Origin of the sequence: Veillonella sp. ZSJB6 (assembly GCF_051549505.1) — a bacterium.
Classification (GTDB): Bacteria; Bacillota; Negativicutes; order Veillonellales; family Veillonellaceae; genus Veillonella.
The window spans coordinates 57,672-115,342 of sequence record NZ_JBPUGE010000003.1 but is presented as its reverse complement, the minus strand read 5'-3'; the positions used below and the strand labels follow the sequence as shown (position 1 = coordinate 115,342).

Here is a 57,671-nt window from a genome sequence, read left to right as displayed (position 1 = left end):
CCCAGATTATTTAGACTTTAATGACCACGCTTATGTTACAATGCAAGCCATCATTATTCGCACATTAAACATCGATGGGCAATCACAAGACTGGTCTCGCATTGCTCACTTATTGCAACATCCAGCTATTTACAGTCTCGATAGCCTTTGGCCATATCTCGCTTATGTATTTACGTTCAAAAAAGGTAATACCCCTGCCATAGAAACCGCCGTAGAGTGCGTTGATCAGTCTAGCAAATGTTACGATAGATACGGCAGTTATGACTATGCGGACCATCTATGGCAACTAGCAGCGGGCTATTGCTACGAAACTGGTGCCATTACCCAAAAGCCGGATCTCGACCAAGCCGTTACCTTCTACGAGCATGCTCGTGAAAGTATCAAACGTCTCAACACAAGAAACGATAATTGTTTTGGTACTGGTGAGCCGTTGGTAATTCCTGACGAAGCCTCTGAACGATTAGAAGCCTTTGAACTTGTTGATGGACATTATCAGTACAAAAAAGGCGTAACACAATCTTCTACAACATGTAATCCTATGCCCCCTACTTGGCCTCAAAACTCCGTTGACGTATTAGAAATTTTCGAGGAATCGACTACTGGTTGGCGCACTAATAAATACGACTGGAATTTTATTCAACGGGAATGGGGTACACAAAAATATCTCAGCTTTATTATCTATGATAATCGCCAATCTATAGGAAACGTTATTCACGATGTGTACAGCATCGTTATGTTCCACAACGAAGATAAAAATGCTTGTACCATCTATCTATACGGCTACATTGAGAATCCAACGGAACGCGATGAAACCTTGGAGCCTACAGTATATGAAATACGATACTTCAAGGAGATGTCCATTCCTAAAGGTCTTGCTTTAATTAAGGAATTCTATGATCATGCTACCTTGCCTGTGATTGATGAAAGCTGGGAGAAAGAGTACAAAAACACTACGCCTCCTCGAGAATACGTATTAACTTGCGATAACGATATCTTCTACCTCAGTCAATATGAATATTCCAATCAAATGATTAAGGATGCCTTAGAAGGCGTAGCGAATGGCAAGTATGTTATGATTTCGGTTCGCCCTTCTAGCATTGATGAGCAATGTATTAGCTATTACATCGAGCGTAAAAAAGGTAAGAACTTACGCATTCAACTCTATGCCACTGTAGACGAAGACAACGAATATGTCTTTGAACGAGAGTCTTGCAACTTAACATCCATTAACTACTGGATTCAAGAATCTATAACAAGCAATAAACTACCGGATTTAAGTGATTGGGATGAAATAAAACAGAAATAAGCGTATTATTTTATTAAGAACATACTACGACTAAGAAAGGAGGGATACGTTGGAAACGTGGAAACGAACGGTATACATCAGTTTAGTCTGTGTATTCTGTACAGCCTTTGGTGTAAGTCAGCTAGCTCCAATCCTGCCTTTATACTTTCACGATTTAGGCGTCCAAACACCAGAAGCAATGTCCTTATGGTCTGGTTTAGCAACCGGTGCAACCTACATAATCGTTTGCTTAGCGGCTCCATTTTGGGGGCGTGTGGCGGACAAAAAAGGTCGCAAGATTACATTAATACGATCTAGCTTTGGCATGGCCTTATGTAATGCTTTGATTGCCTTTCAAACAACCCCAGAAGGAGTCGTACTAATTCGTTTAATCCAAGGTCTTGTAAGTGGATTTTACTCGGCGTCAATTACCTTAATTGCTTCTGAAACCCCTATTGAACGAACAGGTTGGGCCTTAGGTCTATTGGCATCGGCTAACCTAGCAGGTTCGCTCATTGGACCATTATTAGGTGGCTACATTGCTGATACAGTAGGTATTCGGAACGACTTTATCATCGTCGGTGCCCTCATGGGCTTAGCCGGTGTGCTGGCAACTATATTCATCCATGAAAATTATGTACCAAAACCTAATCCGGAAAAGCTTTCCATCCGCAAGTTAAAAGAGCAAATACCAGAATTTAATAGTATTGTCGCATTATGTGTAGCCTCCTTTATCTACGCAATATGTATTATGTCCTTACAACCAGTTATCTCTGTATATATTAAAGGAATTGTCCCTAGCGACACAGAAAACCTTGCATTTATTGCAGGTGCCGTATTCTCTGCTATGGGTATTGCTCAACTTATGAGTAGCTCTCCACTAGGTAAATTAGTCGATAAAATTGGCCCCCGTAAAGTGTTAGTAGTCTCTCTTATCTATGTAGGGGTTTTAAATATCCCTCAAGCCTATGTTTCCGATGTATATCAACTTGCCATCATCAGATTCCTACAAGGCTTTGGGTTAGGCGGTATGCTTCCTGCTTTAAACACCTACCTATCTTCCAAAACACCTCGAGAATTTACAGGCCAAGTATTCTCCTATAATCAATCCTGTCTATTCTTTGGCTATTTCTTAGGATCTGTTGGCGGTGCTAGCCTTATGGCATGGCTAGGCTTTACTACACTATTCTGGGTTAGTGGTGGCTTATTTATTATTTCCGCTCTATGGATTGGTTTCAAACTTAAATAATACAAAGATATATAAAAAGAACCCTATCATGATTTTGATCACAATAGGGTTCTTTTATTATGTATTCTAAAGTTTAATGTCTTTAATACACCTGTGATTTATGAATTTATAGTTTTACAGCTACATTTTAATTTAATCATAGTAACAATAGCATAATCACTACTGTAGCAATAATACATGGTACAGCATTGCGTTTTGCCATTTCCATAGGGTTAATACCTGCAAGGCCAGCAATGATGATACCTGCACCTGCTACTGGACTCATACTACGGCCGATACCAGCACCCAATTGGGCCATGGAGCCCAATTGCATAATGCCATAGCCAAAGTCTGCCGCATGCGGTGTTACAGCACCGTTAAATGCAAGGGCTGCCGCATTACCAGAACCAGAAATAACAGCTAACAAGAATGGGCCAAAGGCAGCACCGATTTGAGCGATTTGTTGAGAGTTCTTCATGCCATCAATGAGTGCACTTGTAAGGCCGATGTATTGCATACCAGCTGTAAAGCACGCAGCAGCAGCCATAAGCCCTACTACATCGCACATGCCGTCGCCAGTACCGCGGAAGAATTTCTTAACTGCATCTGTTACATTCGGACGTACCGCAATAATGCCGATAGCCGTACCAATGAGCATAGATACAGGAACAGATATCTCTGGAATTACCGCTACTTGTTTACTACCGAGTACGAGTAATACAAGCGGAATGATTGGGATGATAGCATATAAATAATTTACTTTAAATTCTTTGCCTTCTTCCTCGTTAGTATCTTTCAATACATAACCTGTATGCTCTTTCTTAACAATGGCAACGATATTAAGCAAAATAGCTGCTACGACAATGCCAATAATAGCTTGCATAGAGAAGCTCGCAATAACGGTCATGACGTCTTCACCGGCGAGTTGTGCTACTTGTGGGTTAAACATAAGACCTGGGCTCAATGCGCTTCCCCATGTACCCAGGAAAATAGCAGAGCCTGCCATTGCAGGATGCACACCAGAACGAATAAGTGCAGGAATTAATAGCGCACCTACTGCAGCTGCACAGCCTGCTGCTGTAGGTAATGCAATGTTAATCAAGAACGTAATAATAACAGCACCAGGGATGATGATTTTAGTCATCTTCTTGAGGCCTGCAGAGATGAAATACACCATATGTTCTGTACATTTTGTGTATTCCATAACATAACTAAAACCAAGAACAGTACAAATAGTTGGTACAAGGCCTGGATTTGTAAGCTCTTTTACAAAGGCTGTCGTACCAGCACCAAGCTGCCCACCAATAAAACACATCAATAAGCCTGATAATAATAACACGAGCCGCGTTTCAAACTGTTTAATAATAGCGATAAACGTCGCTACTACGATAACAATACCAGCAATAACCATAATTTCTCCAATCCGTGTAGGTTCAGTTCCAGATTACTAACATACGTCGTTAAGCCTTGGAACTGCAATACACTGTTACACAAACTGATATCCATTGATATCTCTACTTACACAAGTTTTGTAGATTCTAAACTAAGCTTTCTAAGTACTGTATCTAGTACTTTCGCACCTGTTACAATATGATCCATGTCGGCAAATTCAGCTGGATTATGACTAATACCTTCGCGACATGGGATAAAAATCATTCCTGTAGGAACATCATCAGCCCAATGCATGGCATCATGACCAGCACCGCTCGGCAGAGTCATATAGTCTACACCTACAGACTTAACAGCCCCTTCAATTTCTCTAATCATAGCAGGATGCATCGCTACCGGATGATCTTGGGCAATAGGCTCAATCGTATAGGATAAGCCTCGTTTCTCTGCAATAACATCAATAAATTCTTTAATGAGGGTAACTACAGAATCACGGGCTACCTTAGAAATACTACGAATATCTATTCCTAGCTTCACCGCTCCAGGAATGACGTTCATCGCTCCTGGCATAACCTCAACAACACCGACTGTGCCAACTACTGGAGGCTCCTCTTGCATAGCGGCGATTTCCTCGATGCCAAGGATAATTTTAGACGCCCCACAGAGCGCATCATGGCGCAAGTTCATCGGTGTAGCACCGCTATGATCGGCATTACCACGAATGGTTACATAGAACCGTTCTGGTGCGGCAATACCAGTTACAACGCCGATAGGTTTCGCTTCGTGCTCTAACACCTTACCTTGTTCGATATGAATTTCTGTGAAAGACTTTACAGGTCTCTTATATTCCATATGCTCAATAGCATCTGGATTTAAATTACGCTCTTTCAATGCATCATACAAGGAAATGCCTTGTTTATCTACTAAGCGATGTAAATCTTGTAATGTCAATTCACCGCGCATAGCTTTACTACCCAATGTGGCTGCTCCAAAGCGGCTAGACTCTTCACACATAAAGTCTACTACTGCAATGGTATGGTCATGTTCAAAACCATCATCAATCATACTGCGAACCGCTTCGATAGCAGATAATACACCCACAACACCATCATAATTGCCCCCATTAGGCACGCTGTCCGTATGAGAACCAACCATGACTACTGGTAATTCTGGATTCTTACCAAGCTTATAGCCAATGACATTGCCAAATCCATCCGTTTCAACAGTTAGTCCCGCATCAATCATGCGATCTATAATATATTGGCGACCTGCCCAGTCTGCATCGGTAAAAGCAAGACGATGAATGCCTTCACCAGGTCCAGTAAACTGTGACATAGCTTCAAAATCGTTAGCTAAACGCTCTCGTTGAATCATATAACACCTCACAATCGAATACATCAATTACTGATAAATTATATGGTATCAATTGAATATCATACATATTGGCAACTGTATACCATATCCATTCTACTAGTACTACAGAATAACTATGATCTATATCATAGATATATCGAATCACTATTTAGAAATTAATCTATCAGTCAATAATTCTTATTTTAAATAGTGAGTTGCAATAGTACCTAATGCAACAATACCATTTAGCATATCTTCTTCGTCGATATCGAATAATGGATTATGATGAGGTGCTTTAATAGCTGAGCCCAATACCATATAGGTTGCTCGACCACCACGATCAATAACACGATTTAAGAAGTAAGCACAGTCTTCACTACCGCCACCGCTATAATCGAATGGAACTTCTTTAAAGATACCTAATGGTTCAATGATAGAGTGTACTTCGCGAGCTAAATCATCGCTAATACGGCCTGCCGGAGTTTCACCTTGTTTTGTAATTTCAAAGGTACAATCATGCATTTCTGCGGCACCTTTAATAATGGTCTTAGTGCGTTCAATCATATAATCATTGATCTCTGTAGTAGCACCACGAGTTTCTAATTTAAGTGTTGCTACATCAGGAGTAACATTGCGACCTGTACCACTTTCAAAAACACCTACATTCATGCGAGATGCACCCCCACTATGGCGAGCAATGGCTTGTAAGTTAATAACAGCTGTACAGCCTGCAAGCATGGCATTTTGCGCCTTTTCTGGAGAACCACCTGCATGGGAAGAATATCCATGGAATACAGCATCAAGTTTTGTAGTCGCTAAAAAGCCATGATCACTACAAGCAAAGCAATTAGATAACTGTTCATTGAATCCGATATGCATGCCGAACATCAAGTCTACATCATCTACTACGCCAGCCTTTACCATCGCTTTAGCACCACGTACGCCTTCCTCTGCTGGTTGGAAGATAAGTTTAATAGTACCCTTCAAGCCTTCCTTATGTGTAGCAATATATTCAGCAAGACCAAGGCCCATTGTCATATGTGTATCATGACCACAAGCATGCATAGCCTTCTCATGGCGGGAACGGAAACCCTTCTTAGCAGGAGTATGGTTAGATGCTTTAGATTCGATTACATCATTGGAATCCATATCTGCACGGAACGCTACTACAGGACCATCATCACTAAACTTCATAGTTGCCACAATAGCTGTTTTACCATAGCCCATCTTCTCTACTAGTTCAGGATCAGCACCTTCATCCATAGCACGAGCCATTGCTGCTTTCATAACATCCTCGCTAGGCAAGCCCATACGAGAATCTAAATCAAGCACTTCTGCACCAAGTGCCACATCATAACCCAAAGCAATTAGCTTTTCAGCTACTTTAGCGGCAGAACGATATTCGAGCCAAGCTGGCTCTGGATACATATGAAAATCTCGACGCATAGCGATAAAATCATCGCGGCGTTGTTGTACGAAATCTTTTACAGACATAGGAACCTCCTAAAAATTAATTAGTACTTATATATTAACTATATGAATAGATAAGTAAATAGTCAACCAAATAGGTCATGTATACAATATAAAGAGACTAGCTATGATATAATAATAGTAACAAAGAAGGTGCCTATGACATTAAATGTTAATAAAGAAAAACTCACCATTTTAGATGTACAATTTGATAATTATGAGGACTTTGATGCAGTTTGGTATGCCGTAGGTTCATCTATGATTGAAGACTTCACTCCTACAACTGAATCAGTTCTAGAATTAAAAAATTATGTTACAAACAGAAGGAAGGAACTACAAATTGGCTAAGAACCAATACAAAAGAAAGTATAATTAAGAACTTAGCTAAAATCTTAGATTGCCTAAATTTCTTTCATCCATTTAGGGAAGGTAATGGTCGCACACAACGTGAAGTTATTCGAGTATTAGCATTATCAAAGGGGTATAAAGCTCAAATTCGTGTTTCTGAAGATGATACTGTATATAATACCTATATGGACGGAACCGTACATGGCGACTTACAGAAACTAGAACTATTATTTGAAAAAATATTAGAAAAAATATAATATTTGATTACAAAAAACACATATACCTCATGGTATATGTGTTTTCGTTTGTTTATTTCATTTCTATTTTATTCAGTTTTTCTAGTACTTCTCGTTTGATTTGACGGTGTCGATCCCAGGCGATAATGAATACGGTTGCAATGATGCAAATCATGCCAAAAATACCGACCAGCGTAAAATGATTCCCTAGCAATACCCATCCAAAGATCGCTGCTGAGATTGGTTCTAATGATGAAAGTATAGAGCCTTGTATAGCACCAATGAGTCTAACCCCTTCCATATAAGCATTAAAGGATACGACTGTACCAAGTATGATGATGGCGAATAATCCTAACCAGGTCATGCCATCCCAGAGGGCTTCCGATTCTACTTGTTGAAACATAGCTAAAGATAAAATACCACAGATAAACATGGCAAAGCCCACAATGGATGTGGTGCCATATTTCTTTAATAGCTCAATAGGTTGCAATGTATATACGCAGATACTAGCTGCCGATACAAGCCCCCAGAATAAAGCAAGCACATTAAAGTTCGAAACATCTAGCCCTTCTTGCATGACGATACAGAGTGTTCCCACCAAGGCTAATACAATACAGAAAAACTCTGGTATAGATGGCTTTTTAAAGTATCTCAAAAACAAATAGATAATGATCAGCGTAGGCGCAACATATTGAAGGACCGTAGCAATACCGACGCCTGAAATGGCAATGGCCTTGAAGTATGAGTACTGAGATAAAGCAATACCTAAAATACCAAATACTAATAATTTCCCTATATCCTTAGGTTCTGTAAAGATAGAGAAAATACGCTTACCATCCCTTATATAAGCAAGTCCTATCGTCAATATACCTGCTATGAGCAAACGCGCTTCTAGTAGCCACTCCACATTGATATGCTTTGCATTTTCAAGGAATTGTACAGATGTGCCTGAAAGCCCCCAAAATAGAGCACCTAAAATGGCAAGGGCCATACCTTTCCATTGTTTTTTCTCCATACAACCTCCTATCACAACTACTTTCACATTATGTATAATCATAACAAAGAGGCCTCTAAACCGCAATATTCAGCAAAGAGACCTCAAACTATGTACGTTTTTCTAGAGCAATTATAATAACTGTAGCAATGATCATGGCCATGCCAATTAGCCCTAATGCACTAAATTGGTTGCCTAACAAAGCCCATCCAAAGAAAGCTGCCGAAATCGGTTCAATAGATGACAGGATTGATCCTGGCACTGCACCTATTCTCTTAACACCTTCTAAATAAGCATTAAAGGATACAATTGTCCCCAAAAAGACAACATTGAAACAGCCAATAACAGTCCATACATCCCACATAGCATACGAATTTGGCTGATGAAATAAAATAGCAGCAACAATACCACTGAGAAGCATACCGAATCCTACAATCGGCAAGGTTCCATATTTATATAGTAAATCTACGGGAGAAACACTATATACAGCGACCCCTACAGCAGATAGAAGTCCCCATACAAGCACGGCCAGTGGGAATCGCTCCATAGAAAAGCCATCATTCCCCATCAAACAAATCGTACCTACCAAGGCCAGTATAACGGAAATAATTTCCCCTTTAGAGGGCCTTTTACCATAACGGGCAAGCATATAAATAATAATCATTGATGGCGCCAAGTATTGAAGCACCGTCGCAATACCGGCCCCAGCTAAAGCAATGGATTTAAAGTATGTATATTGGCATAAAGCCATGCCAAATACGCCAAAAACGATAAGCCCTACCGTATCTTTCAAACTACGAAAGACATGGAAGATAGAATTGCCATATTTAAACCATGCATAGATAACAGTCAATAGTCCTGCTGTAATTAATCGCATGGTGACAAGCCATTCCAAGTTCATATTCCTAAAGTTACTTAAGAACTGTACTGAAGTACCTGATACGCCCCATAAAACAGCTCCTAATAGGGTTAGTAAGACACCTATAATTTCATATCGCTTCATAGGATTACTCGTCTAAGAGGTCTACATGTACTTTTACAACAACCTTGCGAATTTTAATAGGCTTATCATTAACAGCTAATAGTGGTCTATGGATATCAGATGGGAAGAATACTGTATAATACCCTTCTGGACAGTGGATGTGTCCTTCATCAACAGCTTCATTAGGATAGAAATAGCAATCACGATCTGGATAAGACTCCACAGGCTTTACGAGACCTTTATCTACAAAAAAGCCCATATTTTCTTCCCCATCTACCATGAATTGAATATCTACATAGTTGCGATGAGACTCAGGTTTTGTAGTTTCAAACAGCTTGGTTTCCACATCGTCTACATTGGCATACATCATGTCACCTTCAATGGCATGACGGCCGCCTGGCAATGCTTTCAAATCTGTATTTTTTAAGAAATCTAAAGCTCGTACGATGGCTTTAGGATAACCCATTTTTGTATAATCTGCAGTAATGCTAGAAAAAAACATATGCGATCCTTTCCCGATATCTGGAAATAACACCCGATACATAAGCAATTATATTATCTTAATGTTAGCACATATATACATAAAGGACTAGCAATTCTATTATTTTCACTGCATCTATACATACCAATGATTAGGTCTCAATATTCTCCGTTATCGATTAAGTCTATCCTAATCTATTTCAAATATAGTAAAAGCCCTCCATACGCTACATATATGGAGGGCTCGTGTAAAATACTATTCAAATTTATGACTTACGTCAATTGTTATGCTATTAAGTTGTTACGATATGCAATTATCTATTCAGTTGTAGTGATTCTAACTGTAATTGATACAGTACGTGGACATGTTCTTAACTTTATTCTTGAGTCTTACGAGCAGCGATAATTTCTTCCGCTTGCTTATGTGGAACCTCTTCATAAGTATAGAACTGACGGTTAAATACGCCTTGTCCTTGAGTGATAGAGCGCAATGCAGTTACATAGTCGGCCATTTCAGCCAATGGTACTTGTGCTTTAACAACAGAAATACCTGTTCTTTCACTTTGTTCCATGCCTAATACACGACCTCGACGGCTATTTAAATCACCCATGATGTCGCCCATGAAAGCATCTGGTGCAAACACGTTAACTTCATAGATTGGTTCTAATAGGACTGGTTTCGCCTTAGGAATTACATCCTTGATAGCTTGTGACGTAGCTACTTTAAATGCTAACTCTGAGGAGTCTACGCTATGGTAAGATCCATCCAAGAGTGTCACTTGCACGCCAATCATAGGATATCCCGCAATTAAGCCTTTATCTAGGGTTTCTTTGGCACCCTTTTCCACTGCTGGTATGTATTGTTTAGGTACAGCACCACCAAAGATTTTGTCTACGAATGCAAATTCGCTTCCATCGTATAATGGGTCCACTTGAATCTTAACGTGACCATATTGACCATGACCGCCACTTTGTTTCTTATATTTAGACTCGGTTTCAGCGGAGCCTTTAATTGTTTCGCGGTATGGAATATATGGAGTCACAAGTTTAGCTTGTACGCCATATTTACGATCCATTTTGTTGAGGATATGCTCGAGATGAACCTCGCCCATACAATCGATTTGTAGTTGACGGGCCTCAGCATTTTTCACTACTACGCAAGTAGGATCTTCTTCTGCTACCTTAAGAACAGCACCAGCTAATTTTTCCTCCTCACCTTTTTTCACAGGTTCTAATGCTACTGTGTATAGAGGTTGAGGGAAACGGATAGCGTCGTATGTTACTTTAAAGTCAGGAGCAGTTAATGTATCGCCAGTTTTAGCATTAGCCAATTTCGGTATCACTACGATATCGCCAGCTTTAGCTGAGGATACAGGGATTTGTTGCTTCCCAATAAGGGTAACCATCTTGCCCCATTTTTCTTCTACGCCTTGATTTACATCAAAGAGGCGATCTCCTTCTTTGAGTTCACCAGAGAAGATACGTACAAAGCTTTGTTTGCCTGCGAATGGGTCTAACAATGTTTTAAATACGAATGCAGTTAACGGTTTATCTACATGTACTACACATTGTTCGCCGGTTTCCGCATCAGTTGCGGTCATCACTTTTTTAGTTGCATCCGGCATGTAACGGATCATACGATCCAATACTTGATCTAAGCCAATACGAGATGTGGCACTGCCACACATGATTGGGCACACACGGCCACTAATCATCCCTTCACGCAAGCCTTGGCGAATTTCCTCTAAGGATAATTCTTCGCCTTCTAAATATTTTTCCAACAATTCATCGCTACCTTCAGCCGCGGCTTCTACGGTCATTTCCCGAATTTCTTGAGCCTTTTCGATAAGGTGAGCTGGTACAGCAATCTCTGTTGGTTGGCCGTCCTTGTAAGTAAACGCAGTCATTTTAGCTACGTCTACGACGCCTTCAAAGTTGGCGCCTTCACCGATAGGAATCTGCAATGGCATAATGCCTTTGCCAAATAATTCCCGCATTCTTTCAATAGTACCGAAGAAATCAGCACCATCAACATCCATTTTATTGATAAATGCCATGCGTGGCATTTGTAATTCCACAGCATAATCCCAAGCGCGAACTGTGTCAGTTTCTACACCAGATGTGGCGGATAGTACCATCAACATACCATCGCACGCACGCAAAGCGGCACGAACTTCGCCATGGAATTCATTATAGCCTGGAGTATCTACGAAGTTAACCTTATGGTCATGCCATTCACATGGAGCTATGCCCAATTGGATTGTTACATTACGTTTAATTTCTTCAGGTTCAAAGTCCATAATATGTTTATTGTCTTGGCCTTTACCTACGAAATCAACCGCACCAGAGGTTAACAACAAAGATTCGACAAGAGCTGTTTTACCCGCACCATCGTGGGAAACAACAGCAACATTTCTAATTTTATCACTACTGTACTCTTTCATCGGAATCGCCTCCTTAATGGCAAATTACGGCTTTTGCTAATACATTTCGACACCCAAATAGAAAAGTCCTCTTTTTCCGAAAAAATTTATCAAAAAAAGAGGACTCTTTATTAATATTAATTTATATATCAGTATTATCTACCGACTAAAGAAGCACAGCCACCAAGAAGTGCCATGAAGATTGCCCAGATAAGAACAAAGATAATGGACGTAATGATACAGGCAATGAAAACTTTCATTTTAGTAAGCATGACTTGTCTAGCCATAAGTTCTAAGGATACCCAGATAGAAATAATAATTAATGCCACGGTTCCTACAAAATATACGAAACCAGCAATAGCACTACTATCGAATACAAGACCTAATAGCCCCATTACAATCAAGACTATCATATATCCAATACTAAATAATAGTACTTCATACCCTTGTAGATACCAACTAACTTTCATAATGGCTTGTACATTGTCGGTACCACCCATTTTAGTAATAACCCAGTTATATACATAAGAACCGATGGCAACCATTACAAAGGACCAACCGATACTGATGAGCCATGCAAAAACAAATATAAAACTTGCACCGATACCGATTAAATAGGTTAAACCAGTAAATTCATTATGAGGGAGAAATGGAATTAACATAGTCCCAAATAAAGCCAATATAATATATGGAATAGCCCACAAGAATACAGTGCCCCAGAAACCTTTTTGCAAAGTGCCCGATTGCACCACTTGATCAATACCGCCTTTAAAAGGACTTGCAAACAACCGCCAAAAATCAGAATACCATTTTGTCTCCATAATACAACCTCATATACAAACTAAAACTCTCTAAAACTCTCCCGTACGTTTTCCGTAGTGCTTGGAGTCGCCATTTTGCTTCCAACCTACGGTATCACCGATGGACATTACGCGGCGCGTTAAGCAGTCTTTACATTTGTCTGCATTATCATCTACGCAAGGTTTATTATCGTACAGCAAATATTTTGCACGGTGTTCCGGAATGGTAATGATAGGCATCAAAATATTAGCACCTGCAGCAAGGCCCTTTTCACGGCCTAGTTTATCTAACGCTTGTAATGCAGTTGTAGCTGCAATATTTACGTCTTTCAAGAATAACCGTGTCAATGCAATCATCTTTAGGCCCAATTGAATACGGCGCAATTTACCTGCTTCGTCATCGATGCCCATCGCTAATGCCTCTTGGCCTAGCGGCGTATCATGATGTACCACATACGGTCCCATACCGATCATATCGATATCCATATCGCGATAGAACAAGATATCATTTACAAGGTCTTCTTCGGTTTGCCCAGGCAAACCAATCATGACGCCTGTCCCCACTTGGAAACCTACGCGGCGCAAGCTACGTAAGCATTCAACGCGCGTTTCAAAGGAGTGCAGTTCATCTTGAGGGTGAATTTTATGATATAACTCTTTATTTGTTGTTTCAATGCGCAATAAGTAGCGGCTAGCGCCGGCTTCACGCATGCGACGGTACGCCTCTTCGCTTTGTTCCCCTACGCACATCGTAATGCCAAGAGAACCATCGCCAATGGCTTTAATATCGCGAATTAAATCCACCACATAATCTACAAAAACATCATCACAGCGTTCACCAGATTGGAGCGTAATGGAACCATATTCATGGTCATAGGCCCACTGCGCCATTTTGATGATATCTTCACGGTTCATATCAAAGCGTTCCGTCTTGTCATTTTCACGACGGATACCGCAGTAATTACAGTTTTTGATGCATCGGTTCGAGAACTCGATGAGGCCACGATAGTACGCTACAGGCTTTACATATTTCGCCTTCACTTCGTAAGCCTTTTTATATATTAACTGCAACTGTTCTTCATCAGTTACAGACATAAGAAATCTTAGCTCATCCTCTGTTAGCCATTCATCGCCAACGAGGTCTTTTGCGAGAATGTCTTGCACTTGCAAACAATCACTTCCTTTCATAACGAACCGTCATCGATTCGCTTGGTATGGTAATGGATTCAATATCTGTAACACAGATAAATCCATTAATTTCACGGGGCAAATCCCGTACATGCTTCACTTGCTCTGTCAAACATGCATGAGCCATCATGCCACGACTCATTTTAGAGGACGTACTCATCTGTTTAAATGTGTCGCCTCGCAATTCCCAAAACTCAACGGTTACCACCTTAGGATGGTTCACCATTTTTGCATATTCTTTAGACGCTAGATTTAGGATCCAATCTTCCTTGTGAAAGTATGCATCCACCGTTCCACGCCACGTATCGTATAAATTAATGCCTACCTTATCGACCATATCGAGTCGATAGTCTCTAACGCCCATCGTAGGCTCTACAACACCGTACAAGGCAGACATCACAACGAGATGGCTTTCACCGAAGGCCTTAGCCTCATCAGACAAGTTCTGCCAGTCTAAATATTTGAAAGCAATACCATCGTAGCTTTCACAGGCAAGCCCTACAGGATGGGACTCAAAATCTTGATAGAAATCAAAGAGCGCCTGCGCCTTATCATCCTTTAATTTTAAAGCCTTGCCAAGGGCGGCCACATCTAGTGATTGCACATGTTTTACAATGTCTTGTGTGATGTGCGGTTGAAATTGACCGTCTAAGACTGCAGTATGTACTGCCCCGTCGTTGATAGTAGCAGGGGTAATCGTTTTAGTCTTACTAGGAGAGAGGACGATTTTCATGGGATAACTCCGCCTTAATAGTTTCCTCTGTCAAATTGTCGATCAACTCAGGGTTCCACAACATAAGAGGCACAGCCACTACGTGACTAGCTTTCATTTCTTTACATAAATTAATACATTCTTTGAGGTAATCGGAATCTTCATCTACAAGATCGCATACGATCACAACGTGACGGCCTTTTAGATTAACGCCTTCGTAGTCGATGCTTCCAGCAGATACTGTAAGCATGCCTGTTTCCAAACGACCTTCGCTCATGTCATTCAAACGAGACATCAACACATGCTCAAGCATAGTGGATACAGGTGTCACTACGCGGCCAATGCCGATAAGAGCCTCAGGTTGGGCATGAACGATAACGGTTTTCTTACGTTTATCTGTTCTAAAATCAACGAGAGCTTTTTCTAAAGCGCCAAAGAATACGAATAATTGCCAAGGATCAAAAGAACCTGTTTGGAACATGTCGATAACAGAACCATCCTCATCCATATTTAGGCGCGTTAATAATTCCTCTGCAATGTCGTTTACAACAACACTGAAATCAGATTGCATTGCATCTTGTACTTTTACTTCGTCTGCCATTAGGTCCTCCTAATTTCTATCTATTACACTGATGAGGGAATTCTCCCTACAGATTTATGCTATCTTTAATTGTAACATATTTTATAGCCCACATGGGTATTCTTGGATACGCTTTTTACATAATCAATATACATAACCGAATATGAAAAAAAGACCGCTACCGCGGTCTTTTTCTCTATCATTATTAGCTTTACATTATGAGCTAACGATTCGATTGTTTTCTAAGCCTTACTACTAGTCTACTAGCTTCATGCAAATATGAGATTGTGTATTATACACCTACTATACGCTCGTATATTATGCGCCTACATAGAGTAGGTAGATGTTCATAACGGTTACCACAATACCAATGCCCCATAATAGTACATTCGTATATGTATGGTTCGCATATTGCCCCATCACCTTGCGGCTACTTGTCATATAAAGCTGCAAGAAGATAGTTATCGGCAATTGCAAGCTCAAGAACATTTGGGAAATCAACAAGGCTTGGAATGAATCAGTAACGAATACAATCAAAAGCAATGCTGGAATATAGGTTAATGCCAAGCCTAATCTTGTATGGAAGTCTTTCATATCGTAAGACTCACCAAACATACCGGCAAAGATACTCGCCCCTGCCATACCTGCCGTAGCAGATGATGCAAAGCCCGCAAAGAGCAATGCGATAGCAAAGATTGTACCTGCTGCCGGACCAATGAGAGGTCGTAACAACTCCTCAGCCTGTTCAAGCTCCGTTACTTCAATGCCATGAGCAAAGAACACGGCCGCCGCCAATAAGATCATGGCAGAGTTAATCATCCAGCCAATACCCATAGATAATAGAGTGTCTAGAAATTCATAACGCAATTGGCGCTTCATTACAGAAGGATCTTGCGTGTTGAACTGGCGACTTTGGATGATTTCTGAGTGCAAGAACAAATTGTGAGGCATAATAACAGCCCCTAAGATACTCAAAATAACGAGCATCGATCCATTAGGAACCTTAGGGTCTACCCAACCAATACCAGCTGCCGCCCAATCTACATTGACCATGTTGACCTCTACGAGGTACGCCAACGCAATGAGGGATACGAATCCTGCAATGATACGCTCTAGCTTCCGATAAGAGTTTGTTATGAGCATAATGGTACAGATAACAGCCGTCAAAACACTGCCTATCAAAAGAGGAATGCCAAATAGCATTTTCAATGCGATGGCTGCGCCGATAAACTCAGCTAGTGCAGTCGCTGCCGCTGCAATGCCCGCCGTACTCAATACGAACCTGGACACGTAACGCGGCAAGAATTCATAAGCACATTCGGATAAACATTGTCCTCGTACAATGCCTAAGTGGGCCACGTTATGTTGCAATAAAATAAGCATAATCGTAGATAGCGTAACTACCCACAACAGTTCATAGCCATAACTAGCACCAGCAGCTAGATTGGCCGCCCAGTTGCCAGGGTCGATGAACCCAACTGTGACAATGATGCCAGGCCCTATATATTTAAAGACCTCGCTCACCTGTTGCTTACCGTTTTGGTGGACGGTAAACAGCTGTTTCTTTAAAAAATCAATCATTATAACTCCTTAAATAGGGTTATAGAGTGAAAGTCATCTCCGTTTGCATACGAGCATCGGTTTTAGATTTTGTATCCTTACCACCTGTATAACGGATGCGCACATTATTATTTACTTTAACGCGAGAGTCATCAATTTTGAATTTCTTCATCTTTTCTTTGATTTGTTCATCAGTTAACGCGCGCTCTTCTGGTTTTGCCACTTCGTCATTAGCTGCATCTAAAGCCTCTTGTTGAGATTTAGATACTTGGTATGTCTTACCAGATTTCTTAGCCTTTTCAGCACGTTTTTCATCTAATTTTTGACGACGCTCTCGGGTAACCTTCTTATCGCGAGCGATACGATAATCCATCACATCGCGCATGTTTTCTTGGTAAATACGCAATGCATATTGGCGATCGTTTTCGTTCATTTGCTCCCGTTTTGTTACCACCTCATCGATAAGAGGCATGAGCTCATCCTTTGTATAGCTTGTATTGCCATCAAAGACAAAACCATGTGTATCTGTAATAGCACCATGTTTAATTAATGTTTGTAACGCTGTATACGTCCAATCACTTGGCGTAATTACACCTGCACTCACATGATGTTGTGCTTTACTAGAGCTACTAACAGTTTCTACATCGGCACTCACACCATCTACCATAGGACGTGCGCTTGGAATAGCAATGCTTTCAGCATGCACGAAACCAACAGAGGCAACGAGACATAATGCACCGATGCCAACAGCGCGACGAAGTAAATGTATGTGACGTGTATATTTTGTATTCATAAGAGTCTCCTTAAAATTACATTTGATACAATCTATTATATGAAACCCCTTATCATACGTCAACTCTATAACCTTACACACCTGTATAAATCAATATTTACAAGACCTCAGGCTCACTTGAGCCCTTACACCTTTAGGTCCATCCCCAGTAAATACCACAATAAACAAAAAGACCTCACATCGCGTGATGTGAGGTCTCAGCATGGCGGAGGATTAGGGATTCGAACCCTAGCGACGGTAACCCGCCCTAACGATTTAGCAAACCGTCCTCTTCAGCCTCTTGAGTAATCCTCCATGCTTTACTGGGTAATCATATCATACCCAATAAGGCATTGTCAATCGTATTATTTCAACATAGATTCGATGAACTCAAAAACCTCTAACTACTAGTTTAACTAATAGTTAGAGGTTCTATCCTTCTATATTATATGCGGTTTTATTACACTATATTAAATATAGTATTCTATGTAATCATCAGGAATTTTCTTTTCCTCAGCCTTACCGTTATTAGTGCGACGAGGTTTACGGACATACATATTTTCTGGATCTGTTTCAAAGATAACCATATCTTTAGGGATATCATGTTTGATAACGAGGTTACAACCAATTTTAGTGCGTGCCCCAATGGTAATATCACCTAAGATTTTCGTGCCTGTACCGATGAGTACTTCGTCTTCGATGGTCGGATGGCGTTTTACCTTTTTAGAGGACATGCCACCTAACGTCACTTGGTGGAACAAGGTCACATTATCCCCTACGATTGCCGTTTCACCGATAACGACACCCATGCCATGGTCGATAAATAAACCACGACCAATGGTAGCACCTGGATGAATCTCAATGCCTGTGACATGACGAGAATGAAGAGCTACGCGACGGGCCAAGGTTGGCCATCCCCCCTTATAGAGGCGATGCGCAAAGAAATGCCAGAACAAGGCTGTAATATGCGGATATGTCCAAATGACCATCCACACATTCGTTGCAGCAGGGTCAGAATCCATTACGCGTTTAATATTATATTGAATTTTGCCCCATAATTCGCGTAAACCTTGTATCATAGCGACTCCATCTCAAATAACTCTACTCATATATAATATATAGTATACAACATATGTGGTATGTATTCCTATACATAAGATGCTTTATCTATGCGAAATCCGTTATTTTACATATTCATTATTGGCGAAGTCCAAAAGGGATAAATATTTTTCTACCCCATCCGGCGCAATAACCACAATATTCGCCTTTGGCTCTTCACGAGCAATACGCTTTGCCGCAACGATAGCTGCCCCTGAGGAAAGGCCAATAGAAACACCGCTTTCACGCATAAAGGTTTGTACCTCGCTGAAAGCCTCTTCATCGCTTACAGTCTGTATACCATCCATCAAGCTTTGATCAAAGTTTTCAGGAATAAAACCTGCCCCAATGCCTTGAATTTTGTGAGGACCACCCTTGCCTTCCGTAATGGCTGGAGAACCTGTTGGCTCTACGGCGATAGCCTTTAAGTTAGAATTATGCTCTTTCAACCGTTTTGCAACGCCTGTGAAAGTCCCGCCAGTGCCGATACCCGCTATGAATACATCTACCTTTGGCACTTGTTCTACAATTTCAGCACCAGTTGTACGATAATGCATATCTGGGTTTGCAGGGTTTACAAATTGGCCCAATGTGAAAGCATTTGGATATTTATCTAAAATTTCATTAGCGCGTTCAAGAGCACCTCTCATACCCGTTTCTTTCGGTGTTAAGATAAGTTGCGCACCATAGGCCTTAATAAGTTCACGGCGTTCTTTACTCATGCTTTCAGGCATAATAATAACAGTTTTAATATGCAAGATGGCGCCCACCATGGCAAGAGCAATGCCTGTATTACCGCTTGTGGCTTCAACAATAATGCTATCTTCGTGAAGGCGTCCTTTTTCCTTAGCATCTTGCAACATGCCAAGTACTGCACGGTCTTTCACAGAACCACCTACATTATATTTTTCAAGTTTTACATAGATATTGGTATTTGGTAATTGATATACCGGAGTTTTACCAATCAATTTAGTTGTTTGATTTGTGACTATGCTCATCTGATCCTCCTTTTGGCGATAGATGATAAAAATCGTCCTCAGGAACATCCCAAGGACGATATGAATTTCACCTTGTTATTCTCTATACACTGGATATAACCATTTGTGTATTTCCATAAATACACTCATACTCTATCACCTGCATCTATGCATTGTCAAGAGAATGAGAACCGCTTTTAAAACCCTAAAAATACAGGAAATAACTAGGTTTATTTATAATTTTGTTAGTGTGTCTACTACCACATCCCAGGTAATAGGCACCATAATGATAGCTAGCGCAAGCCCAATAAAGATGACGGCCCCTAGTATAACGGTAAGACGCGGAACGATGGCTATAACAGTGCTATTCGCTACGTTATACGCCTTGTCTATGTCATAGTGTAGCGCTACATAGCCCCACAAAAATCCTGCTATCAAATATGACGCTACATAAGTGTCTAGTATGATATGCGTTGATGTTATCAATTCAACATGCATTAATCGATTGATAACTGGTGAAAGTAACACATTAGTGAGTATAGCTATAAGCTTAAACCACATAAGACATGTAATATAAGGCCACATAGTTCTCATGGTCATCCGCAACATATAAAGCAGACCAACCATACCTGAACCCAATGTGCCCTTTGTATGTGCCATGTAACGTTCCATCCAAGACGGTTGTTCTTTGCCTTGATGTAGTTGGTCATAATGAAACGATAAATTCCTTTCACCATGCGCCAAATCGACGAGACCTAACACTTGTAACAATACTAAAACAAAGACGAAAACAACGCCAATCTGGAAGCTTTCACTAAAGAATAGAGCCATCGGGTCAAATGTTAGCTCACTCAAAGACGATAGATCACCATAAACATCATAAAATGCAGCATATATACAATTTGTCGTGAGTACATCTACGATAAACAGGGTCAATACAAAGATAAGATACCCATTCCATCGACCCCATCTACTAAGATGTGACAACTGCGTATGCTCCCCTACGATTATGGATGCAGGGTGAATAGACAAGATCACACCGATCATAAAAAACATTATGAACGATGTGCCCATTGTTATATATTCATATACCATATTAACGGTATGCTACGCGCTCAGGCTGCATGTCGTGGAAATGAAGGCGTTCTTTTGCCGTTTTTTCCCACTCTGTACCAGGCTTTCCATAGTTTGCGTATGGATCAATGGACAAACCACCGCGCGGCGTAAACTTGCCCCATACCTCGATGTACTTAGGATCCATCAACTTGATGAGGTCTTTCATGATGATATTGATGCAATCTTCGTGAAAGTCCCCATGATTGCGGAAACTAAATAAGTATAATTTCAAAGACTTGGACTCAACCATTTTCTTATGTGGTACATAAGAAATATAAATTGTGGCAAAGTCTGGTTGACCTGTCATAGGGCACAAGCTAGTGAACTCAGGACAGTTAAATTTAACGAAGTAATCGTTGTCTGGGTGCTTATTATCAAATGCCTCTAACACCTGTGGTGCATAATCAGTAGGGTAATCGGTCTTGTGACCTAACATCGTTACCCCTTGTAACTCTTTTTCAGATCTGCCGGATGCCATAAGGAACCTCTTTCTATATCTTCTAGAACTCTATAATTAAATATATTGAATAATTCATGTAACACTTAATTATAGCATACAAAGAACGACCTATAGCACTACATTTGCTTGCAATTCATCAAAGGTAAAAGCATATTCTTCTACACGCACAAACTCTTCCCAATCATTATGTAATAAAAGGGAGATATGGATTTTATCCTGTTCCTCAAATATATCTGCACCAACACAATAGCATGGAGATGCAAAAGAAATAAATTTACTTTCACTAGCATTTTCTAAGTTGATAAGCTGTAGCTGTTTTTCACCAATCGCTAACAAATATGTATTAGATGCTATTAGTTGATAGTATTTAATAGAAACTACATCTGGAATTTCAATAACACTTGTACCATCTATAATTATTATATTCCCAGAGTCATGACAGATTAATTTATTCTTTCTATAATACATAACTATTCCATTATATCTATTTTGATACTCATTAAATGGATATTCATCAACAGAAGCAAGTTCTAGCACTGTAATTTTGAAGTCAATCAAATCCAAAGATACTACATTCTTACTCGTCTCTATCATAATATGATCTTTACAGAAACAATGTAAGTCTGAGAAATATATATCTTGAAGATCATCAGGAAGCTCTATTAGTTTAACCCCACTACTTTCAATGTCAACTAAACACAAAAATGCCTCCAACTTAAAAAGCATCCTATTATTAACGTAATCTACATAGCTAGCTTCAGGGCAGAATAGATTTTCATCCACTTTAATTCTTTTCACTTCATTCCATGAGGAATCCAACACAATAAGCCCTTGATGGTTATCATTTATTATGCTATATGGTCCTATTCGTTCTAACATATAAATATCATTTTGGTTATATATACTCCGCATTGATTTTATAGGTTTCATGATTGATATCATATCCTTTCTTTATATCAATTATATAACGACTACAATCAGCAATAAACAAGCTCTTTTTCATGGATTACATTATGTACTTTTGTCAATATTTAGATTGTATAAAATTAAAATTTATAATAAAATATTCATATACATTTGGTAATGTTAATACATTCAGAGAAATATAACACCTTATGGAGGTCCCTTATGAAATTAAAACAGCTTATTTTATCTAGCATCGCTGTAGGTGCATTAGCTTTCACATTTGGCGCAGTACAACCTGCACAGGCGGCTATTGGCATGGAGAATCCAGGTCCAGCTATGAATCTTGAAAAGCCTGCATCTGTTACGACTGCCCATCATATCAATGTAGATGGCAAGGTTGTTGAGCCTATTAACGGTCAACAAAATGTAATCTATGTAGATGGTCAACCACTCGTAGCATTGCGCCAAGTATCTGAAGCATTGGGCTATAAGGTGGCATGGGATGAGCCTACTAAAACAGCATTAGTAGACATGAATATCGCTACATTAGCTATCCAACCTGATTCTGCAGAGGTAGTGCGCCATGGCAAATTGAAGATTATCAACCTTGATACTTCTGAATCCTTCTTGCCTGCAGCTCGCAAGGTAGATGGTACTATCTTTGTAAAACCTCAAATATTCAAATTATTATTGAACGATGTAAAAATTACGAAGGATGAAATCTTCATCGCCCCTCAACGCGCACAATTAGCGTCTACTACAAACACAGAGGTATCTCACAAGAATGAACTCAACACATTCTTGCCACCATCTCAAAATGATGTAAAGAAAAAAGAAGGTCCAAAGGCTACGGAAAAACCTCTTATTAAAATTAAGAAATCCTTAGCTAAAGATACTGTAACTACAGACGATCAAGCTCAATCTACAGATAAATCTGAATACCAACGCGCTAACGGATTAGATCGATAAGCGAAGCTAAGAGATTGTTAAACAAGCTCTCAACGCATCGAAAAATTTATACAAATAAAAAGGTCCCATACGGGACCTTTTTATTTGTATAACGTATATAGTTATTCAAAATTAGTTTTACTAAATTTGATGGCTATATTATCTGCCAAAACCATAACGGTTAAGTGCTGTATTACCACTACCATATATAGCCATGATCTTCGCCATGAAATAGTCAGCTACTGCTAGAGAGTATGCTGCAATATCATTGTAATCAGAGTATTTTGGTGCAACATTAGTCACAGTAATGTTTTCAATAGTAGTACTAGCTTTAGGAGTAGTTAATTTATTTGTAGTAGGTGCAGGATCTGTAACAGTTACTGTAGAACCCATGGCTGGATTAACATAACCTGTTGGAGTAGATACTGGTGGACGTTGGGAATCAGTATATTTGTAGCCATAAGAAGCGTCTGCTTGTTGTGGTGCTACTGTAACAGCGCCAAAAGCAAGTACAGCTGCTGCCAAAACGATAGAGAATTGTTTTGATGCTTTCATAAAAAACCTCCAAATAACATAAAAGTATTTTATCAAAAATTATGATAACGGAGATTTATTATAAACTATCTACATAAACGCACAATGAAAGAGAGTTAATATCATTTATATTTCATTTATCACTTTATTTTGATACCTTTGAAAGCATCTTTCACCCCATCCATTTGGCGTTTTACATTATCAAAGGATGCTTTTAAATCCTCAGGAGGCTTAAAGTTATCGAGATCTTTAGACGACTCAGATGCACGTTTGCTATTTTCGCCAGCTTGCTTCATGCCAGCTTTAATCCGATCCATATTCTCATCGATCTCATCGAAGGATTCGTCGTAAAGGATAAAATTACTACCCCCATGAGATGTAATGTTAAGAGGCCCCATGGTGAGCTGCCCATTATCGATACGCAACGCATCTGTAGAAATGGTCGTAATATTCGTATTCACTGTCACATCACTAAAGGATAAATGACGTCCCTTATTGTGAAAGTTTCCTGTAATATTTTTAATTGGAATGAGCATATAATGACCTTCACCAGACCAGAAATTCCCCCATACCTCCATATCACGAGGCTTACCTTCGCTTTTAAAGTTCAAATTAGCCGATACGGGCACAACGAACTCAGGTGTTTTAAGGGCTACACTACTATCTAAATCCTTGGCTACGCCTGTAATTGTATAGGCTCTTGTATCTAGATTATATACACCTTTTGCCTCTAATTTGCCACTATATACATTAGCATTAACATTTTCAAAATTTAAAATGCCATCTTGGTACGTCACATCACCCACTACGTTTTCAAAGGTAAGCGCAGGAATACGTAAAATAGGCATCGTTACACGGCCTTTAGCCAACGGTCGATTAAAATCACCAGTTACTCGCGTCAGCAAGGTCATAGCATCGTGAATATCATCGCCAAAACCAAGAGAGGCGGGGTCCACACCTTTCACATCAAACTGTAAATCTAACTGAGGCATGCGATGCTTTAACACATCCTTTAAATCAACGCGACCTTTTAGTGTCATTCCATCACCAATAGCGGTTCCACCAAACTTACCGGTTTCCATATCAATGCGAATAGCGCGCTTACTATCAAGATGGATTTTAGCCTCTACATTCTTCATCACATAGTGACGATTTTTCTGAAAGATTTCTAGCTGATTATTTCTAAGTGTAATGGTAAGGTCCAAATGTTGACCTTCCCAATTAAAATTACGAACCTTTTTAGCCAATTCCTCTTGCCGATCTTGCGTCGTCTTTTTAGGCGGCTTAGGTCGCGGCTCCACCTCATCAAGAGGCTTATTCACATCAGGTGAGGCAGGCACGAAGTCGAGCCGGTTGTTATCATCTAAATCGACTACAATGGTCGCATCATTTAGCTCGATTCCGTTTATAGCAGAGGCCTTAAAATTCCGTGTTATTACGTCCCACATATTGACGCGAATCTTACCACTTGGAACGGTGAGCAATTCACGACCTTCTGGATCCTTCCATACCAAGTCAGTAAAGGATAATGTCCCCCACGGCGTTGCAGTTAAACTCTCTACGGTTACAGAACCACGCATCATCGTTTGCCGAGCCATAACCTCATTGAAGATAACGCCCATCCCACGACTCGCTATCGTAGCCAACACAAAGAAAATAATCGCTCCAATGGCAAGAAAAGCAGCAATGCCTTTTAGACCTTTCTTATACAATTGTTTATATTTTGTCCAATAGGAACGTATGTAATGTTTCATAGCATTATTATATCATGATGCATTTATAATTTTATTTTAATGGGGCCCTAAAACGTAGCGGCCGGTATATTGAAATGAGTGGTCTATACAACTTCGCTCCAAAGCGAGCTAAGTCGCTCATTATGTATAGACCACTCATTTCATAACGTTTGTTACAAAGGTGTCCCATTAAAATAAAATATATTCCTAAACTCTGATAATAATAATGATATGAAGCATTACTCGAAAAGAGTTAAACAGAAAAAAGACGAGGGTAAACCTCGTCTCTTTTCTATTTTAGTATTCATTTATCATGCTTCGTCGTCGGTTACGGCCTTGGTGCCTCTTGTACCTGTCCGTATACGCATCGCGTCTTCTACATCGTATACAAAAATTTTACCGTCCCCTACTTCACCAGTTTGTAATGTATTACGTGCTGTATCCATCACGAGATCCACAGGCACATCACACACAACGGTTTCAACTTTTACCATAGGAATTAAATTCACATCATATTGTTGGCCACGATATACTTCGGTATGGCCCTTTTGTAAGCCACAGCCAAAGACTTGTGACACCGTCATGCCTTGAATACCAATCTTGTTTAACGCCTCTTTTAAATCCTCTAGCTGCTCTGCACGAGCGATTATATCTACCTTTTTCATTCGTTTCATATATCTATCTCCTATGTGGTACAGAAGTACGCATTATATAACCTAACTTTCACCAATTACAGCATATATACATTCAATTGTACCTTACTATGTATCTATCACAAATTATAACAAAGACGTTTGATTGGATGAAATAAATCGACCTGAGCTTTTAAATTCAGATTGATTATAAGCACCTTCGCCATGTTCACTAATATCGATGCCAAGTGACTCAGAGCCAATGCTAACACGCATGTCCATGAAAGCGCTGACGATTTTAAAGAGTATAAATGTACCTACGATGGCAAATACATAGGCAATAATAAGTGAAAGTAATTGAGGGCCTAATAAGGAGCCACCATAGAACAATCCATTGGCCCCATCAGGATTAATCGTCGTTGTAGCCCATAAACCTGTAGCAATAGCACCCCACGTGCCGCCTACACCATGAATGCCAAAGGCATCAAGAGAATCATCGTAGCCAATACGGTTTTTAATAATGGCTACCGCTAGATAACATACAACGGCACCTACAAAGCCAATTATAATGGCCGCCATAGGCGTTACAAAACCTGCAGCAGGTGTAATGGCTACAAGGCCAGATACACCACCAGAGGCAGCCCCTAACACAGTAGGTTTACCACGGTGTATCATTTCTACTAGTACCCAACCTACAATACCAACTGCTGCAGAGATTTGTGTAGTTAACACTGCATTAGCTGCAAGGAAGCCTACGCCAAGGGCAGATCCTGCATTAAAGCCAAACCATCCAAACCATAGAATAGCAGCTCCAAGAATTGTCATCGGCAAATGGTGCGGTAGCATAGGCATGCGCCCATAACCGCGACGACGGCCTAACAGCATACATAAGGTCAATCCAGATACACCAGACAGAACATGTATCGCAAGTCCACCAGCAAAGTCTAATGCACCCAAATCACTAAGGAAGCCACCGCCCCAAATCCAATGGGCCATCGGATTGTATATAAAGATAGACCATAGCAAAGCAAATACTACAAAGGGTGCAAAGCGCATCCGCCCCGTAACAGAACCACTCATGATGGCTGGTGTAATGACAGCAAACATACATTGGAATGCTATAAAAGCAAGCTCAGGAATATGGGTATCACTTAAGATGGTTGTTTCCGCACCACCAAGGCCAAATTTACTAAAGTCGCCGATGATACCATGTAGATCATCACCAAAAATCAACGTATAGCCGATCAAAATAAACTCAACAGAGATGACGCCAATTAAAAAGAAGCTCTGCATGATCGTACCTAGCACATTTTTACTACGCGCCATCCCACCATAAAACAACGCTAAACCAGGTGTCATAAAGAATACTAAGGCAGTGCATAACAAGACCCATGCTGTGTTGCCCGTATCAATCATATTGACCATAAGAAACTCCTTTCCATACAAAAAGCGCCTTGCTCGCAGAAACTCTGCATGCAAGGCGCCGTTACCTAACTATTTTATTGTAGTAATATACATCACTACATACATCGTATATTAGATTATAATGTATGTCAACAAATTCTATAGAATTTTATTTTCAATCCCATAAATTTCTATGAAACATACTAATTATCTAAAAAAAGAGCACTCATAACGAGTGCTCTTTTAAATATTTAATAAAACAAGCTATTATGCTTTTGCTTCTTTACCGTATTTTACAAGGCTTTCAGCTTCGATTTCAGCTTGTGTACGATAATCTTGAGGAATATTGGACAAACGAATCCAGCTGCGTACAGCTTCTACCAATACGATAAGGATCATGAGGAACATAGCCGCACTGAATGCTACTAGGATCCATTTACCAGCTGGGATATAGCTATTAAATACGTTTTCAAAGTCCGCAGCGATAGCAACGATAGCCATAAGGATACAAGGAATACCTGTTACCCATGCATAACGTTTGCGACCAAGTCGCATGATAACTGTAGTACCTACAGCTAATGTCATAGTACCTAATAATTGGTTAGATACGCCGAATAAAGGCCAGATAATACCGATGTTACCTTGTAGAACTAGGTAGCCCCACAAAATACAAATTAAAGCTGCACAACCATAAACGCCAGGAGCCCAATGTTGGTCGTTGAATTTAGGATGGAAATGACCTAATAATTCTTGAAGTAAGTAACGACCTACACGAGTACCAGCATCGATCAAAGTCATGATGAACAATGCTTCGAACATGATACAGAAGTGATACCAGTAACCTAGCAAGTGATCCATGTTAGGCAATCTGGAGAAGATATGAGCCATACCTACTGCAAGGGATACGGCGCCACCAGGACGGTGCATCAAATCTTCGCCAACCATCGCAGACAAAGCTGGCAATTCATGAACTTGAAGACCTAATGCTTTGAAGGATTCAACAGTGGAGTTAATTGCGAAGTAATCATCTGGATGCAACGCAGTTGCGGCGATCAACGCCATCATAGCGATGAAGCCTTCTGTTAACATTGCACCATAACCGATAGGCAAAATTTCTTTTTCATTAGTAAGCATTTTAGGTGTTGTACCTGTTGCGATAACAGTATGGAAACCAGATAACGCACCACATGCGATAGTAATGAAGATATAAGGGAATACAGAACCTTTCAATACAGGACCGCCACCCCAGATGTAAGGAGTTACAGCTGGCATTTGAATTTCAGGCATTACGATGATAATACCAAGAGCCAATGCGCCGATTGTACCGATTTTAAGGTATGTGGACAAGTAATCACGAGGAGCAAGCAATAACCAAACTGGCAATGCTGCTGCAAAGAAACCATACACGGCAAGCATGATTTCGATGGTTTGCAAGTCATATGTAAACCAAGAAGCATATTCGCTAGCTGCTACGTTTGGACCGTAGATAATAGCTGCGAAAATCAACGCTACACCGATAATAGTTGCTTCTTGAATTTTACCAGGACGCAACCATTTCAAATAAATACCAATGAAAATAGCGATTGGAATCGTAGCAAATACGGAGAAGAAACCCCATGGGGAGTTATGCAATGCGTTAGCTACTACTACGGCCATACCAGCAAGGGTGATGATCAATAGGAACAATGTAGCAAGCATAGCACCGAAACCAGCAAATTTACTGATTTCTTCTCGTGCAATATCCGCAATAGATTTACCATCATAGCGAACGGATGCGAACAAGATAACCATGTCATGTACAGCACCGGCTAATACGGAACCGATAAGGATCCATAATGCACCAGGTAAATACCCGAACTGGGCTGCGATAACAGGACCTACAAGAGGGCCTGCACCAGCAATCGCTGCAAAGTGATGACCAAATGTTACCCATTTGTTTGTGGGCACGTAATCGTGACCATCATTGTGGACCATAGCTGGCGTTGGACGATATTCATCCAATGTTAATACTTTCGCCGCTATGAAAGCCCCATAAAAGCGGTACGCTAAAATTAGAATACACGCGGAGGCTATAACTAAGTAAATACCATTCATAACCATATAAACACCTCCAATTGTCTTGTGTGACATGGTGTTATATAAAAATATCTGATAAATCTTTTGCACATCCATGCCACATTGGCTCTCAAAACTTTTAGTACTTACAATAATATTGTATATCTAAACATAGAAGTGTCAATTATCAATTTCTCATTTTGGATGTACATTATGAGTTAAAGACATAACTAAAAAGCATTCTCCGTTACTTAGAGAATGCTTTTATCGTTTTATTTTGATAGTAATTATCTATTATCTTACTACGACTCCTGCTTCGTGAAGGGCCTTTTTAATATCTTTTATAGTTAAAACTTTGTTATGTAACAACGCCCCTACAAGAGCTCCAGTTACATTTGTTTTTGTAAATAAATCTACAAAATGCTGTATATTTCTAGCACCACCAAAGGCTGTTACAGGTACATCCACAACCTCTGCTAAAGCTTGATATAATTCAATATCAAAGCCAAGCCCCGTGCCATGCCTATCGATACTCGTTACCAATAACTCACCTGTACCATGGCCTACCGCTTCTTCTGCACATTTTACAGGATCGCCGGCAGCTACCATATTACGGAATTGAACGCCATTCTGAACACGACCATTTGCCACACTGAGGCAAGGGATAATACGAGATTGACCTTCCTATTTTTTCGCCGCTCCATAGGCTTCTGTAATATTGCCAAATGCACGCAATAGATTTAGACCTACCACACCACTTTTTTCAGGATGGAATTGCATTCCATATACTCTACCGCGCTCAACAACACCTGGTACATCGATACCATAGTTTGCAGTAGATGTAATAAACTCAGGGTCAGTATCTACATAATAGGAATGAACGAAATAGGTATATTGATCGTCTACATTGCTGAAAGCACTATCTGGATGGTGTACTGTATTTTTGTTCCACCCCATGTGAGGCACGCTAAGACCAAGGTCGCGAGGAATTTCTTTTACCGTTCCCGGAATGAGACCTAAACCTGGAGTGGGTCCATATTCTTCAGACTCTTCAAATAGTAGTTGCATACCCAAGCAAATACCTAATAGCGGTATTTCTCGTTTTACCACTTCCTGAATGACATCGACGAGGCCTCGTTCCTTGAGAACGGCTACAGCCGATGCATAGGCACCTACACCGGGTAAGAGAACACCATCAGCATTTAATATGACATTCGGATCTGCTGTTAGCACTGCATCTAGTCCGATATAGGCCAACGCTTTCTGGACATTAAATGTATTACCCGCATCATAATCTATAATGGCAATCATAATACGCTCCTTTCAACAGCCTTAATTAGTATATCTGATGTATCCTATATAGACTAATTCATGAATTCTTTTAGTATACCGCGCATAACAGCTCCATCTTGAGCCATAGGAATGGTAAGTCTCAACCAACCATCCCGTTGTCCCCGGCGCACTTGATATCCTTCTTTTAGCCAAGCATCAGCTAAGCCTTCCGCATCAGGTACAGTAAAGAAAATAAAGTTCGCTTCACTCTTATAGTAGTGAATGTTTAATTCATCAAATAGGCTCTCCCATTTTGCCCGTTCCTCTGCATTTTGAGAAACTGTTCTTCTTAAGAATGCTTGATCCTCAAAAGCAGCTTCTGCAGCCACTTGGGACAAGGTATTAAGATTATAAGGCAAGCGGATAGTTTGCATGTAATTAGCCAACTCTACAGGTGTCATCATATAGCCTACGCGATAATTAGCAAGGCCATATGCCTTGGAGAAGGTACGCATGATAGCTACATTAGGGAACTCATCTAAAAGTGCTCGTGCTGTAGGAACTGCTACAGTGGTAACAAAATCGATATATGCCTCATCGATGATGACCAATGTTTCCTTAGGTACAGCAGCTACGAATTTACGAATATCTTCAACAGACTCATAGGTTCCTGTTGGATTGTTAGGATTACAAATCCACACGAGGCGTGTTGTTTCATCCACTGCTTTCACAAGGGCAGAGAAATCATAATGACCTGTTTCAAAATCGGCCTCAACCTCGCGAATTTCAGCACCTTCCACAAGGCCATTTAATGCATACTCGGAGAAAGCAGGTACGCTTACCACGATGGAGTCGCCAGCGCTTATCAATGTTTTATTGACCATAGCGATGACCTCATCGAGGCCTACACCAATAACAAGTTGTTCTGGTTGTACCTTCCAATACTCTGCTAATTTTAGGCGCAAATCAGTGGCATTCCCATCAGGATAATAGTTAGCATCATTATATGTTACATAGCTAAGGATAGCCTCGCGCACCAATGGAGAGGTGCCGTACGGATTTTCATTGGCAGACAAACGCACCAATCGATCCACACCGAGGCGTTCCTTTACCGCTGCAGCTGGTTCCTCAGGTATATAGGGTTTCAATGTGCGAATTATCTCTTTCATAAGCTATCCTTTCTAACTATTTTCTTAACGTATATATTCATTATAAATTTGTAATTTCTGGGCGATCTGTAGTCTTGCTCACTACACCTTCACGGCTCGCAAGTTCTGCCTCGATGGCTTCGTAAGGAATATTTTTCTCTGCTAGTAATACTAGTAAGTGATACAATACATCAGCCGTTTCGTATATCAATTCTTGAGGATCCTCGTTCTTTGCAGCGATAACAACTTCAGTAGCCTCTTCGCCTACCTTTTTCAAGATTTTATCGAGCCCTTTATCAAATAAGTAATTTGTATAAGAACCTTCCTTTGGCTGTGCCTTGCGGTTCTTAATAATTTCGTATAATTCGTTCAATGTTTGCTGTGCCATATATAACTCCGTTACATCTCTTATATTTATATTCTCTTTTGTCTATCCTATTGTGCCGATTCCATTGACTGCCATTATTGTTCTCTTATGGGCCGCTATGCTTCTACATCATTAAAGAAACAGCTTGTACGCCCCGTATGACATGCAGGGCCTTCCGGCTTAACTTGAATGAGCAACGTATCACCATCGCAATCGAGGGCCATACTCACCACATGTTGCACATTGCCGCTCGTACCGCCCTTGTGCCATAGCTCCTGACGAGAACGAGACCAAAACCACGTTTCCTTTGTCTCTAGTGTTTTGTGAAAGCTTTCTTCGTTCATCCACGCCACCATGAGCACATCTTTTGTATCTGCATCTTGTACAACCGTTGGCAATAAGCCATTTCCCTTTTCAAAATCAGGTTTCATATATTAATCCTTTATGAAAATAATCGTTTTAAAACTCAGTGTTTTATTAGTATCGTTACCATAGCCTTTTATGTACTGCCTTCAAGTATCTTTAAATACTGTAATTATTTAAAAACGTATGTATGAAAGCTACTTTCTATCGTACAGTAATGCCGTGAGCTCGTAATTCATCTTTGAGTTCTGGAATTTTAATCTCCCCAAAGTGGAAGATCGATGCCGCCAGTGCACCGGTAACACCAGTTTGCTTAAAGAGGTCAACAAAGTCCTGAACCTTACCTGCACCACCAGATGCGATGATAGGTACATCTACAACGGCTTCAATTGCCTTATATAGTTCAATATCAAAACCAGATTTTGTACCGTCCTTGTCCATACTCGTTACAAGCAGTTCTCCGGCCCCACGAGATACAGCCTCCTTAGCCCAATCAAGAGCCGTCCATTCGGTACGGTTACGACCGCCGTGAGTATAGACATACCATTCACCAGTTTCTTCGTCTGTTTTTACATCGATGGCTACTACCATGCATTGATTGCCAAACTTTTGAGCCCCTTCTGAAATAAGTTCAGGATTAGCAAGGGCTGCAGAGTTCAAGGACACCTTGTCGGCACCAGCTTTCAATAAAGCCGTCATATCATCGATACTCTTAATGCCGCCACCAACAGTGAGAGGCATAAATACTTGGGATGAAATCTCTTGCACCACATCGCGCATGGTGGTCCGTGCATCAACAGTGGCCGTAATATCTAGAAAGACAAGCTCGTCCGCTTGTTGTTGCTCATAGGATGCTGCAATATCTACGGGACTGCCAACATCCACGAGATTAACAAAGTTAACCCCTTTTTTTACGCGCCCATCATCCACATCTAGGCACGGAATGATCCGTTTCGCTAACATAATGCTCCTCTCCATTGAGTACTACTCAATATATTATCTGTTATGCCCCTACATAAGTTATAAGCTAAAAAATATTAGATATTAGATATACCTTATAACTCATTAAACTAAGAGCGTATACTACATGGTCAATTCTATTAGTTTTGCTGGTTATACTCAGCGATTTCTTCTAATGTAATCGTTCCTTCATATAGCGCTTTACCGACGATACTATCCATGACGCCTTTTGCTTCAAGGGACTTAATATCTTCTAAATTACGAACACCACCAGAGGCAACGATACGAGCTGTAGGGAATGTTTTTTGCAAATTGCTGAGCAAGTCTTCGTTAGCCCCCTGCATGGTACCGTCGCGGTCCACATCAGTAACGATAAAGTACTTTGCTCCGCCTTCAATCATAGCGCCGATTAAATCGGTCATAGGCACATCGGATTGATCGAGCCAACCTTCAGCAGCGACCTTTCCATTTTTACCGTCTACACCGATAACGATACGCTCTGCACCATATTCAGCGATAACCTGTTTCGTAAGCTCAGGATTTTTAAGGGCTACAGAACCTAAGATAACTCTGTCTACGCCTAAACCTAAATAAAGGTCAACAGCCACTTTATCGCGGATGCCACCACCGATTTCAAGGATGCCTGTGAAAGCCTGACGCACTGCTTTTACAATGTCCACATTAACAGGCTTACCTGCCTTAGCACCGTCTAAATCGACGAGGTGGAGTGCGCCTACCTTGGCATCTTCATATTGTTTTGCTTGGTCCACTGGATCTGGATTGATAACAGTTTCCTGCGCGAAGTCACCTTTATAGAGGCGAACGCTGCGACCATCTTGTAAATCTATAGCTGGAAAAATCATAGGTTCTCCTTTATTAAATGACTGTATTAAATAACACCCTTTGTGGAGTTTACCCCTTGAATATCTGGGTTAATCGTAACGGCCTTGCGCAATGCGCGACCTGTAGCCTTAAACATGCTTTCAATAATGTGGTGCGTGTTGCGACCATATAGATTGCGAACATGTAAATTCATAGCAGCGCTCATAGCAAGAGCTTGAAAGAAATCCTCCACTAGCTCTGTTTCAAAGTTGCCCCCAAGAACTGGAGTGCTCCATTCACCTTGGAATACAAGGTACGGACGGCCGCTCAAGTCGATTACAACTTGTGTTAGTGCTTCGTCCATAGGAACCCAGGCATCGCCGTAACGCTCGATGCCAGCCTTATCGCCAAGGGCTTTCACCAAAGCCTGACCTAACGCCAGTCCGATGTCCTCAACGGTGTGGTGAGCATCTACGTATGTATCGCCCTTTGCCTCAACCACGAGGCCAAAGCGGCCGTGTTTTGCCAGCAGCGTCAACATGTGGTCAAAAAATCCAATCCCTGTGGAGATGGAGCTCGTTTGTGCCCCATCAAGGGTAAGTTCTACTGTAATATCTGTTTCTTGCGTGGTGCGTTGCACCGTACCTGTGCGTATCATAACGACCTCTATACTCCAAATCTATTGTTACAATCTATATTTCTAATTGCTATTTCAATCTATGTTTAAATCAGTATTTAAATATAGACTCCAAATATATAATCTAATCTATTTATATACACTATTTTTCAAAGCGTACTTCGATGGCACGAGCATGTGCTTCAAGGCCTTCTGTACGAGCTAATGTAGTAATGTGTGTTGCCACTTCTTCTAACCGTTCTTTTGTAAATTGTGTAAAGGATGTACGTTTTACGAAATCATATACACCAAGTGGAGAGGAGAAGCGTGCTGTACCACTTGTTGGCAATACGTGATTTGTACCGCCTACGTAGTCACCCAATGGTTCAGATGCATAGGCACCGAGGAATACGGAGCCTGCATTTTGAACGAGGCTCATATAGTTCATTGGATCTGGTAATTGGATTTCTAAATGCTCTGGCGCTACTTCGTTCATGACCGTAAACATGTCTTCAACGCTGTCCATAACGGCAATATAACTGTTATTTTCAATAGCTGGACGAGCGATGCTTTCACGAGGCAACAATTTCAATTGACGTTCTACCTCATCGGATACAGCATTTGCCAAGCTTTCACTAGTAGTAACCATAATAGCGCGCGCCCGAGGATCATGTTCCGCTTGGGACAAGAGGTCTGCGGCGAGATGAACTGGATTAGCACTGTCGTCAGCAATAACACCGATTTCGCTAGGGCCCGCAATCATGTCGATATCGACTTGACCAAATACTTGGCGTTTTGCAGTGGCTACGTAAATATTACCAGGGCCTACGATTTTATCGACCTTTGGAATGCTTTCAGTACCATATGCAAGAGCTGCTACACCTTGAGCGCCACCAACTTGGTATACCGCATCAACGCCAGCAAGCTTAGCTGCACCTAGTACAGCAGGGTTGATGCCGTCCTTTTGAGGAGGTGTAACCATAACGATTTCTTTAACGCCTGCAATTTTAGCTGGCAACGCAGTCATGATAATAGTAGAAGGATATGCTGCAGTACCGCCAGGAACGTAAAGGCCAACGCGAGCCAATGGAATCACCTTTTGACCGCGAATGATGCCCGGTGTATCCATATCTACAAAGCCTTGCTCAATTTCACGGCTGTGGAACTCAGTAATATTAGCCTTTGCCTTTAATAATGCGGCCTTTAAATCATCAGATAAGGACTCATAAGCAGCGTCGATTTCCTCTTGAGGCACCTTGAAGTCTTCGATGGATACACCATCGAATTTTTCAGAGTATGCTTTTAATGCCGCATCACCATTGGCGCGAACATCAGCAATGATATCGTACACGCGGCGTTCAATTTCCATATCTGTAGTTTGTTGCGTATAATTTCGCACGATACCGAGCATCGTATCTAATGTTTCCTTATAAATTTTCATGTCATGTCCTTCTTCCTATATGCTATTCGCACTATTAGTTCTATCTCTTATTTATTAATGGCTTCTGAAAGCTGGTCTATAAGTTTGAAAATGGTATTACGCTTTTGTTTTAATGCCAATGGATTAGCTACTAAGCGAGTAGAAATCTTTTGTAACCAGTCAAAGATTTCTAAGTTGTTTTCACGCAATGTTGTGCCCGTTTCTGTAATATCTACGATGGCATCAGCGAGACCTACTAGAGGCGCCAACTCAACAGAGCCTTCAATTTTGATGATTTCCACATCTTGAGCACCAAAGTACTGTTTTGTAATGGTTGGATACTTTGTACCAATACGTTGGCGGCGACCTTCTTTAGGATCATAGCCTTCCAAAGAGGCCAAGATAAATTGGCATTTACCAGTTTGTAAATCTAGCATTTCATAGCTTGTATCATCTTGTTCGTCTAGTACATCACTACCAACGATGCCGAGGTCTACAACGCCATTCTTCAAATATGTTGTTACGTCAGGACCTTTAGCGAGGATAACCTCTATAGCATCGCCCAACGGAATGATGAGCTTACGCGCCTTGTTGCGCAACGGCTCACAATCGATACCGCATGATTCCAAGAGAGGAATGAAATCCTTCTCGACACGGCCCTTTGTAAGAGCTATACGCAATTTGCCATTATCTTGATTGTTGCTTTCACCATTCAAGGTAACATCTGTCAACACATCAATATTAAAAGCCATTCCCACCGCAGGCATCGGCGTACCATCAAAGCTAGAGAGCAAGCCATCATAACGGCCGCCGCTGACGATGTATTGAGATACGCCATCCACGTAGCCTCTAAAGGTGAGGCCTGTGTAATAAGATTGAAGCGGTTCTGTAGACACGTCGATACGAACCTGTTGGCCTGTTTGAGCCACTTGGTTAGCCATATCGACGAGATTGTCTAAAATGCGTTGCGCCGCTGCTGGCAAGATGATTTGGTTGAGCTCATCTTTAATATCTCGGACCGTGCCAAACAAGCGAGGCCATACAGTTAAGAATGGATATAACGCACTATTTTTAAAGTCGGAAATCAACTCGTTGTAACGAGGTAAATATTTAGTAAACAAAGCGTCTAATAGCTCTGTTCGTTCCTCATCACTAAGGCCTAGCGCATCGGTGATAGCGCGAGAGAAACGAGCATCCCCAATTTCTAATAGCAAATTATTACCAAGTTGCGTTTCATTTACCTCTTTAATGATGGCGAAGCACTCTTGCTCGGCTTCAATACCTTCATAGCCAACCATCTCGATGCCACCTTGCGTTACTTGGTTCACATCACCACGGTGCTTTTTATTTTTCATGAACACATCGCCTAAGTAGTAGAACGTGCGAGGCAATTCAATATTTGTGGTGGCCAAAAAACGACCGATTGGCATGGTCAAATCAGGACGAATTACAACGGACTCATCAGAACTATCCATGAACTCATACATATGCTGACCGCGCCCCATGGCATAGCCATTAAATACATCCTTGTACTCCACAAGAGGCGTAGAGATCTTGGTGTATTGACAGCTACGACATAGACCGAGCACATATTGGCTTACATCATCCTTGCGCTCTGCTACGGCCCCTATATCATCACGGAACCCCGTAGGTAATTGCTGCTGTACCATCGTAAACATCCTTTCTATCATTTCATTTCTCATGTCTGTGAAAGCATCATATAATCAGTTTCAAACGAGTTAAATGGCTTTCATTTATCTATGAGAAAAAATTTACCTATATCGATACTTTTCTATTTTATCGCTTTATCTAGTTAAAGTATGAAATTATAATATAACGGTTCTATAGAATTGTCAATAGAACCGTTATGATTTCACGTTATTAATATAAAGATAACACGGCTATAGCTTATATCCGCTTATAGATTATAGTTAAATACATGTAATTAAAGATCAGTTTTGCCGTTGTAACGATAGATATATAGACTTATCAACTTCATCTAAGTCTTCAATCTTATACTTCGTTTTGCTTTCATCAAAATGATAATACTTCCGAACATGATCTAATAAAGCTTTAGACTCTTGATTTTGTTTGGAGAAGAATAGAATACAATTCATATTACTATCAAAGACAATCATATTATCCTTACATAATAAGTATAAATACGAGCTTTCACCCTTATTTTTCACTACATAGGCATCAAAAGGATATGGAAACTTAGAGTTAGAAAAACTAGTATCAGATGCAATAAATTGACTACCCAATTTGCTAATATGTAACTCATGTTTAGGCCCAAATTCTAAAGCTACACTGCGCCCAACTAGCTCACCTGATGATGGTTCATGATAAAACATATAAGCTATAAAAGCTGCTATTAGAGTAATCAGAATAATAATCCCAAACAACAATTTTCTCATCAATCTATCCCCAGATACGTTCTATATCTGCTATGCTATGTGCATCAGAGCCCAATACAAATGGCACGCCAATAACAGCAGCCATGCCTTGGATAAAGCGGCTTGGATACATTTCACGGCAGTCTGGTTTAAAGAAGCCACTCATGTTGTAGTCTAGTTCGCGCCCTTGTACGCGCATAATATGTAAGATATCGCTTACCACCTGTGCATTGCGGCGATCCAAGTGACGCTCAAAGCCAAAGTGGTGTTGGTATTTCTTAATTAAATCAAAGTGACCAATTCGTTTTGGCGTATATTCACCGAGGTCAGCACGTACGGCTTGGCGTACGGTGGAGTAATATTTGTAATATAACTCATATTGCTTTTGAATCCACGGACCAAAGCCACGCTCAAATTCTTCAGGGCTGTAGTCTAAGCAATAAAAGGCATTATTCACACCTTCCATAAAGTGAACAGATAAAATATTATCATCCGTCAACGGACCATAACGATCGAGGAACTCTTGAATATCCGTCTCAAAGCCTGGAATGTAATCCACTTCAAAGCCAAGGGAGATGTCGATATGAGTGCCATAAGCACGTTGCAATTGACGGCCTAATTCTAGATAGGAATCTACTTGATTCAATTTCAAAGACGCTGTGTCATAAGCCTTTTGGTCACCGCCGTATTCAACAGCAAAAGCCTTTGGCAATGGTGCATGTTCAGTGAGGCACACCTTTTCAATGCGCAACTCAATAGCCTTTTCGATCATCATTGCAGTGCGGTCCCCACTACCATGGGGACACAATTCTGTATGTACATGACCGTCCACAAGTCGGCTGCGATACTTACTGTACCCAACGAACTGCCGTTCATCTTTCATGTTCATTCAATCACCCTATTCGCCCTAACCCGTAGCGAACCCTTATCTATCATCTGTACATTTAGTCTGTAATTTAATATCTACGTTTTATTATACCAATAATGCGTATGTTTCGGTATCCTGATATTTACCATGTTTGAAACCAACTTGCGGTGTTAGACCACAGTAGGTGAATCCAAACCGTTCATGCAATGCTGTACTTGTCGCATTTCCCGCCGTAATAACAGACACTACAGTATGTAATGTTTCCGTTTCTTTTGCGTGGTCTAAAATATGAGCCATCAACTTAGATGCCACGCCCTTACCTCTATAATCTTCGTGGATGTAAATAGATAATTCGACGGTACTTTTGAAAGCATCCTTTGTTCTATATGGTGAAAGCGATGCATAACCTACAACTACATCATCTATAAGGCCTACAAAAATGCAGTGCTCAGAAGTTTGATGTGCCTCATACCACTCCTGCCACTCTGGCAACGTACGGGGCTCAAGATCAAGGGTGGCTACACCGTTCACAACCTCGTAATTGTAAATATCTAAACAAGATGCTATATCATCCTTTGTAATTGGTCGTATTGCTAATTCACTCATAAGAATTCCTCAAAATTGTTGGTATCCAAAATCCGGTATCCGAAACTAAAATTATTTCTATATTATATCTATATAACATAATATATAAAAATAACGCTAACACGCAAGAAAAAGGACGAGTTGCAACTCGTCCTTTTCTGTTATATTGTAGATAATTTTGTACGCTTTACTACCTATCAATAGTATACCATAAACAGATTTTTAAAAGATAATCAAAAGACACCAAGAAATTTCGCCCTTTCTAGGTGTCTTTTCAGGTGTACCAATTGAGGCACCCCATACTCTTCAAGTTAATTATAACACAATTAACTCTATGAATCTGTCTAGTTTATCTATTACACAATTACGAATAGTAGTACAGTAATAGCAATCAATGCACCAATTACAGCGTAGTCCATAGTTTTCAATCCCACAGATGCAGCAAAGCTATGTGTTGGACCACCAAAGCCACGTAGTTCTAGAGAGAGCGCCATTGTTTCGGAGCGGCCCAAGGATTTTAAGAGCAATGGTTGAATAACAGATGCATAGGATTTGATGCGTTTAATGAAGTTGCCTTCTAAGGATAGCCCACGGCACGCTTGTGCCTCTTGTACAGCATGGCTTTCAGCAATGAAGTCAGGCACAAAGCGAAGTGCTGCCGTGAACATAAATGCATATTCATAAGGAATTTTGCATTGTGTTACGAGCGCTGCTGTAAGGTCTTGCAATTTTGTAGTTGCCAATAGACAGATAAACACAAGTGTCATGGCAAGCATACGCAAGCCGGATACGATAGCAGATGTTATATCGCCACTGCCGAGGAATTGAATGATGCCAAGGAATACGGCAAAACTAGTCAATGCCATTACGGCCTTACGTTGTTTGATCAATAAACCTGCAACAAATAACACGACAAGTTCTACAACGACTAAGGCCAATAGAGATACCCAGTCGCGTAATAGAATGGCCCACACGGATACAGCGAGGGTCATCAAGATTTTTGTTAACGGTACTAAACGTTCCATATGTCCCTCCTATTTTCTGCCCAACTGAGCCACTAACTTAGATTTCAATTCATCCATGGATTTGCAATAGCCTAGGGATGGCACCGCTAGTGAAAGTTCCACACTTGGCGGTTTTGTAAGGCCTAAGTCTTGCAATTCATCCGTAGATTTCTTGAATAATTCTTCTGGAGAACCATCAAAGGCAACGGTTTGGTTACCCATGATGAGTGCACGGCTACATTTGCTAGCCATGATTTCCATATCATGTGTAATGAGAAGGATCGTAATGCCCTCTTGATTAAGTTGACGCAATAGTGCTAACAACTCTTTAGTTTCCTTACCATCTTGACCACTTGTTGGTTCGTCGAGGATGAGGATTTTAGATTGCATTGCTAGTGCAGAAGCGATAGCAACGCGTTGCTTTTCACCGCGGCGCAATGTTGGAGGATAGGCTTCACGTAAGTGAGCGATACCTGTACGTTCCAACACTTCATCAACGATGCGTTTCACTTCGGATTTACTGCGACCTAGTGATTCAGGACCGAAAGCAACCTCTGTGGCTACTGTTGGTCTGAACATTTGGCGATCTGGTTGTTGGAATACATAACCAATAAATTGACCACGTTTAGATGGCGGCATAGACGTAATATCCGTACCATTATAGTACATGCGGCCTTCGCTAGCCTTTTCAAGACCAACGAGCAAACGAGTGATAGTCGTTTTACCACAACCATTGCGACCGCCGATGGCAATATATTCGCCCCCTTCGATGGTGAAAGTCACATCACGGAAGATGTCTACGGATGGCACATAGCCAAAGCGGATATTTTCAACCTTAAGCATGAGCGCCACCGTCCTTTCCTTGTACATCATCAACGCGTTGAATCGGTTTTCTATCTTCTACTACAGTAGTATTTGTTTGGTTATTGGCAGAGTTACTTTCACCATGCACCTCAGTTTGAATGGCGTGAGCCATTTCAATTTGGTGCAAGCCCTTGATAGCAGACTCGATGCTAAGCCAAGGCTCATCGCTGTGGAAGCCCGCTTGTTCAAGTTCCATATACGTAGTGAACACAGATGGCAACGCATCAACGTGAATATTGTGTTCGTACATGTAACGAAGCGTAGTTGGTACATCGTCATCACATGCAATAGAGCCATCCACCATGAGAGCCATGCGGTTTGCATATGGCAATACTGCGTGTAAGTCATGATCGATAACGACAACGGTAATACCGTGTTTCTTGTTCAAATCACCTACGAGGCGATATAATTCGGCAGTCCCATCTGGGTCGAGGGAGCTCGTTGGTTCATCAAGAACAAGAACAGTTGGGTTCGTAGCCAATACGGAAGCAATCGCCAAACGTTGGCGTTGACCACCGGATAGACTAGTAATTTTGCGATCTTCTAAGCCGATAAGACCAACTTGTGCAAACACCTCTTCAGAACGTGCTTTAATGGTTTCACGGTCATAACCGCGATTTTCCATGGCAAAGGCCACTTCTTCACGAACTGTCATCGTTACGAGTTGAGTGTCGTAATCGGCGAGAACCACACCGATATGGTTCGCTAACTCTGGAATTTCCATTTGCGTAGTCGCTTTACCATCTACGAACACCATGCCTTCAAGGCGGCCGCCGTAGAATTTAGGTACAGCCCCTACCATAGCCATGCAAAGGGTACTTTTACCACAACCGGCAGGACCAGTCACAACGAGGAAGTCACCATCATGTACATCGAGATTGATGTTTTCAAGAGATGGTGTAGTCGCCTTAGGATGGTAGTAATTTACGTGTTCAATGGAAATTTTAGCTTGGCGCTCAGGCAAGATCGTCATATGACTATGGTCAGACGTCAATTGATCTGTACTTGGCAACATGCCGCGTTTAGAGAATAGACGTTGCGCCGGAATGTACAAGATTGGTGTAATGGCACCATTCAAAGCGCCTACGATAAGAACCATCGGCCACATACCATACATATATACATTGTCTGGTAAGTCCAATACTTTCCACAAGATGGTAACGAAGATACCGCCAGATACAACAGTCGCTAAGAAGCCAGATAGGATTGGCGTTAAATCAAAGCCACCGATTTTACGGAACTTCACGGACAACATAGCGCGCGTCACGAGAGCTGCGGTCAAAGCACCACCTGGTTCAGACAACAAGTTGCCGTAAGGGAATGCTGACTTAGATGTCAATACGTTAATGAGGGCCGCTACAAGGCCAATCCCCAATGTTTGGCTCAAACTAGGACGTGTCAATAAAATAGCTACGCAGTACGTAGCAATTGTCCAGTTCGGCGTTACCCCAGCCACACTAGGGCTCACCAAATGCAATATCGTGCCCAATGCGAGCATCAATGTGCTGACAGTAACCCATCTAAACTGGCCACCCTGCACATGCGTGTACACAAGATCTTGAATCCGTTCCATAAATAGCCTCTTTTCTAAAAATGAATATATAGTGTCTATTGTAACATTCTTCAGAGATTTGTGAAAGGCAAGATACTATTATAGATAGTATGTTTATCATATGATAAAAAGCACCATCTATTAACGATAGTGCTTTTAATAACTAATGTACTTCATCTAATAATATTCTAAGATAATCCCGTCTACTGTTTAATATTCTATCAATATAGATAGTTCGGTCTAAATAACGGTAAAAACTTAAATAATTATGACAAAGTAAATATCTGTATTCAATTTTACTTCCTAGATTAATCAATAATCGCTGCCCCATTTCTGGAAATATACTCAACGAGTCATTCGTAGTCACTATATCCGAAACGGTTTTCTTAGCTAACTCAATATCACCGGTTTCTTCTTCTATAAAAGATTTTATTTCTAGCAAATCTTCTCGTGCTTTTGGTGCATAGCTAATTTGATTATTCATAATTAAATCCCCAATTCACTCTTTAGTTGCTCTGATGAAATCCAGCCTTCTTCTTCACCAGATTTACGACCTGTCTCTAAAGCCCCCATAAGTTTTATAGTAGCCATTACACGTTCATAATCTTGAATATCCATAATTGCATATCTACCTCTACCATTTTTAGTTAAGAATACGGGACTATCTATAGTAACATCACGTAAAACTTCAGAATAATTACGTAAATCTGAAATAGGTTTTATATTCGGCATACTATCACCTCCAGAATACTTTAGTGATATAACACTCATCTTTCTAATATCTTATCATTATTGTAGTTAAATTATCATGTAAATTCAACATCAAATTTTACAGCGCATCTCTAAAATTTGAAGAAATCGATTTGAGTATCTTATAACAACAAAAGAAATTCTAGCTATTAATTAAATTGTTATTCTCACTTTCTCGTCATATAGTTGTGATATAATGCATACAAATACTTATGCCTAGGACATAGGAGGTCTATATGTACAAATATATTACAATTTTAGGGGCCGCTGGCCAAATTGCACAAAAGTTGACTGCTACATTATTAACATATACAGATATGCACCTTACATTATATGGTCGCCAATTGAGTACTCGTTTACATCCAGAAATTTTAGAACATGAACGCGTTACTGTCATCGAGGGTTCTTTCCAAAATCCTGCTAAATTAGAGGAAGCGGTAACAAATGCAGAGATCGTATTTGTAGGCGCTATGGAGTCTGGCAGCGATATGGCGGCTATTGTGAAAGCATTGAGCCGTAAAAACGTACGCCGTGTTATCGGTCTTTCTATGGCTGGTCTTTCTGGCGAATTCCCTGCAGCACTTGAAAAATGGACCTTCGACAGCTTGCCTATTAGCTATGTACAAGGCGAACGTCAAGCACGCAATGTGTTGCGCGAATCCAACTTAAACTACACAATCTTGCGCCTCACATGGCTCTACAATGATCCAGAAAATACAAATTATGAGCTCATTCCTGAAGGCGTTCAATTTAACGATGCCCAAGTTACACGAGAAGCTGTAGTAAAAGCTATCTTCGACATCTTACATGTAGATGATGAAACACCATTCCACCGTGCAAGCATCGGTATTGGCGAACCAGGCACACACTACGACAAACCAAGCTTTCACTAATATATATATGAATATTTAGTAAAAAAGAGAAAATACTATATACCAATACAAGACTATCTTCAATTCGCTTGAAGATGGTCTTTTTATATATCATTTTATGATTAAAGTATCTAGTTAACCCTATTTGAATTAAATATCTCATATATATTTATATACTGTAATTATATCGTTTAAATGATATAATTACAGTATATAAATAATGAACTAATACTTTTAAAACTATAAGGAGATAACTATGGGAATATTACGCGAAACAATTCGTCCATCCTCTGATTTACGAAATAAGTATCCTGAAATTTCTAAATCCTTACAACTTAAAGATGAGGCTGCCATTATTACTGTAAATGGTCGTGGAGATACCGTAAGTCTCGGCTATAATACATATAATATGTTAAAGTCAAAAATAGAATTACTATCCTCTCTTGTAGAAGGGCAAAACGATATCATTCAAGGTCGCACCACTACACTTGATGAAACCTTCAGCAGTATTGATAAAATGCTAGATCAAATGGGGTAACTCTATGAAAACCCAAACCTACACAATCATTCCTACGGAAAAGTTCAATAAAGAGCTACATCAGCAAATACTTTATATAGCTATGCAGTTTTCAAAAGAAACAGCTATACAAGTCAAAGAAAATATTCAAAATTCGATTTCAAATCTTATGAACCATCCATATATGGGGGCTAAACCTAAAATTAGAGCACTTAATGACAGCGACTTTCGAATGTTAATTTTAGAAAAACTTATCATTTTCTACACAGTTGTAGAGGAAACAAAAACAATTTATTTAATCTCTATACTTGATCAACGACAAGATTATGTAAATATACTAAATGGATTATAACGTTTCACCTTATTCAATACTTTTTCAATAACAAAATAACCATTCAAATAGGTATATCCAAAATCTAATCAGTACATTTTTACTCATGTAATATAGATTTTGGATATACCTTTTCTTATTCCCATATTTTATAGTTATTTATATAGATAAACTTTTGTATTTAGGCTATACTAATAAATGATTAAGTTATACTAATAGATATGTGAAAGTAAACGCCTATGCGGTTATCGATACCATTTATATATACATTTCTCCGCATAAAATATCGAGAAATTTATGTATAAAAATTAACGATATCCATTTTTAGCCCCACTTAGGGCTGAGGCTGATTAAGGAGTTATTATGAATCGCATTGTTGTTATTGGTAGTTGCAACATGGATATTGTAGTGCTCGCGGATAAACGTCCGGCGGCAGGCGAAACAATCATGGGCAACGAATTGCACATCGCACATGGCGGTAAAGGTGCAAACCAAGCGGTAGCTGCTGCTCGTCTCGGTGCAGAGGTTACTATGGTTGGTTGCATCGGCGAAGATGCATACGGCAAAATGATTTTAGATAATCTAAGAGAAAATTTCATCAATACAGATTACATCGTTACCGTACCGAATACTACAACGGGTACAGCCCATATTACATTAGCTGAAGGCGATAACAGCATCATCGTAATTGCAGGCGCTAATGCTAAGGTCGACAAAAGCGTAGTAGATAACGCTTGGTCTGCTATCGAGCAAGCAGATCTCGTAATGGTGCAAAACGAAATTCCTATTCCCACAATCGAATACATCGTTCGTCGTTGTCACGAGGCCAATGTAAAAGTCCTCTTAAATCCAGCTCCAGCGGCTGACCTCAATCCAGAGTGGTTAGAATTGGCAACCTATATTACGCCAAATGAGCATGAATTATCTGCCCTCTACCCTAACCAATCCACGAAGGAAACATTGCTAGCTAACGAAAATAAAATCATCGTTACCCTTGGTAGCAAGGGCGTAGGTTATGCAGATAATGGCGAAATCCATACCGTATCTGGCTTCAAGGTTGAACCAGTAGATACTACTGGCGCAGGCGATACCTTCAACGGTGCCTTTGCAACAGCTATCGTTAATGGTAAAAGCTTAGCCGATGCATTGCACTACGGCAACGCGGCCGCAGCCCTCTCCATCCAACGCTTAGGTGCCCAAGGCGGCATGCCTACAAAGGACGAGGTTGCTGCATTCTTAGAAGAGAATTAACTATTGAATAAACATTTCAATACAAGTTATACATTCTCATACAACGAATGTATCTGCCCTCTATTAAAAAAGAGAGTTAATGACTGAGGTGTTAAACCTCAGCCATCAAAATATAAAAGGAGTTTACCATGCAACGACACGGCATTTTAAATAGCCATATCGCTAAGGTGCTTGCCGATCTTGGTCACACAGATACAATTTGTATCTCAGACTGTGGTCTACCAGTACCTGAAGGGGTTCAAAAAATCGACTTAGCTTTAGATTTCGGTGTACCAAGCTTTGAGCAAGTAGTATCCATCATCGCTAAGCATATGAAATCCGAAGCAGTTCATGTGGCAACAGAAATTAAAGAAAATAATCCTAAGGCTTATGACTTCTTGGAGTCTACCTTCCCATCCGATCAATACGAATGGATTGAAACAAGCCATGAGGCATTCAAAGAAGCCACAAAACAATGCAAATGCATTATTCGAACTGGTGAAGCATCTCCGTATGCAAACATTATCTTGCGCGCCGATTGTATTTTCAGCAATCGTCCGTAGAGCAATAGATTAGAGATACTTTCACCAATCATATAGGAGTAGTTATGGAAATTGTTATGTCAGGCATTGCAAAGGCATTTGGTACGAACCAAGTACTGCGCGATGTAAGTATTACCCTCAAGGAGGGCGAGGTTCACGCCTTGATGGGCGAAAACGGCGCCGGCAAGTCTACCCTCATGAATATCCTCACTGGTATTCACAAGGCAGATGCTGGTACAATCACCATCGATGGCGTAGAGCGCACCTTCCCGAACCCGAGAGAGGCCGAGTTAAATGGTGTGGCTTTTATCCACCAAGAGCTCAACATTTGGCCAAATCTAACATTGTTAGAAAATCTATATTTAATGAGACCAAAGCGCAACAAATTTGGTATGCTCGATAAAAAAGCGATGCTCACTGAGGCAGAAAATACATGCCGCGAACTAGGCATCGAATTACCACTCACAACTGAGGCAGGCCTTTGCTCCGTTGGTCATCAACAAATGACGGAAATCCTTCGCATCTTGATGTTAGATGCAAAGGTTGTCATCATGGACGAACCAACAGCAGCCCTCACAGAGCGTGAAACGGCGACATTGTTTAACATGATGCGTAAAATGAAAGCCCGCGGCGTTGCCATCGTATATATCTCTCACCGTATGGAAGAGGTATTTAGCGAATGCGATACGATCACAGTTATGCGCGATGGTCACACCATCATTACAAAACCAACTGCTGAGATTTCTGTAGACGAAGTAGTACGCCACATGGTAGGCCGTTCTATTGACGAGTTCTACCCTGCTCGCACCACAACACCAGGCGAGGTTGTGATGAGCGTAGATAACCTCAAACCAGAAGGTTTCGACAACGACATTTCCTTCTCCTTGCGCAAAGGCGAAATCCTCGGCGTAGCAGGCCTTATGGGTGCAGGCCGTACAGAAATCATGCGCGCTATCTTCGGTGTAGATAAACATAATGGCGGTACCGTAACAGTTAACGGCTCCGTTCTGAACTGTAAAAAACCAGAAGATGCCATCAAAGCTGGCATTGCTTTCATCACAGAAAATAGAAAGAGCGAAGGCTTGATCCTCGATTTCTCCATCGGTTCCAATATTACATTGCCAAACCTGGGCGAAATTTGCCCATCTCATGTATTGGATAAGGGCAAGCTCAATTCCTTTGCTGACGAATTGTCTAAAAAGCTAGGCGTTAAAACACAATCTATTCACGAACCGGCATCGTCCCTATCCGGTGGTAACCAACAAAAGGTGGTTATCGCGAAATGGGTTGGTAAAAAGCCATCCATTATCATCATGGACGAACCGACACGCGGTATCGACATCGGTGCGAAACGTGATATTTATGATTTAATGAACGAATTAACGAACGATGGTGTGTCCATTATCATGGTGTCCTCTGAGTTACCCGAAGTGCTGGGCATGAGCGACCGCGTTATGGTCATTCATGAAGGTCGCGTAGCAGGTATCTTGGACCGCAGCGATGCAACACCAGAATCGATTATGACATTAGCCACAGGAGGACAATAATGGACAGCAAAGCTCTACAATATGTAAAAAAATTAGGCCCCCTCATCGGCCTCATCCTATTATTTATCATTATCTCTGTCATGAACGACAGTTTCCTTGAATTCTCTAACTTGCGTAACTTGTTGCGCCAAGTATCCATCAATGCAATCATCGCCTTTGGTATGACTTTTGTCATCTTAACGGGCGGTATCGACTTATCCGTTGGTTCCATTCTTGCCCTCTCTAGTGCAGTGATGGCCAACCTCATCGTAACTGGTACTGACCCTGTATTGGCTATCGTATTAGCTGCAGGTGCGGGCCTTGTATTGGGCGGTATTAACGGTCTCGTTATTACTTATGGCCGCGTAGCTCCATTTATTGCTACCTTGGCCACCATGACCATCTACCGTGGTGCGACGCTAGTATTCACAGACGGTAACCCAATCTCTGGCCTTACACAAGACCCTCTATTCCACGGCTTTGGCCAAGGGGATATTGCAGGCCTTCCAGTTCCAGCGATCACAATGTTCCTAGCTTTCATCGTTCTCTGGTTCGTATTGAGCCGCACATCCTTAGGCCGTAAAACCTACGCCGTAGGTGGCAGTGAAAAGGTTAGTTACATTGCTGGTATCAAGATTGACCGCGTTAAAATCTTCGTGTATGCCTTAACAGGTATGCTCTGTGGTATCGCTGGTGCAATCATCACATCTCGTCTTAACTCTGCACAACCTACAGCAGGTGCAGGCTACGAACTTGACGCTATCGCAGCCGTAGTTCTTGGTGGCACAAGCCTTGCTGGCGGTCGTGGTCATATCGTCGGCACATTAATTGGTGCCCTCATTATCGGTACCCTCAACAACGGGTTAAATATTCTCGACGTTTCCAGTTTCTATCAACAAGTTGTAAAAGGTATTGTCATTTTATTGGCGGTTCTTGCAGACCGCAAGAAAGCCTAGGAGGTTCCTATGAAAAAACTATTGTTACTGTTGGCGATGGCTATCATGGTTATCGGTCTTGTAGCAGGCTGTGGTAAAAGCGCTGATAACGGCGGCGACAAAAAATCCGGCACTATCGGCTTCTCTGTTTCCACATTGAACAACCCATTCTTCGTAACTATGAAAGAAGGCGTTGAGGCTCAAGCTAAAGCGCTTGGTCTTAAAGTTAAAATCGTTGATGCTCAAAACGACCCAGCTAAACAAGCAAACGATATTTCCGACTTACTTGAAAGTGGCGTTTCTGTATTGATTATCAACCCTGTAGACTCTGCAGCTATCTCTACTTCCGTAGAAGCAGCAAATGCTAAAAACATTCCTGTAATCACTGTTGACCGCTCTGCTGACAAAGGCAAAGTAGTAGCTCACATCGCTTCCGATAACGTAAAAGGTGGCGAAATGGCTGCACAACTTATCGTTGATAAAGTAGGCAAAGCTGCAAAAGTAGCTGAAATCGAAGGTATCCCTGGTGCTTCCGCAACACGTGAACGTGGCCAAGGTTTCCACAACGTAGCTGACAAAGACTTAACAGTAGTAGCAAAACAAAGTGCTGACTTCGACCGTACAAAAGGTTTGAACGTAGCAACAAACATTTTGCAAGCTAACCCTGACGTACAAGCTATCTTTGCTCATAACGACGAAATGGCATTGGGCGCTATCCAAGCAGCTAAATCCGCAGGCAAAACAATCTTCATCGTAGGCTTTGACGGTACTGCTGATGCAGACAAAGCTGTTAAAGACGGCACATTGGCTGCAACAATTGCTCAACAACCAGACCAAATGGGTAAAATCGCTATCGATACAGCTCAAAAAGTTATCAAAGGCGAAGCTGTAGAAGCTAAAATCCCTGTAGATCTTAAAGTTGTTACAAAATAATTGTAAATAGAAACTGGGTACAGAAAACCCCGACATCAAATTGATGTCGGGGTCTTTATTATATGTATTTTAGTTAATCCTATATAACGTTTATCAACCAAAATATATACTCTTATAGTGTTTTCTTAAAGAAAGTGATGTTATGAAAACAACATATATTAAAACATGAAGTTTACATCTGTACGCCAGTAATCGCCTAATTTATTACCGTCCATATCTTTATTACCGAAGCCGTAGTAAGCACCGATAGATACGTTTTGGAATGGTACATAGTTTACATTAGCTACAAAGCCTTTGAAACCATTGCGTACATGAGCTACGCCCTTATTATCTACATAATGTTGATTGTAGAAGCTATACGCAGGCGCAAAGGCACTACTGAAGATTGGGGAGTTCCCTTCTTGGTAGTAGTATTGACCGCGTACGCTATAAGTATGAGCTTTCTTAATGTCATAGTTACCATAGCCAAGACTAGCCATCCAAGCATGAGAGTCGGAAACGCCTGGAGCTGTAAGCCATTCGCCGAATACATTCCAACGGTTAAAGTTCATATTTGTATTGAGGCCCCAAATATTTTTGTATGGAGAATCAATAAAGGATTTAACTTGTTTGCCTGTCAACGCATCCACATCTTGGCCTTGATACAATTTACCATCATGGAAACGACCATACATACCACCAAGGGTAACATGTTTATTAAGTTTACCCTTAACTTCAACCATAGCTGCAGTAACTGTATTTTCTCTAGTTTGGTAAGTAGGAGCACCGCCCAACCAGTAACCATAACTAGCAGATACATCGAGCTTGCCATGTTTGTACATGAGGCGAGCACCATCAACGAGATCATCATACATAAGGCCTAGGCCTGGTGTATAGAGTTGACGACCTACGCGCAAGGTTGTGTCTTTACCGAAATGATGATCTACATAGGCAAGATTAATTTTACCTTGTGTAGCATTGCTATTGCCGAATTCGCTAGAACCTTGAATACGTACGACTGCATCAGTTTTATCGTTAACCTTAGCATTAAAAATCACACGGGCACGATAATCAAAGGAGGAATGTTTACCATACGCATAGGTATCATTTTTCAACTCGCTGCCGCGGTAACGCAAACGGTAGTTACCAGTCACCTTTACATTCCCTACTTGATTTTCTAATTTGGCTACTCGCACACCTAATGTGTTGAGTTCATTTCCAAATTCATCGGCCAAACGATTAATCATCGCTTGTTGTTCCGCATTGGCTTTATCTTGGTTAGCCATCGCCTTAGCTACCATTTGAGCCATTTCGTATCGCGTAATAGGATTGTTCCCTTTGAAAGTTCCATCAGGGTACCCATTAATAATCCCTGCATTCGCTAATTGCTCAACAGATTGGTACGCCCAACTAGAAGCATCTACATCGGAAAATGGATTGGCTGCATACACACTTACAGAACCTAATACCATACAGGAAACTAAACTTGCTACCAACTTTTTATTCATTAAAAAGACCTTCTCTCATATAGATATCACACAATATCTCATATATTAAATTTATTTTATGTACTCAAGTACATACCGAAATAACATAGTACTCAAGAACTAAATCTTACATTATATAGTGATTGAAAGCTAAATCTATCACTACACACTCCCCAGAAGTAAACACTAGTACTTCTGAGATTTTTATTCGTGAGGTGTTGTATAGTTAATATCTTGTGCCTTGTAGCTTTCACCATGAGCTAATACGTGAACGATGGTTTCTAATGTGGCACGTACAGTTTGAACAGCCATGCTTGGTTGATTTGGTTTATCCACTACTTGGGATGGCAAGTACGGAATATGCATGAAGCCCGCTTTGATGTTGCCCTTTTGCGCTGCATAATGACATACACCATACATCAAGTGATTACATACGAAGGTACCCGCTGTATTAGAAACCTTAGCTGGAATACCATTTTGATGCAATGCGTTAACGATGTTTTTAATAGGCAATGTCGCAAAGTATGCACTAGGGCCATCGGCTACAACAGGTTCATCTTCCGGTTGGTTGCCCCCATTATCTGGGATGCGGAAATCATCACAGTTAATAGCAACGCGTTCTACTGTAATATCTGGGCGACCGCCTGCTTGACCTACACATAGAATGAAATCTGGTTGGCACTCTTCAGCCGCAGCTTTCACAGTATCAACAGATTTGTAACGCACAGTAGGAACCATTTGAGTCACTACCTTATAATCACCATCGGTATAACCATCCATTGTTTTTACCGCTTCCCAAGCAGGATTAATAGGTTCACCGCCGAATGGATCAAAACCGGTAATCAAAATTGTTTTCATCACACTACCTCATAACGATATTCTACGATTTATAACAATAAGTACATGTTGATAAGGACAATTATACACAAAACTACATCATAGTAGATTGTATATAGTATCCAATATCATAAGAATATCGTGCTTTCACGAAAGGTTTAAATAAAGTAATACATTAATAGGGTGTTCAATACGAGCATAATTAATGCAATTGGAAGTTGTGCTTTAATAACGCCGTATTGGTCGCGCATTTCAAGGAGCGCTACCGGTACGATGTTGAAGTTGGCCGCCATAGGAGTCATCAAAGTACCGCAATAGCCAGCAAGCATTGCGATAGCACCGACAGCAGCTGGGTTAGCACCATGAGCTACGACGAGCATTGGAATACCAATAGCACTTGTAATCATTGCAAATGCAGCAAAGGCGTTACCCATGATCATTGTGAAGATAACCATACCGATGCAGTATGCTACAACAACGAGGAATACATTATCAGCTGGTACTACGCTTGCAACGGCACTGGAGATAATTTTACCAACGCCAGCCAAATTAAATAGATAGCCTAGAGCCGCTAATAATTGGGACAAGATAGCAGTCCAACCAATAGCATCGATAAGACGACGACCTTCATGGAAACCTTGGTTAAGTGAACCCTTAGTGATGTAAAGCGCAGCACACATTGCAATGATTGCAGCAATACCAAGACCAACAAGAGCACCTAGTTTAGTAAAGAAGCCGATTACGAAGGTAATGATACCAACAAGCAAAGCTGGAACAAAGATAACATTACCAATACGAACTGCTTCGCCTTTTTTAAATTCGATAGCAGATTCAAAGTAATTGCCTTTGCCAAGTTGTTTTACCAACACGATAACCGCCATAGCAATTACAAGCCAACCATTGATTTCCTTGGAGAGATAAGAGCCAAAGATAAAGGATACACTATACAATAACCAAAATAGACCTGTACCAATGCGATATTTATGTTCTTTATCTAAAAATGATTGAATGGCAAAGATAAATAGAATAATCCCTACGAGAAGATATACATAATCTAAGGGCTGCATTTTATAGAGTAGTTCTAACATATTATTTGCCCCCTTTCGCTAATTCTTCTGGTGTAACAAGTATATTAAATTCATTAGGTACTAATTTACCCGCTTTCATATCTGCTTCGTCACGAGCTACATAGGCTTGAATTGTTTTATCGAAGATAATAAAGCGAATGAAGTTAACGATATATGCACAAACAGCAGTTGGCAATCCGTACAATACCATATCTGTTAATTCAACAGAATAGCCCAATTGTTCCATAACGCCTTTGATGAGTAATAAACCACCAGCAGCAAGGAATAAGTTTTGACCAAAGAAGTTACCTGTATTATCTGCAGAAGCAGCTATACCACGTACCTTATCTAGAGTGCGTTGAGATACTGGACGACCTTGTGCTACAGCAGCTTCACTCATAGGAGCAATCAATGGACGAACCATAGCAACCATACCAGACATGTTAATACCAAAGGCTACTGTTACTTGGCGTACAAATAAGTAAATCATAAAGATACGACCAGCAGTAGCTGCGTTGATCTTACCGATTAAAATTTCTGCCCGTTCACGCAAGCCGTGACGTTCCATAAGACCAATAACAGGTAAAATCAAAATAAATAATGACATATAACGATTTTTAACAAAGGCCTCACCAATGGCACCAACGATATCGTTGATACTGAGACCACCTGCAAGGCCCGTTACAAAACCTGCGGCTACGACAACTAACAAGGCATTAAAGCGCAGCATCAGACCGATGACCATCACTAAAATACCAGATAAGACTAACATAGTCTCACATCCTTTCAAAAAAACATCCATGACCCTATCCCATAGTCCATAGACATACTACATATGTTTACATTATATACCCAAACATGTATTTTTTGCATAAACAAATAAACCTTATACATCAATTACATTTGATTCTGTTATTATATCGAATTATAAAGACATTCTAAATCAAAGGTAAGTAGTGTATAAGGTTTGCTTTCTATAATAAATCTTTTTTGAAAAGTATTGTAGTATGTTGTTTACCTCTAAAATGAACTTTGTCATAGGCCTTAAAGCCAAAGGACTCATACATTTTAGGCAACCATGGATGTTCTTTTGCAGTCCCCAATGTAACAGCAGGCGTTTTAAATTGGTTAATCAATAATTCTTCAGCATAGCCAAGAGTTTCCCGAGCATAACCTTTTCCTTTAAACTCTGGTGCGGTTACAAAGTGAGCGATGTGTGGAAATTTATCTGGTGTAGAATATTTCACCCACGGCATACAGAATGTAATAGAGCTTACAAGTTGTCCATCAATATACAATCCATATACAGGATAGGTCTCGATCCATTCTTTGGATTCTTCCTCTGTAAAATCGATAGCATCGAATGTAATCGGATAGTCCTTAATCGCTGCATAGCCGTCGATTAATACCTTATGATATTCCGCTGTATCTGCTACAGTTAATTGTCTAAATTCTTTCATGGTCTTTCCCTCATATCTATATTTTTATTCATAAACTATGTATATTTATTACTTATGAACGTTATTATACACCTATATGTATTTACTTTCAAGATTTTTACATAAATATTATATGAAGTTTTTATACCCAATAAGAAAACACAGAATAACATATTGTAATACTAGTATTTTTCTATTATAAAAGTTATCCAACATACATAAGATGTATAAATATTAATTTCACTATTTATATTTCAGGGTTAATATATCAATTCTATATAAGCATAAAAAAACAGGATGTATCACTGGGATACATCCTGTTTTTGAGCTTTCACAAGCTCGAGGGGAAGTTGTTATCAACGTATTATTGGTTAATACGGGAACCGTATACGTCGCGTTGAGTTTTAGGTTCGTTGTTAACGCGAACACGTTCTGTTTTATGACGATCGTTATCAGCACCAGAAATACGGTCAACACGGAAGTGGTTAAGACGAATATTTTGTAATTCAGGACCAAATTCGTTCATAGCACGTTTCATGTTGTCATCGATAGGAGCACCATTTTGAAGTGCACGGTACAACATAGTAGCGAATTCGTAACGAGTCATCTTAACGTCGCCTTTGAATGTGCCATCAGGGTAGCCAACAAGGATACCATTACCAGCCAATTGGCTAATGTATTGGTAAGCCCAGTGATTACGAGGAACATCTGGGAATTCAGCAGTTTTGCTAGGATCAATTGCATGTGGAGTCAAGATTTGTAACAAGTTGTTGTATTTGTTTTCCATATCTTGAAGACGTGCGTTCAATTCAGCAATTTCACGACCCATAGCTACACGAGAGCGGGACTCAGGGGAACGTTTACCAAGACGGATGGATACGCCAGCGTTCAATTGAGTTTCGCCAGTGCCTACAGTACCACCAACGGAGAACATTGTATCTTCGTTAGGACGGTAGAAAGCACCTAATGCAGCGGAGTTAGCATTGTGGTAGTGACCATAACCAGCAGCGATTGTCCATTTGTCATCTGGGTTGAAGTCCAATGGATGCAATGCAGCCAATGCAGCAGAACCTGCACCTACTTTATTAACACGTTTTTCAACATTACCAACACGGTTATTCAAGTTATTGATGTTATTGTTGATTGCACCTGGTGTGGAATTGTTGATTTGAGTTTGCAAATCATTTGCCACGGAGTACAATTGGCTACCGTTTACAGCATCTGTGGAGTCAGCGGAAATTTTACCAGCTGCTACGTTGTGGATTTGACGTTCTTCACCAGCTTTACCAACGGATACAGAGCCTACAGGGCTAGTGCCTGCGAATC

General features: G+C 40.6%; 60 protein-coding genes and 1 tRNA gene (2 of these 61 cut by a window edge). 13 read left to right on the top strand and 48 right to left on the bottom strand.

Features of this window, described 5'->3' with window-relative positions:
* Together ACSV5T_RS05060 and ACSV5T_RS05055 are read left to right on the top strand one after the other, a co-directional pair.
* Positions 1-1,306: the 3' portion of a sel1 repeat family protein gene (locus ACSV5T_RS05060; protein WP_438320434.1), read on the top strand. It extends 908 nt beyond the left edge of the window; the window shows 1,306 of its 2,214 coding nt (coding positions 909-2,214); its start codon lies off the left edge, out of view; it ends in the stop codon at positions 1,304-1,306.
* A 49-nt stretch (positions 1,307-1,355) separates the two neighbouring features.
* The gene (locus ACSV5T_RS05055; RefSeq protein ID WP_119206231.1) at positions 1,356-2,534 is read left to right on the top strand and encodes an MFS transporter; all 1,179 of its coding nucleotides are present in this window, start codon (positions 1,356-1,358) and stop codon (positions 2,532-2,534) included.
* A 136-nt stretch (positions 2,535-2,670) separates the two neighbouring features.
* Here ACSV5T_RS05055 and dcuC read toward each other — a convergent pair whose 3' ends face one another.
* From dcuC to ACSV5T_RS05040, 3 genes are all read right to left on the bottom strand, one after another.
* Positions 2,671-3,924 carry a C4-dicarboxylate transporter DcuC gene (gene dcuC / locus ACSV5T_RS05050; protein WP_438320433.1) on the bottom strand — a complete coding sequence of 418 codons (1,254 nt, stop codon included), beginning with the start codon at positions 3,922-3,924 and terminating at the stop codon, positions 2,671-2,673.
* Between the two features lie 107 nt (positions 3,925-4,031).
* On the bottom strand, positions 4,032-5,276 hold the full coding sequence (locus tag ACSV5T_RS05045; protein ID WP_438320432.1) for a M20 family metallo-hydrolase: 1,245 nt from the start codon (positions 5,274-5,276) through the stop codon (positions 4,032-4,034).
* Positions 5,277-5,453: 177 nt separating this feature from the next.
* On the bottom strand, positions 5,454-6,749 hold the full coding sequence (locus ACSV5T_RS05040) for an amidohydrolase (protein ID WP_438320431.1): 1,296 nt from the start codon (positions 6,747-6,749) through the stop codon (positions 5,454-5,456).
* Between the two features lie 135 nt (positions 6,750-6,884).
* Here ACSV5T_RS05040 and ACSV5T_RS05035 point away from each other — a divergent pair, with 135 nt between their 5' ends.
* Entirely contained in the window at positions 6,885-7,073 is a 189-nt protein-coding gene (locus tag ACSV5T_RS05035) for a hypothetical protein (protein WP_060925036.1), read from the top strand.
* Positions 7,013-7,330 carry a Fic family protein gene (locus ACSV5T_RS05030; protein ID WP_316062022.1) on the top strand — a complete coding sequence of 106 codons (318 nt, stop codon included), beginning with the start codon at positions 7,013-7,015 and terminating at the stop codon, positions 7,328-7,330. Before ACSV5T_RS05035 ends, ACSV5T_RS05030 begins: the two co-directional genes overlap by 61 nt.
* 52 nt (positions 7,331-7,382) lie before the next feature.
* Here ACSV5T_RS05030 and ACSV5T_RS05025 read toward each other — a convergent pair whose 3' ends face one another.
* The 16 genes from ACSV5T_RS05025 to ACSV5T_RS04950 form a co-directional block, all read right to left on the bottom strand.
* Positions 7,383-8,324 carry a DMT family transporter gene (locus tag ACSV5T_RS05025; RefSeq protein WP_438320430.1) on the bottom strand — a complete coding sequence of 314 codons (942 nt, stop codon included), beginning with the start codon at positions 8,322-8,324 and terminating at the stop codon, positions 7,383-7,385.
* A gap of 88 nt (positions 8,325-8,412) precedes the next feature.
* On the bottom strand, positions 8,413-9,306 hold the full coding sequence (locus tag ACSV5T_RS05020; RefSeq protein WP_295824774.1) for a DMT family transporter: 894 nt from the start codon (positions 9,304-9,306) through the stop codon (positions 8,413-8,415).
* 4 nt (positions 9,307-9,310) lie between these two features.
* Entirely contained in the window at positions 9,311-9,787 is a 477-nt protein-coding gene (locus ACSV5T_RS05015; RefSeq protein ID WP_295824777.1) for a YhcH/YjgK/YiaL family protein, read from the bottom strand.
* A gap of 355 nt (positions 9,788-10,142) precedes the next feature.
* Positions 10,143-12,209: an elongation factor G gene (gene fusA, locus ACSV5T_RS05010; protein WP_438320429.1), complete on the bottom strand. Its 2,067-nt coding sequence runs from the start codon at positions 12,207-12,209 to the stop codon at positions 10,143-10,145.
* A 134-nt stretch (positions 12,210-12,343) separates the two neighbouring features.
* Complete coding sequence (locus tag ACSV5T_RS05005) at positions 12,344-13,009, bottom strand: hypothetical protein (RefSeq protein ID WP_438320428.1); 666 nt, start codon at positions 13,007-13,009, stop codon at positions 12,344-12,346.
* A 30-nt stretch (positions 13,010-13,039) separates the two neighbouring features.
* Positions 13,040-14,176, bottom strand: coding sequence for a [FeFe] hydrogenase H-cluster radical SAM maturase HydE (hydE, locus tag ACSV5T_RS05000; protein WP_438320427.1), 1,137 nt, complete (start codon positions 14,174-14,176; stop codon positions 13,040-13,042).
* Entirely contained in the window at positions 14,163-14,909 is a 747-nt protein-coding gene (locus ACSV5T_RS04995; protein ID WP_438320426.1) for a YaaA family protein, read from the bottom strand. Before ACSV5T_RS04995 ends, hydE begins: the two co-directional genes overlap by 14 nt.
* Complete coding sequence (locus ACSV5T_RS04990) at positions 14,887-15,489, bottom strand: hypothetical protein (protein WP_213467535.1); 603 nt, start codon at positions 15,487-15,489, stop codon at positions 14,887-14,889. Before ACSV5T_RS04990 ends, ACSV5T_RS04995 begins: the two co-directional genes overlap by 23 nt.
* A gap of 297 nt (positions 15,490-15,786) precedes the next feature.
* Positions 15,787-17,049 carry an Nramp family divalent metal transporter gene (locus ACSV5T_RS04985; protein ID WP_295826115.1) on the bottom strand — a complete coding sequence of 421 codons (1,263 nt, stop codon included), beginning with the start codon at positions 17,047-17,049 and terminating at the stop codon, positions 15,787-15,789.
* 19 nt (positions 17,050-17,068) lie between these two features.
* On the bottom strand, positions 17,069-17,821 hold the full coding sequence (locus ACSV5T_RS04980) for a hypothetical protein (RefSeq protein ID WP_438320425.1): 753 nt from the start codon (positions 17,819-17,821) through the stop codon (positions 17,069-17,071).
* 203 nt (positions 17,822-18,024) lie between these two features.
* A tRNA-Ser gene (locus ACSV5T_RS04975) sits at positions 18,025-18,115 on the bottom strand.
* Positions 18,116-18,270: 155 nt separating this feature from the next.
* Complete coding sequence (gene epsC / locus ACSV5T_RS04970; protein ID WP_438320424.1) at positions 18,271-18,879, bottom strand: serine O-acetyltransferase EpsC; 609 nt, start codon at positions 18,877-18,879, stop codon at positions 18,271-18,273.
* Between the two features lie 102 nt (positions 18,880-18,981).
* On the bottom strand, positions 18,982-19,896 hold the full coding sequence (gene cysK, locus ACSV5T_RS04965) for a cysteine synthase A (protein ID WP_438320423.1): 915 nt from the start codon (positions 19,894-19,896) through the stop codon (positions 18,982-18,984).
* 213 nt (positions 19,897-20,109) lie between these two features.
* Entirely contained in the window at positions 20,110-20,922 is an 813-nt protein-coding gene (locus ACSV5T_RS04960; RefSeq protein ID WP_438320422.1) for a hypothetical protein, read from the bottom strand.
* A gap of 49 nt (positions 20,923-20,971) precedes the next feature.
* Positions 20,972-21,469, bottom strand: coding sequence for a preQ(1) synthase (gene queF / locus ACSV5T_RS04955; RefSeq protein WP_024066478.1), 498 nt, complete (start codon positions 21,467-21,469; stop codon positions 20,972-20,974).
* Positions 21,470-21,559: 90 nt separating this feature from the next.
* Entirely contained in the window at positions 21,560-22,393 is an 834-nt protein-coding gene (locus ACSV5T_RS04950; RefSeq protein WP_438320421.1) for a hypothetical protein, read from the bottom strand.
* A 186-nt stretch (positions 22,394-22,579) separates the two neighbouring features.
* Here ACSV5T_RS04950 and ACSV5T_RS04945 point away from each other — a divergent pair, with 186 nt between their 5' ends.
* On the top strand, positions 22,580-23,326 hold the full coding sequence (locus tag ACSV5T_RS04945; RefSeq protein ID WP_438320420.1) for a stalk domain-containing protein: 747 nt from the start codon (positions 22,580-22,582) through the stop codon (positions 23,324-23,326).
* A 138-nt stretch (positions 23,327-23,464) separates the two neighbouring features.
* On the opposite strand, the gene ACSV5T_RS04940 is transcribed toward ACSV5T_RS04945, so the two are convergent.
* The 23 genes from ACSV5T_RS04940 to ACSV5T_RS04830 all read right to left on the bottom strand — a co-directional run bounded on the left by ACSV5T_RS04940 (position 23,465) and on the right by ACSV5T_RS04830 (position 44,632).
* Positions 23,465-23,860, bottom strand: a complete 396-nt coding sequence (locus tag ACSV5T_RS04940; RefSeq protein WP_119206577.1) for a hypothetical protein — start codon at positions 23,858-23,860, stop codon at positions 23,465-23,467.
* 119 nt (positions 23,861-23,979) lie between these two features.
* Positions 23,980-25,593: a membrane biogenesis protein AsmA gene (locus ACSV5T_RS04935; RefSeq protein WP_438320419.1), complete on the bottom strand. Its 1,614-nt coding sequence runs from the start codon at positions 25,591-25,593 to the stop codon at positions 23,980-23,982.
* Positions 25,594-25,883: 290 nt separating this feature from the next.
* Entirely contained in the window at positions 25,884-26,246 is a 363-nt protein-coding gene (locus ACSV5T_RS04930) for a P-II family nitrogen regulator (protein ID WP_105086369.1), read from the bottom strand.
* Between the two features lie 105 nt (positions 26,247-26,351).
* Positions 26,352-27,629 carry an ammonium transporter gene (locus tag ACSV5T_RS04925; protein ID WP_438320418.1) on the bottom strand — a complete coding sequence of 426 codons (1,278 nt, stop codon included), beginning with the start codon at positions 27,627-27,629 and terminating at the stop codon, positions 26,352-26,354.
* 246 nt (positions 27,630-27,875) lie between these two features.
* Entirely contained in the window at positions 27,876-29,708 is a 1,833-nt protein-coding gene (locus ACSV5T_RS04920) for a carbon starvation CstA family protein (RefSeq protein WP_105094545.1), read from the bottom strand.
* Positions 29,709-29,957: 249 nt separating this feature from the next.
* Positions 29,958-30,314, bottom strand: coding sequence for a HisA/HisF-related TIM barrel protein (locus ACSV5T_RS04915; RefSeq protein WP_438320417.1), 357 nt, complete (start codon positions 30,312-30,314; stop codon positions 29,958-29,960).
* Positions 30,315-30,347: 33 nt separating this feature from the next.
* Positions 30,348-30,974, bottom strand: a complete 627-nt coding sequence (gene hisH, locus ACSV5T_RS04910; RefSeq protein WP_156719374.1) for an imidazole glycerol phosphate synthase subunit HisH — start codon at positions 30,972-30,974, stop codon at positions 30,348-30,350.
* A 53-nt stretch (positions 30,975-31,027) separates the two neighbouring features.
* Positions 31,028-32,104: a histidinol-phosphate transaminase gene (gene hisC / locus ACSV5T_RS04905; RefSeq protein ID WP_438320416.1), complete on the bottom strand. Its 1,077-nt coding sequence runs from the start codon at positions 32,102-32,104 to the stop codon at positions 31,028-31,030.
* Positions 32,105-32,144: 40 nt separating this feature from the next.
* Positions 32,145-32,471, bottom strand: a complete 327-nt coding sequence (gene hisE, locus ACSV5T_RS04900) for a phosphoribosyl-ATP diphosphatase (RefSeq protein WP_005387497.1) — start codon at positions 32,469-32,471, stop codon at positions 32,145-32,147.
* Between the two features lie 95 nt (positions 32,472-32,566).
* Positions 32,567-32,881, bottom strand: a complete 315-nt coding sequence (gene hisI, locus ACSV5T_RS04895; RefSeq protein WP_295203942.1) for a phosphoribosyl-AMP cyclohydrolase — start codon at positions 32,879-32,881, stop codon at positions 32,567-32,569.
* A 136-nt stretch (positions 32,882-33,017) separates the two neighbouring features.
* The gene (gene hisF / locus ACSV5T_RS04890; protein ID WP_438320415.1) at positions 33,018-33,776 is read right to left on the bottom strand and encodes an imidazole glycerol phosphate synthase subunit HisF; all 759 of its coding nucleotides are present in this window, start codon (positions 33,774-33,776) and stop codon (positions 33,018-33,020) included.
* Between the two features lie 137 nt (positions 33,777-33,913).
* A complete protein-coding gene (hisA, locus tag ACSV5T_RS04885; RefSeq protein WP_438320414.1) occupies positions 33,914-34,636 on the bottom strand; it encodes a 1-(5-phosphoribosyl)-5-[(5-phosphoribosylamino)methylideneamino]imidazole-4-carboxamide isomerase in 723 nt (240 codons plus the stop codon).
* 26 nt (positions 34,637-34,662) lie between these two features.
* On the bottom strand, positions 34,663-35,253 hold the full coding sequence (gene hisB / locus ACSV5T_RS04880) for an imidazoleglycerol-phosphate dehydratase HisB (protein WP_296003665.1): 591 nt from the start codon (positions 35,251-35,253) through the stop codon (positions 34,663-34,665).
* 121 nt (positions 35,254-35,374) lie between these two features.
* On the bottom strand, positions 35,375-36,652 hold the full coding sequence (gene hisD / locus ACSV5T_RS04875) for a histidinol dehydrogenase (protein WP_316119627.1): 1,278 nt from the start codon (positions 36,650-36,652) through the stop codon (positions 35,375-35,377).
* A gap of 47 nt (positions 36,653-36,699) precedes the next feature.
* Entirely contained in the window at positions 36,700-38,301 is a 1,602-nt protein-coding gene (gene hisG / locus ACSV5T_RS04870; protein WP_316061997.1) for an ATP phosphoribosyltransferase, read from the bottom strand.
* 282 nt (positions 38,302-38,583) lie between these two features.
* Positions 38,584-38,985, bottom strand: a complete 402-nt coding sequence (locus ACSV5T_RS04865) for a hypothetical protein (RefSeq protein WP_438320413.1) — start codon at positions 38,983-38,985, stop codon at positions 38,584-38,586.
* A 67-nt stretch (positions 38,986-39,052) separates the two neighbouring features.
* Positions 39,053-39,916, bottom strand: coding sequence for a histidinol-phosphatase HisJ (gene hisJ, locus ACSV5T_RS04860; protein WP_438320412.1), 864 nt, complete (start codon positions 39,914-39,916; stop codon positions 39,053-39,055).
* Between the two features lie 84 nt (positions 39,917-40,000).
* Positions 40,001-40,501 carry an N-acetyltransferase family protein gene (locus ACSV5T_RS04855; RefSeq protein ID WP_438320411.1) on the bottom strand — a complete coding sequence of 167 codons (501 nt, stop codon included), beginning with the start codon at positions 40,499-40,501 and terminating at the stop codon, positions 40,001-40,003.
* Positions 40,502-40,836: 335 nt separating this feature from the next.
* Positions 40,837-41,505: an energy-coupling factor transporter transmembrane component T gene (locus tag ACSV5T_RS04850; protein ID WP_438320410.1), complete on the bottom strand. Its 669-nt coding sequence runs from the start codon at positions 41,503-41,505 to the stop codon at positions 40,837-40,839.
* 9 nt (positions 41,506-41,514) lie between these two features.
* Positions 41,515-42,327 carry an energy-coupling factor ABC transporter ATP-binding protein gene (locus ACSV5T_RS04845; protein ID WP_438320409.1) on the bottom strand — a complete coding sequence of 271 codons (813 nt, stop codon included), beginning with the start codon at positions 42,325-42,327 and terminating at the stop codon, positions 41,515-41,517.
* Positions 42,320-43,921, bottom strand: coding sequence for an energy-coupling factor ABC transporter ATP-binding protein (locus ACSV5T_RS04840; RefSeq protein WP_438320408.1), 1,602 nt, complete (start codon positions 43,919-43,921; stop codon positions 42,320-42,322). The genes ACSV5T_RS04845 and ACSV5T_RS04840 overlap by 8 nt, the downstream gene beginning before the upstream one ends.
* A 142-nt stretch (positions 43,922-44,063) precedes the next feature.
* On the bottom strand, positions 44,064-44,384 hold the full coding sequence (locus ACSV5T_RS04835; RefSeq protein WP_295259755.1) for a type II toxin-antitoxin system RelE/ParE family toxin: 321 nt from the start codon (positions 44,382-44,384) through the stop codon (positions 44,064-44,066).
* 2 nt (positions 44,385-44,386) lie between these two features.
* Entirely contained in the window at positions 44,387-44,632 is a 246-nt protein-coding gene (locus ACSV5T_RS04830) for a type II toxin-antitoxin system prevent-host-death family antitoxin (protein ID WP_285365368.1), read from the bottom strand.
* Positions 44,633-44,886: 254 nt separating this feature from the next.
* On the opposite strand from ACSV5T_RS04830, the gene ACSV5T_RS04825 reads away from it, so the two are divergent.
* The 8 genes from ACSV5T_RS04825 (at position 44,887) to rbsB (ending at position 51,536) form a co-directional block, all read left to right on the top strand.
* On the top strand, positions 44,887-45,543 hold the full coding sequence (locus ACSV5T_RS04825; protein ID WP_005387476.1) for an NAD(P)H-binding protein: 657 nt from the start codon (positions 44,887-44,889) through the stop codon (positions 45,541-45,543).
* Between the two features lie 235 nt (positions 45,544-45,778).
* Entirely contained in the window at positions 45,779-46,060 is a 282-nt protein-coding gene (locus ACSV5T_RS04820) for a type II toxin-antitoxin system Phd/YefM family antitoxin (protein ID WP_005387475.1), read from the top strand.
* 4 nt (positions 46,061-46,064) lie between these two features.
* Positions 46,065-46,391, top strand: a complete 327-nt coding sequence (locus ACSV5T_RS04815) for a type II toxin-antitoxin system RelE/ParE family toxin (RefSeq protein WP_005387474.1) — start codon at positions 46,065-46,067, stop codon at positions 46,389-46,391.
* A 342-nt stretch (positions 46,392-46,733) separates the two neighbouring features.
* Positions 46,734-47,621, top strand: a complete 888-nt coding sequence (gene rbsK / locus ACSV5T_RS04810; protein ID WP_438320407.1) for a ribokinase — start codon at positions 46,734-46,736, stop codon at positions 47,619-47,621.
* Positions 47,622-47,749: 128 nt separating this feature from the next.
* A complete protein-coding gene (rbsD, locus tag ACSV5T_RS04805) occupies positions 47,750-48,163 on the top strand; it encodes a D-ribose pyranase (protein WP_303884191.1) in 414 nt (137 codons plus the stop codon).
* Between the two features lie 44 nt (positions 48,164-48,207).
* The gene (locus ACSV5T_RS04800) at positions 48,208-49,689 is read left to right on the top strand and encodes a sugar ABC transporter ATP-binding protein (protein WP_438320406.1); all 1,482 of its coding nucleotides are present in this window, start codon (positions 48,208-48,210) and stop codon (positions 49,687-49,689) included.
* The gene (locus tag ACSV5T_RS04795) at positions 49,689-50,624 is read left to right on the top strand and encodes an ABC transporter permease (RefSeq protein WP_105084216.1); all 936 of its coding nucleotides are present in this window, start codon (positions 49,689-49,691) and stop codon (positions 50,622-50,624) included. Before ACSV5T_RS04800 ends, ACSV5T_RS04795 begins: the two co-directional genes overlap by 1 nt.
* 9 nt (positions 50,625-50,633) lie before the next feature.
* Entirely contained in the window at positions 50,634-51,536 is a 903-nt protein-coding gene (gene rbsB / locus ACSV5T_RS04790) for a ribose ABC transporter substrate-binding protein RbsB (protein ID WP_060919259.1), read from the top strand.
* A gap of 158 nt (positions 51,537-51,694) precedes the next feature.
* Here the strand turns inward: rbsB and ACSV5T_RS04785 are convergent, their stop codons facing one another.
* From ACSV5T_RS04785 to ACSV5T_RS04760, 6 genes are all read right to left on the bottom strand, one after another.
* Positions 51,695-53,023 (bottom strand): S-layer homology domain-containing protein, encoded by a 1,329-nt coding sequence (locus tag ACSV5T_RS04785; protein WP_105089582.1) that lies wholly within the window; start codon positions 53,021-53,023, stop codon positions 51,695-51,697.
* Between the two features lie 183 nt (positions 53,024-53,206).
* Positions 53,207-53,860, bottom strand: coding sequence for a pyroglutamyl-peptidase I (gene pcp / locus ACSV5T_RS04780; protein ID WP_295232413.1), 654 nt, complete (start codon positions 53,858-53,860; stop codon positions 53,207-53,209).
* Positions 53,861-53,997: 137 nt separating this feature from the next.
* Positions 53,998-54,927 (bottom strand): DUF979 domain-containing protein, encoded by a 930-nt coding sequence (locus ACSV5T_RS04775; RefSeq protein WP_438320405.1) that lies wholly within the window; start codon positions 54,925-54,927, stop codon positions 53,998-54,000.
* Position 54,928: 1 nt separating this feature from the next.
* Positions 54,929-55,678: a DUF969 domain-containing protein gene (locus ACSV5T_RS04770; RefSeq protein WP_039969492.1), complete on the bottom strand. Its 750-nt coding sequence runs from the start codon at positions 55,676-55,678 to the stop codon at positions 54,929-54,931.
* A 202-nt stretch (positions 55,679-55,880) separates the two neighbouring features.
* Positions 55,881-56,366, bottom strand: coding sequence for a GNAT family N-acetyltransferase (locus ACSV5T_RS04765; protein WP_005387448.1), 486 nt, complete (start codon positions 56,364-56,366; stop codon positions 55,881-55,883).
* 343 nt (positions 56,367-56,709) lie between these two features.
* A protein-coding gene (locus ACSV5T_RS04760) for an S-layer homology domain-containing protein (protein WP_295805424.1) crosses the window boundary here: on the bottom strand, positions 56,710-57,671 show its end. Its footprint extends 1,000 nt past the window's final position; 962 of the gene's 1,962 nt are visible here — the last part of the coding sequence; the start codon falls outside the window, past its right edge — the gene reads right to left on this strand; it ends in the stop codon at positions 56,710-56,712.

Bases quoted from the DNA above. Each gene is read 5' to 3' on its own strand.
- ACSV5T_RS05020 (WP_295824774.1), bottom strand. From the start codon at position 9,306: ATGAAGCGATATGAAATTATAGGTGTCTTACTAACCCTATTAGGAGCT.
- ACSV5T_RS04995 (WP_438320426.1), bottom strand. From the start codon at position 14,909: ATGAAAATCGTCCTCTCTCCTAGTAAGACTAAAACGATTACCCCTGCT.
- hisH (WP_156719374.1), bottom strand. From the start codon at position 30,974: ATGATTGCCATTATAGATTATGATGCGGGTAATACATTTAATGTCCAG.
- ACSV5T_RS04855 (WP_438320411.1), bottom strand. From the start codon at position 40,501: ATGAGTGAATTAGCAATACGACCAATTACAAAGGATGATATAGCATCT.
- ACSV5T_RS04850 (WP_438320410.1), bottom strand. From the start codon at position 41,505: ATGGAACGTTTAGTACCGTTAACAAAAATCTTGATGACCCTCGCTGTA.
- queF (WP_024066478.1), bottom strand. From the start codon at position 21,469: ATGGCATCCGGCAGATCTGAAAAAGAGTTACAAGGGGTAACGATGTTA.
- hisI (WP_295203942.1), bottom strand. From the start codon at position 32,881: ATGAAACCTGATTTTGAAAAGGGAAATGGCTTATTGCCAACGGTTGTA.
- ACSV5T_RS04930 (WP_105086369.1), bottom strand. From the start codon at position 26,246: ATGAAACGAATGAAAAAGGTAGATATAATCGCTCGTGCAGAGCAGCTA.
- hisC (WP_438320416.1), bottom strand. From the start codon at position 32,104: ATGAAAGAGATAATTCGCACATTGAAACCCTATATACCTGAGGAACCA.
- hydE (WP_438320427.1), bottom strand. From the start codon at position 14,176: ATGAAAGGAAGTGATTGTTTGCAAGTGCAAGACATTCTCGCAAAAGAC.
- hisG (WP_316061997.1), bottom strand. From the start codon at position 38,301: ATGGTACAGCAGCAATTACCTACGGGGTTCCGTGATGATATAGGGGCC.
- ACSV5T_RS05015 (WP_295824777.1), bottom strand. From the start codon at position 9,787: ATGTTTTTTTCTAGCATTACTGCAGATTATACAAAAATGGGTTATCCT.
- ACSV5T_RS04945 (WP_438320420.1), top strand. From the start codon at position 22,580: ATGAAATTAAAACAGCTTATTTTATCTAGCATCGCTGTAGGTGCATTA.
- hisB (WP_296003665.1), bottom strand. From the start codon at position 35,253: ATGATACGCACAGGTACGGTGCAACGCACCACGCAAGAAACAGATATT.
- ACSV5T_RS04815 (WP_005387474.1), top strand. From the start codon at position 46,065: ATGAAAACCCAAACCTACACAATCATTCCTACGGAAAAGTTCAATAAA.
- ACSV5T_RS04985 (WP_295826115.1), bottom strand. From the start codon at position 17,049: ATGATTGATTTTTTAAAGAAACAGCTGTTTACCGTCCACCAAAACGGT.
- fusA (WP_438320429.1), bottom strand. From the start codon at position 12,209: ATGAAAGAGTACAGTAGTGATAAAATTAGAAATGTTGCTGTTGTTTCC.
- ACSV5T_RS05025 (WP_438320430.1), bottom strand. From the start codon at position 8,324: ATGGAGAAAAAACAATGGAAAGGTATGGCCCTTGCCATTTTAGGTGCT.
- ACSV5T_RS04820 (WP_005387475.1), top strand. From the start codon at position 45,779: ATGGGAATATTACGCGAAACAATTCGTCCATCCTCTGATTTACGAAAT.
- hisF (WP_438320415.1), bottom strand. From the start codon at position 33,776: ATGTTAGCGAAACGGATCATTCCGTGCCTAGATGTGGATGATGGGCGC.
- ACSV5T_RS05040 (WP_438320431.1), bottom strand. From the start codon at position 6,749: ATGTCTGTAAAAGATTTCGTACAACAACGCCGCGATGATTTTATCGCT.
- ACSV5T_RS04840 (WP_438320408.1), bottom strand. From the start codon at position 43,921: ATGGAACGGATTCAAGATCTTGTGTACACGCATGTGCAGGGTGGCCAG.
- ACSV5T_RS04770 (WP_039969492.1), bottom strand. From the start codon at position 55,678: ATGTTAGTCTTATCTGGTATTTTAGTGATGGTCATCGGTCTGATGCTG.
- ACSV5T_RS04920 (WP_105094545.1), bottom strand. From the start codon at position 29,708: ATGGTTATGAATGGTATTTACTTAGTTATAGCCTCCGCGTGTATTCTA.
- ACSV5T_RS05005 (WP_438320428.1), bottom strand. From the start codon at position 13,009: ATGGAGACAAAATGGTATTCTGATTTTTGGCGGTTGTTTGCAAGTCCT.
- ACSV5T_RS04825 (WP_005387476.1), top strand. From the start codon at position 44,887: ATGTACAAATATATTACAATTTTAGGGGCCGCTGGCCAAATTGCACAA.
- ACSV5T_RS04845 (WP_438320409.1), bottom strand. From the start codon at position 42,327: ATGCTTAAGGTTGAAAATATCCGCTTTGGCTATGTGCCATCCGTAGAC.
- rbsK (WP_438320407.1), top strand. From the start codon at position 46,734: ATGAATCGCATTGTTGTTATTGGTAGTTGCAACATGGATATTGTAGTG.
- ACSV5T_RS04795 (WP_105084216.1), top strand. From the start codon at position 49,689: ATGGACAGCAAAGCTCTACAATATGTAAAAAAATTAGGCCCCCTCATC.
- ACSV5T_RS05045 (WP_438320432.1), bottom strand. From the start codon at position 5,276: ATGATTCAACGAGAGCGTTTAGCTAACGATTTTGAAGCTATGTCACAG.
- cysK (WP_438320423.1), bottom strand. From the start codon at position 19,896: ATGAGCATAGTCACAAATCAAACAACTAAATTGATTGGTAAAACTCCG.
- ACSV5T_RS04765 (WP_005387448.1), bottom strand. From the start codon at position 56,366: ATGAAAGAATTTAGACAATTAACTGTAGCAGATACAGCGGAATATCAT.
- epsC (WP_438320424.1), bottom strand. From the start codon at position 18,879: ATGATACAAGGTTTACGCGAATTATGGGGCAAAATTCAATATAATATT.
- ACSV5T_RS04980 (WP_438320425.1), bottom strand. From the start codon at position 17,821: ATGAATACAAAATATACACGTCACATACATTTACTTCGTCGCGCTGTT.
- ACSV5T_RS04775 (WP_438320405.1), bottom strand. From the start codon at position 54,927: ATGTTAGAACTACTCTATAAAATGCAGCCCTTAGATTATGTATATCTT.
- ACSV5T_RS04990 (WP_213467535.1), bottom strand. From the start codon at position 15,489: ATGGCAGACGAAGTAAAAGTACAAGATGCAATGCAATCTGATTTCAGT.
- hisD (WP_316119627.1), bottom strand. From the start codon at position 36,652: ATGAAAATTTATAAGGAAACATTAGATACGATGCTCGGTATCGTGCGA.
- ACSV5T_RS04800 (WP_438320406.1), top strand. From the start codon at position 48,208: ATGGAAATTGTTATGTCAGGCATTGCAAAGGCATTTGGTACGAACCAA.
- ACSV5T_RS04940 (WP_119206577.1), bottom strand. From the start codon at position 23,860: ATGAAAGCATCAAAACAATTCTCTATCGTTTTGGCAGCAGCTGTACTT.
- rbsD (WP_303884191.1), top strand. From the start codon at position 47,750: ATGCAACGACACGGCATTTTAAATAGCCATATCGCTAAGGTGCTTGCC.
- ACSV5T_RS04835 (WP_295259755.1), bottom strand. From the start codon at position 44,384: ATGAATAATCAAATTAGCTATGCACCAAAAGCACGAGAAGATTTGCTA.
- ACSV5T_RS04960 (WP_438320422.1), bottom strand. From the start codon at position 20,922: ATGATCGGTGTGATCTTGTCTATTCACCCTGCATCCATAATCGTAGGG.
- hisA (WP_438320414.1), bottom strand. From the start codon at position 34,636: ATGATTTTTCCAGCTATAGATTTACAAGATGGTCGCAGCGTTCGCCTC.
- dcuC (WP_438320433.1), bottom strand. From the start codon at position 3,924: ATGGTTATTGCTGGTATTGTTATCGTAGTAGCGACGTTTATCGCTATT.
- ACSV5T_RS04950 (WP_438320421.1), bottom strand. From the start codon at position 22,393: ATGATATCAATCATGAAACCTATAAAATCAATGCGGAGTATATATAAC.
- ACSV5T_RS04925 (WP_438320418.1), bottom strand. From the start codon at position 27,629: ATGGTCAATATGATTGATACGGGCAACACAGCATGGGTCTTGTTATGC.
- hisJ (WP_438320412.1), bottom strand. From the start codon at position 39,916: ATGAACATGAAAGATGAACGGCAGTTCGTTGGGTACAGTAAGTATCGC.
- rbsB (WP_060919259.1), top strand. From the start codon at position 50,634: ATGAAAAAACTATTGTTACTGTTGGCGATGGCTATCATGGTTATCGGT.
- hisE (WP_005387497.1), bottom strand. From the start codon at position 32,471: ATGGCACAGCAAACATTGAACGAATTATACGAAATTATTAAGAACCGC.
- ACSV5T_RS04785 (WP_105089582.1), bottom strand. From the start codon at position 53,023: ATGAATAAAAAGTTGGTAGCAAGTTTAGTTTCCTGTATGGTATTAGGT.
- pcp (WP_295232413.1), bottom strand. From the start codon at position 53,860: ATGAAAACAATTTTGATTACCGGTTTTGATCCATTCGGCGGTGAACCT.
- ACSV5T_RS04865 (WP_438320413.1), bottom strand. From the start codon at position 38,985: ATGTTTTATCATGAACCATCATCAGGTGAGCTAGTTGGGCGCAGTGTA.
- ACSV5T_RS04935 (WP_438320419.1), bottom strand. From the start codon at position 25,593: ATGAAACATTACATACGTTCCTATTGGACAAAATATAAACAATTGTAT.
- ACSV5T_RS04830 (WP_285365368.1), bottom strand. From the start codon at position 44,632: ATGCCGAATATAAAACCTATTTCAGATTTACGTAATTATTCTGAAGTT.
- ACSV5T_RS05035 (WP_060925036.1), top strand. From the start codon at position 6,885: ATGACATTAAATGTTAATAAAGAAAAACTCACCATTTTAGATGTACAA.